55 protein-coding genes and 1 tRNA gene (1 of these 56 running past the window's edge) are annotated in these 54,789 nt (G+C 71.7%); 22 read left to right on the plus strand and 34 right to left on the minus strand.

Annotated features, from left to right (window positions below; translation table 11 throughout):
- Window positions 1–209: 209 nt before the first annotated feature.
- The 6 genes from ACZ59A_RS09915 to ACZ59A_RS09940 form a co-directional block, all read right to left on the minus strand.
- Window positions 210–728 (minus strand): hypothetical protein, encoded by a 519-nt coding sequence (locus tag ACZ59A_RS09915; RefSeq protein WP_468056808.1) that lies wholly within the window; start codon window positions 726–728, stop codon window positions 210–212.
- 67 nt (window positions 729–795) lie between these two features.
- Window positions 796–1,392, minus strand: a complete 597-nt coding sequence (gene pth / locus ACZ59A_RS09920) for an aminoacyl-tRNA hydrolase (RefSeq protein ID WP_468056810.1) — start codon at window positions 1,390–1,392, stop codon at window positions 796–798.
- Between the two features lie 157 nt (window positions 1,393–1,549).
- On the minus strand, window positions 1,550–2,146 hold the full coding sequence (locus tag ACZ59A_RS09925) for a 50S ribosomal protein L25/general stress protein Ctc (protein ID WP_470957850.1): 597 nt from the start codon (window positions 2,144–2,146) through the stop codon (window positions 1,550–1,552).
- 226 nt (window positions 2,147–2,372) lie between these two features.
- Window positions 2,373–3,350, minus strand: a complete 978-nt coding sequence (locus ACZ59A_RS09930; protein WP_470955915.1) for a ribose-phosphate diphosphokinase — start codon at window positions 3,348–3,350, stop codon at window positions 2,373–2,375.
- Window positions 3,351–3,424: 74 nt separating this feature from the next.
- Complete coding sequence (gene glmU, locus ACZ59A_RS09935; protein WP_470955918.1) at window positions 3,425–4,891, minus strand: bifunctional UDP-N-acetylglucosamine diphosphorylase/glucosamine-1-phosphate N-acetyltransferase GlmU; 1,467 nt, start codon at window positions 4,889–4,891, stop codon at window positions 3,425–3,427.
- Between the two features lie 113 nt (window positions 4,892–5,004).
- Window positions 5,005–5,076 (minus strand) — tRNA-Gln (locus ACZ59A_RS09940).
- A gap of 292 nt (window positions 5,077–5,368) precedes the next feature.
- On the opposite strand from ACZ59A_RS09940, the gene ACZ59A_RS09945 reads away from it, so the two are divergent.
- Window positions 5,369–6,733 (plus strand): sensor histidine kinase, encoded by a 1,365-nt coding sequence (locus ACZ59A_RS09945; protein ID WP_470955922.1) that lies wholly within the window; start codon window positions 5,369–5,371, stop codon window positions 6,731–6,733.
- A gap of 236 nt (window positions 6,734–6,969) precedes the next feature.
- On the opposite strand, the gene ACZ59A_RS09950 is transcribed toward ACZ59A_RS09945, so the two are convergent.
- Window positions 6,970–7,470: an SUKH-3 domain-containing protein gene (locus ACZ59A_RS09950; protein WP_470955925.1), complete on the minus strand. Its 501-nt coding sequence runs from the start codon at window positions 7,468–7,470 to the stop codon at window positions 6,970–6,972.
- Window positions 7,467–7,988: a YwqJ-related putative deaminase gene (locus tag ACZ59A_RS09955; RefSeq protein WP_468055638.1), complete on the minus strand. Its 522-nt coding sequence runs from the start codon at window positions 7,986–7,988 to the stop codon at window positions 7,467–7,469. Before ACZ59A_RS09955 ends, ACZ59A_RS09950 begins: the two co-directional genes overlap by 4 nt.
- Window positions 7,989–8,184: 196 nt before the next feature.
- On the opposite strand from ACZ59A_RS09955, the gene ACZ59A_RS09960 reads away from it, so the two are divergent.
- The 3 genes from ACZ59A_RS09960 to ACZ59A_RS09970 all read left to right on the plus strand — a co-directional run bounded on the left by ACZ59A_RS09960 (window position 8,185) and on the right by ACZ59A_RS09970 (window position 13,491).
- The gene (locus ACZ59A_RS09960; protein ID WP_470955928.1) at window positions 8,185–9,162 is read left to right on the plus strand and encodes an HNH endonuclease; all 978 of its coding nucleotides are present in this window, start codon (window positions 8,185–8,187) and stop codon (window positions 9,160–9,162) included.
- Window positions 9,163–9,167: 5 nt separating this feature from the next.
- On the plus strand, window positions 9,168–12,368 hold the full coding sequence (locus tag ACZ59A_RS09965) for an SUKH-4 family immunity protein (protein WP_470955930.1): 3,201 nt from the start codon (window positions 9,168–9,170) through the stop codon (window positions 12,366–12,368).
- A 199-nt stretch (window positions 12,369–12,567) separates the two neighbouring features.
- Window positions 12,568–13,491, plus strand: coding sequence for a cellulose-binding protein (locus ACZ59A_RS09970; RefSeq protein WP_470955933.1), 924 nt, complete (start codon window positions 12,568–12,570; stop codon window positions 13,489–13,491).
- Between the two features lie 19 nt (window positions 13,492–13,510).
- Here ACZ59A_RS09970 and ACZ59A_RS09975 read toward each other — a convergent pair whose 3' ends face one another.
- Complete coding sequence (locus ACZ59A_RS09975; RefSeq protein ID WP_470955935.1) at window positions 13,511–15,214, minus strand: MFS transporter; 1,704 nt, start codon at window positions 15,212–15,214, stop codon at window positions 13,511–13,513.
- Between the two features lie 438 nt (window positions 15,215–15,652).
- On the opposite strand from ACZ59A_RS09975, the gene ACZ59A_RS09980 reads away from it, so the two are divergent.
- Together ACZ59A_RS09980 and ACZ59A_RS09985 are read left to right on the plus strand one after the other, a co-directional pair.
- Window positions 15,653–16,441, plus strand: coding sequence for an ABC transporter ATP-binding protein (locus ACZ59A_RS09980; protein ID WP_470955938.1), 789 nt, complete (start codon window positions 15,653–15,655; stop codon window positions 16,439–16,441).
- The gene (locus ACZ59A_RS09985; RefSeq protein WP_470955941.1) at window positions 16,438–19,008 is read left to right on the plus strand and encodes an ABC transporter permease; all 2,571 of its coding nucleotides are present in this window, start codon (window positions 16,438–16,440) and stop codon (window positions 19,006–19,008) included. The genes ACZ59A_RS09980 and ACZ59A_RS09985 overlap by 4 nt, the downstream gene beginning before the upstream one ends.
- Before the next feature lie 284 nt (window positions 19,009–19,292).
- Here ACZ59A_RS09985 and ACZ59A_RS09990 read toward each other — a convergent pair whose 3' ends face one another.
- Window positions 19,293–19,709: an NUDIX hydrolase gene (locus tag ACZ59A_RS09990; RefSeq protein ID WP_470955944.1), complete on the minus strand. Its 417-nt coding sequence runs from the start codon at window positions 19,707–19,709 to the stop codon at window positions 19,293–19,295.
- A 113-nt stretch (window positions 19,710–19,822) separates the two neighbouring features.
- On the opposite strand from ACZ59A_RS09990, the gene ACZ59A_RS09995 reads away from it, so the two are divergent.
- Window positions 19,823–20,809 carry an aldo/keto reductase gene (locus ACZ59A_RS09995; protein WP_470955947.1) on the plus strand — a complete coding sequence of 329 codons (987 nt, stop codon included), beginning with the start codon at window positions 19,823–19,825 and terminating at the stop codon, window positions 20,807–20,809.
- On the opposite strand, the gene ACZ59A_RS10000 is transcribed toward ACZ59A_RS09995, so the two are convergent.
- Complete coding sequence (locus ACZ59A_RS10000; protein ID WP_470955950.1) at window positions 20,799–21,443, minus strand: hypothetical protein; 645 nt, start codon at window positions 21,441–21,443, stop codon at window positions 20,799–20,801. The two genes, ACZ59A_RS09995 and ACZ59A_RS10000, sit on opposite strands and share 11 nt — an antisense overlap.
- A gap of 13 nt (window positions 21,444–21,456) precedes the next feature.
- A complete protein-coding gene (locus ACZ59A_RS10005; RefSeq protein WP_470955953.1) occupies window positions 21,457–22,512 on the minus strand; it encodes a MerR family transcriptional regulator in 1,056 nt (351 codons plus the stop codon).
- A gap of 112 nt (window positions 22,513–22,624) precedes the next feature.
- Here ACZ59A_RS10005 and ACZ59A_RS10010 point away from each other — a divergent pair, with 112 nt between their 5' ends.
- On the plus strand, window positions 22,625–23,023 hold the full coding sequence (locus ACZ59A_RS10010) for a VOC family protein (protein ID WP_470955956.1): 399 nt from the start codon (window positions 22,625–22,627) through the stop codon (window positions 23,021–23,023).
- Between the two features lie 195 nt (window positions 23,024–23,218).
- On the opposite strand, the gene ACZ59A_RS10015 is transcribed toward ACZ59A_RS10010, so the two are convergent.
- From ACZ59A_RS10015 to ACZ59A_RS10030, 4 genes are all read right to left on the minus strand, one after another.
- A complete protein-coding gene (locus ACZ59A_RS10015; protein ID WP_468055660.1) occupies window positions 23,219–24,154 on the minus strand; it encodes a phosphotransferase in 936 nt (311 codons plus the stop codon).
- Window positions 24,155–24,158: 4 nt separating this feature from the next.
- Complete coding sequence (locus tag ACZ59A_RS10020; protein WP_468055662.1) at window positions 24,159–26,816, minus strand: winged helix-turn-helix domain-containing protein; 2,658 nt, start codon at window positions 26,814–26,816, stop codon at window positions 24,159–24,161.
- Window positions 26,817–27,176: 360 nt separating this feature from the next.
- Window positions 27,177–27,518 carry a DUF397 domain-containing protein gene (locus ACZ59A_RS10025; protein WP_470955960.1) on the minus strand — a complete coding sequence of 114 codons (342 nt, stop codon included), beginning with the start codon at window positions 27,516–27,518 and terminating at the stop codon, window positions 27,177–27,179.
- Window positions 27,519–27,531: 13 nt separating this feature from the next.
- Entirely contained in the window at window positions 27,532–28,386 is an 855-nt protein-coding gene (locus tag ACZ59A_RS10030; RefSeq protein WP_470955963.1) for a helix-turn-helix domain-containing protein, read from the minus strand.
- Between the two features lie 182 nt (window positions 28,387–28,568).
- On the opposite strand from ACZ59A_RS10030, the gene ACZ59A_RS10035 reads away from it, so the two are divergent.
- Together ACZ59A_RS10035 and ACZ59A_RS10040 are read left to right on the plus strand one after the other, a co-directional pair.
- Window positions 28,569–28,904: a hypothetical protein gene (locus ACZ59A_RS10035; protein ID WP_470955965.1), complete on the plus strand. Its 336-nt coding sequence runs from the start codon at window positions 28,569–28,571 to the stop codon at window positions 28,902–28,904.
- A 143-nt stretch (window positions 28,905–29,047) separates the two neighbouring features.
- Window positions 29,048–29,350, plus strand: coding sequence for a hypothetical protein (locus ACZ59A_RS10040; protein WP_470955968.1), 303 nt, complete (start codon window positions 29,048–29,050; stop codon window positions 29,348–29,350).
- A 44-nt stretch (window positions 29,351–29,394) separates the two neighbouring features.
- Here the strand turns inward: ACZ59A_RS10040 and ACZ59A_RS10045 are convergent, their stop codons facing one another.
- The 9 genes from ACZ59A_RS10045 to gvpO are packed head-to-tail and all read right to left on the minus strand — an operon-like array spanning window position 29,395 to window position 33,009.
- On the minus strand, window positions 29,395–29,673 hold the full coding sequence (locus ACZ59A_RS10045; protein ID WP_470955971.1) for a gas vesicle protein K: 279 nt from the start codon (window positions 29,671–29,673) through the stop codon (window positions 29,395–29,397).
- A complete protein-coding gene (locus ACZ59A_RS10050) occupies window positions 29,670–29,894 on the minus strand; it encodes a gas vesicle protein (RefSeq protein ID WP_055548419.1) in 225 nt (74 codons plus the stop codon). The genes ACZ59A_RS10045 and ACZ59A_RS10050 overlap by 4 nt, the downstream gene beginning before the upstream one ends.
- Window positions 29,891–30,658: a GvpL/GvpF family gas vesicle protein gene (locus tag ACZ59A_RS10055; RefSeq protein ID WP_470955974.1), complete on the minus strand. Its 768-nt coding sequence runs from the start codon at window positions 30,656–30,658 to the stop codon at window positions 29,891–29,893. The genes ACZ59A_RS10050 and ACZ59A_RS10055 overlap by 4 nt, the downstream gene beginning before the upstream one ends.
- Window positions 30,655–30,885, minus strand: coding sequence for a hypothetical protein (locus tag ACZ59A_RS10060; RefSeq protein ID WP_470955977.1), 231 nt, complete (start codon window positions 30,883–30,885; stop codon window positions 30,655–30,657). The genes ACZ59A_RS10055 and ACZ59A_RS10060 overlap by 4 nt, the downstream gene beginning before the upstream one ends.
- Window positions 30,882–31,229: a gas vesicle protein gene (locus tag ACZ59A_RS10065; protein WP_470955980.1), complete on the minus strand. Its 348-nt coding sequence runs from the start codon at window positions 31,227–31,229 to the stop codon at window positions 30,882–30,884. Before ACZ59A_RS10065 ends, ACZ59A_RS10060 begins: the two co-directional genes overlap by 4 nt.
- A complete protein-coding gene (locus ACZ59A_RS10070) occupies window positions 31,222–31,458 on the minus strand; it encodes a gas vesicle protein GvpG (protein WP_470955983.1) in 237 nt (78 codons plus the stop codon). Before ACZ59A_RS10070 ends, ACZ59A_RS10065 begins: the two co-directional genes overlap by 8 nt.
- Window positions 31,446–32,189, minus strand: coding sequence for a GvpL/GvpF family gas vesicle protein (locus ACZ59A_RS10075; RefSeq protein ID WP_470955986.1), 744 nt, complete (start codon window positions 32,187–32,189; stop codon window positions 31,446–31,448). Before ACZ59A_RS10075 ends, ACZ59A_RS10070 begins: the two co-directional genes overlap by 13 nt.
- A 3-nt stretch (window positions 32,190–32,192) precedes the next feature.
- Window positions 32,193–32,657: a gas vesicle protein GvpJ gene (gene gvpJ, locus ACZ59A_RS10080; protein WP_470955989.1), complete on the minus strand. Its 465-nt coding sequence runs from the start codon at window positions 32,655–32,657 to the stop codon at window positions 32,193–32,195.
- Window positions 32,658–32,673: 16 nt separating this feature from the next.
- On the minus strand, window positions 32,674–33,009 hold the full coding sequence (gene gvpO, locus ACZ59A_RS10085; protein WP_470955992.1) for a gas vesicle protein GvpO: 336 nt from the start codon (window positions 33,007–33,009) through the stop codon (window positions 32,674–32,676).
- A 234-nt stretch (window positions 33,010–33,243) separates the two neighbouring features.
- Here gvpO and mfd point away from each other — a divergent pair, with 234 nt between their 5' ends.
- The 3 genes from mfd to ACZ59A_RS10100 all read left to right on the plus strand — a co-directional run bounded on the left by mfd (window position 33,244) and on the right by ACZ59A_RS10100 (window position 37,558).
- Entirely contained in the window at window positions 33,244–36,804 is a 3,561-nt protein-coding gene (gene mfd / locus ACZ59A_RS10090) for a transcription-repair coupling factor (RefSeq protein WP_470955995.1), read from the plus strand.
- Between the two features lie 83 nt (window positions 36,805–36,887).
- Entirely contained in the window at window positions 36,888–37,166 is a 279-nt protein-coding gene (locus tag ACZ59A_RS10095) for a hypothetical protein (protein ID WP_468055687.1), read from the plus strand.
- Window positions 37,163–37,558: a type II toxin-antitoxin system VapC family toxin gene (locus ACZ59A_RS10100; RefSeq protein ID WP_468055688.1), complete on the plus strand. Its 396-nt coding sequence runs from the start codon at window positions 37,163–37,165 to the stop codon at window positions 37,556–37,558. The genes ACZ59A_RS10095 and ACZ59A_RS10100 overlap by 4 nt, the downstream gene beginning before the upstream one ends.
- 236 nt (window positions 37,559–37,794) lie before the next feature.
- Here the strand turns inward: ACZ59A_RS10100 and ACZ59A_RS10105 are convergent, their stop codons facing one another.
- The gene (locus tag ACZ59A_RS10105; protein WP_470955999.1) at window positions 37,795–39,285 is read right to left on the minus strand and encodes a helix-turn-helix domain-containing protein; all 1,491 of its coding nucleotides are present in this window, start codon (window positions 39,283–39,285) and stop codon (window positions 37,795–37,797) included.
- A 97-nt stretch (window positions 39,286–39,382) separates the two neighbouring features.
- Window positions 39,383–40,165 carry a calcium-binding protein gene (locus ACZ59A_RS10110; protein WP_470956001.1) on the minus strand — a complete coding sequence of 261 codons (783 nt, stop codon included), beginning with the start codon at window positions 40,163–40,165 and terminating at the stop codon, window positions 39,383–39,385.
- Between the two features lie 198 nt (window positions 40,166–40,363).
- On the opposite strand from ACZ59A_RS10110, the gene ACZ59A_RS10115 reads away from it, so the two are divergent.
- Both ACZ59A_RS10115 and ACZ59A_RS10120 read left to right on the plus strand, forming a co-directional pair.
- On the plus strand, window positions 40,364–40,876 hold the full coding sequence (locus ACZ59A_RS10115; RefSeq protein WP_470956004.1) for a hypothetical protein: 513 nt from the start codon (window positions 40,364–40,366) through the stop codon (window positions 40,874–40,876).
- Between the two features lie 118 nt (window positions 40,877–40,994).
- Window positions 40,995–41,354, plus strand: a complete 360-nt coding sequence (locus ACZ59A_RS10120; protein ID WP_470956007.1) for a DUF1330 domain-containing protein — start codon at window positions 40,995–40,997, stop codon at window positions 41,352–41,354.
- A 97-nt stretch (window positions 41,355–41,451) separates the two neighbouring features.
- Here the strand turns inward: ACZ59A_RS10120 and ACZ59A_RS10125 are convergent, their stop codons facing one another.
- Both ACZ59A_RS10125 and ACZ59A_RS10130 read right to left on the minus strand, forming a co-directional pair.
- Window positions 41,452–43,266, minus strand: coding sequence for a gamma-glutamyltransferase family protein (locus tag ACZ59A_RS10125; RefSeq protein WP_470956010.1), 1,815 nt, complete (start codon window positions 43,264–43,266; stop codon window positions 41,452–41,454).
- Window positions 43,267–43,351: 85 nt separating this feature from the next.
- Window positions 43,352–44,227, minus strand: a complete 876-nt coding sequence (locus tag ACZ59A_RS10130) for an alpha/beta fold hydrolase (protein ID WP_470956012.1) — start codon at window positions 44,225–44,227, stop codon at window positions 43,352–43,354.
- Window positions 44,228–44,364: 137 nt separating this feature from the next.
- Between ACZ59A_RS10130 and ACZ59A_RS10135 the strand changes: the two genes are divergently transcribed.
- Entirely contained in the window at window positions 44,365–44,769 is a 405-nt protein-coding gene (locus ACZ59A_RS10135) for a helix-turn-helix domain-containing protein (RefSeq protein ID WP_470956015.1), read from the plus strand.
- Window positions 44,770–44,773: 4 nt separating this feature from the next.
- On the opposite strand, the gene ACZ59A_RS10140 is transcribed toward ACZ59A_RS10135, so the two are convergent.
- The 3 genes from ACZ59A_RS10140 to ACZ59A_RS10150 form a co-directional block, all read right to left on the minus strand.
- Complete coding sequence (locus tag ACZ59A_RS10140) at window positions 44,774–45,385, minus strand: ClpP family protease (protein WP_470956019.1); 612 nt, start codon at window positions 45,383–45,385, stop codon at window positions 44,774–44,776.
- A 4-nt stretch (window positions 45,386–45,389) separates the two neighbouring features.
- Window positions 45,390–46,043, minus strand: coding sequence for a ClpP family protease (locus tag ACZ59A_RS10145; protein WP_470956021.1), 654 nt, complete (start codon window positions 46,041–46,043; stop codon window positions 45,390–45,392).
- Window positions 46,044–46,146: 103 nt separating this feature from the next.
- The gene (locus tag ACZ59A_RS10150) at window positions 46,147–46,971 is read right to left on the minus strand and encodes an endo alpha-1,4 polygalactosaminidase (RefSeq protein WP_470956024.1); all 825 of its coding nucleotides are present in this window, start codon (window positions 46,969–46,971) and stop codon (window positions 46,147–46,149) included.
- A gap of 140 nt (window positions 46,972–47,111) precedes the next feature.
- On the opposite strand from ACZ59A_RS10150, the gene ACZ59A_RS10155 reads away from it, so the two are divergent.
- Window positions 47,112–48,269, plus strand: a complete 1,158-nt coding sequence (locus ACZ59A_RS10155; RefSeq protein ID WP_470956027.1) for a beta propeller repeat protein — start codon at window positions 47,112–47,114, stop codon at window positions 48,267–48,269.
- 15 nt (window positions 48,270–48,284) lie between these two features.
- On the opposite strand, the gene ACZ59A_RS10160 is transcribed toward ACZ59A_RS10155, so the two are convergent.
- A complete protein-coding gene (locus tag ACZ59A_RS10160; protein WP_470956029.1) occupies window positions 48,285–49,421 on the minus strand; it encodes a substrate-binding domain-containing protein in 1,137 nt (378 codons plus the stop codon).
- Window positions 49,422–49,754: 333 nt separating this feature from the next.
- Here ACZ59A_RS10160 and ACZ59A_RS10165 point away from each other — a divergent pair, with 333 nt between their 5' ends.
- The 5 genes from ACZ59A_RS10165 to ACZ59A_RS10185 are packed head-to-tail and all read left to right on the plus strand — an operon-like array spanning window position 49,755 to window position 54,738.
- Window positions 49,755–52,424 (plus strand): ATP-binding protein, encoded by a 2,670-nt coding sequence (locus tag ACZ59A_RS10165; protein ID WP_470956032.1) that lies wholly within the window; start codon window positions 49,755–49,757, stop codon window positions 52,422–52,424.
- On the plus strand, window positions 52,405–52,878 hold the full coding sequence (locus tag ACZ59A_RS10170) for a roadblock/LC7 domain-containing protein (RefSeq protein ID WP_468055716.1): 474 nt from the start codon (window positions 52,405–52,407) through the stop codon (window positions 52,876–52,878). Before ACZ59A_RS10165 ends, ACZ59A_RS10170 begins: the two co-directional genes overlap by 20 nt.
- Before the next feature lie 28 nt (window positions 52,879–52,906).
- On the plus strand, window positions 52,907–53,371 hold the full coding sequence (locus tag ACZ59A_RS10175) for a DUF742 domain-containing protein (protein WP_470956035.1): 465 nt from the start codon (window positions 52,907–52,909) through the stop codon (window positions 53,369–53,371).
- Window positions 53,319–53,939, plus strand: a complete 621-nt coding sequence (locus tag ACZ59A_RS10180; protein ID WP_470956038.1) for a GTP-binding protein — start codon at window positions 53,319–53,321, stop codon at window positions 53,937–53,939. The genes ACZ59A_RS10175 and ACZ59A_RS10180 overlap by 53 nt, the downstream gene beginning before the upstream one ends.
- A gap of 58 nt (window positions 53,940–53,997) precedes the next feature.
- Window positions 53,998–54,738, plus strand: coding sequence for an MBL fold metallo-hydrolase (locus tag ACZ59A_RS10185; RefSeq protein WP_470956041.1), 741 nt, complete (start codon window positions 53,998–54,000; stop codon window positions 54,736–54,738).
- On the opposite strand, the gene ACZ59A_RS10190 is transcribed toward ACZ59A_RS10185, so the two are convergent.
- Window positions 54,725–54,789, minus strand: partial view of a hypothetical protein gene (locus tag ACZ59A_RS10190; protein WP_470956044.1) — the final stretch only. Its footprint extends 487 nt past the window's final position; only the last 65 of its 552 coding nucleotides appear in the window; the start codon falls outside the window, past its right edge; it ends in the stop codon at window positions 54,725–54,727. The two genes, ACZ59A_RS10185 and ACZ59A_RS10190, sit on opposite strands and share 14 nt — an antisense overlap.

Below are 54,789 nucleotides of genomic sequence, written 5' to 3' on the forward strand. Positions count from 1 at the left end.
AAACCCCCACCGCCACAAACAAAAGTATATACCCCACACCCGCAAAAAGGACCCCCCCCCCCCCCCCCCCCCTTCCCCCCCCTCCCCCCCCCCCCCCCCCCCCCCCCTCTCTCCCCTCCCCCTCCCCCCCCCCCCCCCCCCCCCCCCCCCCCCCCCCCCCCCCCCCCCCCCCCCTGCCACCCCCCCCCCCCGCCGTATGCGCAGGGAAGCTAGAACGTCAGCGCGGCGAAGGCCGCCCCCAGCAGGGCCGCGCCCGCGAGGCCCAGGCCCCAGGCGGTACGGCGCATGCGGAGCCCGCCCGCCACCACCAGCGACGCCAGCAGCAGCGAGCCGCCGAACGGGACCCAGGCGTGCAGGATGCCCGCCATGCCCGTACGGACCACCTCGTCGGTGCCCGGTTTGACGGCCACCAGCAGCCGTTCACCTCTCCCGTCCGAGACCGCCGCGTCGACCCGTACTTCGGCCCGCGCCTCGCCGCCCCGGGAGCCGGGGGTGAAACGGCCGGTGCACCAGTCGTCGTCGCAGCGGGAGACCGTGAGCGTGCCGCTCTCCAGCCCCTTGGTGAGCATCGAAGGTTTGGCGTCGCCCCAGGAGGACCACACCCCGGCCACCAGGATCAGCAGCGCGACGAGCGTCATCGCCACGTTCTTCGCGAGCAACAGCAGCCCGTACATGCTCTCGCCCGCTCGCCGCGTACGGCTGCGCTTGGTGATGCCGGTGGATGCCATGGCGGTAGATCTTTGCCACCGGCGGGCCCGGGGTCAACCTCCGGCCGAACAACCGCGCGGACGCGGTTCAGGAGTTGTACGTGCCCTGCGCGCGCTCCAGTCCGTCCACGATGAGCGTCTCCACGGCGTCGGCCGCGCGGTCCACGAAGTAGTCCAACTCCCTGCGCTCAGCGGCGGAAAAGTCCTTCAGCACGAACGCCGCGACATCCATCCGGCCGGGCGGGCGGCCGATGCCGAAGCGCACCCGGAAGTAGTCGGGGCCCCCCGATTTGGTGATCGACTTCAGCCCGTTGTGGCCATTGTCACCGCCCCCGAGTTTCAGCCTCAGCGCCCCGTAGTCGATGTCCAATTCGTCGTGAATCGCCACCACATGACCCACCGGCACCTTGTAGAAGTCGCGCAGTGCCGTCGTCGGTCCGCCCGCCAGATTCATGAACGACATCGGCTTCCCGACGATCACCCGGCGGCTGCCCGGACCGGGCGGTCCGATCCGCCCCTCCACCACCTGCGCACGGGACTTGTGCGCCTTGAAGCGCCCGCCCATCCGCTCGGCCAGCAGCTCGGCCACCATGAAGCCGACATTGTGGCGGTTCGCCGCGTACTCCGGGCCGGGGTTGCCCAGGCCCACCACGAGCCACGGGCTGCTCGCTTCTGCGTCGCTCATCGTCTCGTTCTCCCGAGTGACTGAGTGAGGGAATGCGCCGCGCTCCAGGCGGCCTCATGCGCAACGGTCTCTTATACGCGACCGCCGCTACACGCGACCGCCGCCCCGCTGGCAGCAGCGGAGCGGCGGTCGCCAAGCGATGCGGGACGAGAGGGGATCAGCCCTCGGCGCCCTCACCCTCCTCGTCGGCCTCCTCGGCCGGAGCCTCGGCCTGCGGGGAGACGACGTGCAGCACCGGGGCGTCGTCCTCGACGGCCAGGGTGGTGCCCTTCGGCAGCGCGATGTCCTTGGCGTAGACGGTGTCGCCCGCCTCCATGCCCGCGATCGAGATGGTGACACCCTCGGGGATGTGGGTGGCCTCGGTCTCGACCGGCAGCGTGTTCAGCACGTGCTCGAGCAGGTTGGCGCCGGGGGCCAGGTCGCCCTCGGTGTGGATCGGCAGCTCGACGGTGACCTTCTCGCCCTTCCTCACCAGGAGCAGGTCGACGTGCTCCAGGATGCCGATCTTGATCGGGTGGCGCTGCACGGCCTTGGGGATGACCAGCTCGCTCTTGCCGCCCTCGATCTCCAGGCGCAGCAGGACGTTCGGGGTCTTGAGCGCCATCAGCAGGTCGTAGGCCGGGAGCGTCACGTGCGTCGGGTCGGCGCCGTGGCCGTAGATGACGCCGGGAACGCGGTCGGCGAGACGGGTGCGGCGGGCCGCGCCCTTGCCGAACTCGGTGCGGGGCTTGGCGGGGATCTTGACCTCGGCCATGGGGCACTCCTCGTAGATCGTGTACATGTGGCCGTCACCCGGCCCACGACAGACCTGCTACGAAGAGCGCGTCGATAACGGATGAGCTGTGCGGAACACAGCCTCCCTCGCCGAGCAACCCCACGAGTCTACCAACAGTCGCCCCAGGCTTGAGGCCACCCCTTGCGGGGGTGGCCTCAAGCGGGATCGGTCCGCGGCGTGGTCCGCGGTTCCGCGGTTAAGCCCATCAGGCGTGCTCCTCGAACAGGCTGGTCACGGAGCCGTCCTCGAAGACCTCCTGCACGGCACGGGCGACGGTCGGCGCCATCGACAGCACGGTGACCTTGTCGAGCTCGACCTCACCCGGCGTCGGCAGGGTGTTGGTGAACACGAACTCGCTGACCTTGGAGTTCTTCAGCCGGTCCGCCGCCGGGCCCGACAGGACGCCGTGGGTGGCCGTCACGATGACGTCCTCCGCGCCGTTCGCGAACAGCGCGTCCGCGGCCGCGCAGATCGTGCCACCGGTGTCGATCATGTCGTCGACCAGCACACAGACCCGGCCCCGGACGTCACCGACGACCTCGTGGACCGTCACCTGGTTCGCCACGTCCGGGTCGCGCCGCTTGTGCACGATCGCCAGCGGGGCGCCCAGCCGGTCGCACCAGCGGTCGGCCACCCGCACCCGGCCCGCGTCCGGCGAGACGACCGTCAGCTTCGACCGGTCGACCTTGGCGCCCACGTAGTCCGCGAGGATCGGCAGCGCGAAGAGGTGGTCCACCGGGCCGTCGAAGAAGCCCTGGATCTGGTCGGTGTGCAGATCGACCGTGAGGATGCGGTCGGCACCCGCGGTCTTGAGCAGGTCGGCGATCATCCGCGCCGAAATCGGCTCCCGGCCGCGGTGCTTCTTGTCCTGGCGGGCGTAGCCGTAGAACGGCACGATCACCGTGATCGAGCGCGCGGAGGCCCGCTTCAGCGCGTCGATCATGATGAGCTGCTCCATGATCCACTTGTTGATCGGAGCCGTGTGGCTCTGGATCAGGAAGCAGTCGGCGCCGCGCGCGGACTCCTGGAAGCGGACGTAAATCTCGCCGTTGGCGAAGTCGAATGCCTTGGTCGGGACCAGGCTGACGCCCAACTCGTGGGCGACCTCCTCGGCCAGCACGGGGTGGGCGCGGCCGGAGAAGAGCATCAATTTCTTCTCGCCGGTCGTCTTGATCCCGGTCACGTCACGTCTCCTTGGATGTCACTTTGGTGCGCGCTTTTACGGTACGCCCCCGGATGGGCGCACCGGTTCGCAGGTCACTGCCCGCCCTCGTCCTCCTGGCGCGCGGCCGCCGCGGCTTCCGCCGCCTGCGCCGCGGCGCTTCCTGGGCGCTTGCGGGCGACCCAGCCCTCGATGTTCCGCTGCTGTCCGCGTGCGACGGCGAGCGAACCCGGGGGCACATCCTTGGTGATGACCGAACCGGCGGCGGTGTACGCCCCGTCTCCCACAGTGACGGGAGCCACAAACATGTTGTCCGAGCCGGTCTTGCAGTGGCTGCCGATGGTCGAGCGGTGCTTGTTCACACCGTCGTAGTTCACGAAGACGCTGGCGGCGCCGATGTTGGTGAAGTCGCCGATCGTGGCATCGCCCACATAGGACAGATGCGGCACCTTGGTGCCCTCGCCGATCTCGGCGTTCTTCATCTCCACGTACGTACCGGCCTTGGCCTTCGGGCCCAGCCGGGTGCCGGGGCGCAGATACGCGTACGGACCGGCCGACGCCCCCGCGCCGATCACCGCGTCCTCCGCCACGGTGAAGCTCGCCACCGCGCCCTCGCCGACCGTGGTGTCGGTGAGCCGCGAGTTCGGGCCGACCTCGGCGCCGGTGGCCAGATGCGTGGTGCCCAGCAGCTGGGTGCCGGGGTGGATCACGCTGTCCTGTTCGGCGGTGACCGTCACGTCGAGCCAGGTGGTGGCCGGGTCGATGACGGTGACCCCGCCGAGCATGGCGCGCTCCAGCAGCCGGTCGTTGAGCAGCCGGCGGGCCTCGGACAGCTGCACCCGGTTGTTGATGCCGACGATCTCGCGGTGGTCGGCGGCGATCGAAGCGCCGACCCGGTGCCCGGCCTCGCGCAGGATGCCGAGCACATCGGTGAGGTATTCCTCACCCTGGCTGTTGTCGGTCCGCACCTTGCCGAGCGCGTCGGTGAGCAGCTGGGCGTCGAAGGCGAAGACCCCGGAGTTGATCTCGCGGATCGCGCGCTGGGCGTCGGAGGCGTCCTTGTGCTCGACGATGGCGGTGACGGCGCCGGACGCCTCGTTCCGCACGATGCGGCCGTAGCCGGTGGCGTCGGGTACCTCGGCGGTCAGCACGGTCACCGCGTTGCCGTCGGCGGAGTGCGTCCCGGCGAGCCGCTTGAGGGTCTCGCCGGTCAGCAGCGGGGTGTCGCCACAGACGACGATCACGGTGCCGTCGAGGGCCACACCGCTGTTGGACAGCTCCTCCAGGCCCATCCGGACCGCGTGTCCGGTGCCGTTCTGCTCATGCTGGACGGCGGTGCGGGCGTCGGCGTCGATCTCGGCCAGATGCGCGGAGACCTGCTCCCGGGCGTGGCCGACCACGACCACCAGATGCTCGGGCGAGAGCTCGCGGGAGGCGGCGACGACATGCCCGACGAGGGACCGGCCGCAAAGGGCGTGCAGAACCTTGGGGGTCGCCGACTTCATGCGAGTGCCCTCACCCGCTGCGAGGACGACGACGGCTGCCGGGCGGTTGGCGCTCACGGGTGTGCCCTTCGGCTTCGGGTAGGGGGTGGACACCCGCAGGATACCGAGAGGTTTCCCCCCGGAAACGACTGCGGGTCCCGACCGTGAAGGACAGGACCCGGAACCAGAGGCTCCCCCGCCAGGACTCGAACCCGGACTAATGGCACCAAAAGCCACTGTGCTGCCAATTACACCACAGGGGATAGCAGAGAGGTCCAAGTCGGGCACCCGGTCGGGCTGTCGACTTGGCCTCCACCACTATGCCGTACCGCCGGGCTTCGACGCGACGGTATGCCGCAGTGTCCGGCCGGTCGCGCCCCGGCCGGTGCCGTGTGCTCATGGTCACAGGATGGCCCGCCATGCGGACGCAGGCATCGAAAACGTACTCGATTCAACCGTTCGAGTTAAAACCGTTGATATGCCGACTGTTCGAGTGAGACACATGCGGCCGTGTCCCCCGGAAAAGGGCTGGCATGCGGTCGTAGTCTGGTCGCTATGACTGCGACGGGGGCATCTGAGGATACGAGTGCGCGCGGCGCGCCCGGCGGCCCTTTGTGGTGGTCGCGGCGGCGCAGCATGGTGCTGGACATCGTGCTGGGCGTCGCGTCGGCGATCGAATGCGCCGCGGAGGGCGTCGGATTCGCGCACGACGCCCGGATCCCGGTCGCCCTCGGGGTCGCGATCGGGCTGATCGTCGGGTCCACCCTGGTGCTGCGGCGGCGCTGGGCGATCGCCGTGGTGCTGATATCGATCGCCGTCACCCCCGCCGAGATGGGGCTGCTGCTCGGCGTCGTCGGGCTCTACACCCTCGCCGCGTCCGAGGTGCCGCGCCGGATCTCGGCGGTGCTGGCCGGGATGGCGGGCGCCGGGACCTTCCTCGTCACGATGATCCGCTTCCGGCAGGACAACCTGGAGGAGGCCTGGGGTTCGGCCGTGTGGGAGGCCGCGCTCTTCTCGTTGACGATCACCCTGGCGCTGACCGCGCCCCCCGTACTGCTCGGGCTGTACGTCCGGGCCCGGCGGCGGCTGGTGGAGAGCCTGCGGGAGCGGGCCGACGGTCTGGAGCGCGAGCTGTCGCTGCTCGCGGAGCGGGCCGAGGAGCGGGCCGAGTGGGCGCGCAACGAGGAGCGCACCCGGATCGCGCGCGAGATGCACGACGTGGTGGCGCACCGGGTGAGCCTGATGGTGGTGCACGCCGCGGCGCTGCAGGCGGTGGCGCTCAAGGACCCGGAGAAGGCGTCGAAGAACGCGGCGCTGGTGGGCGACATGGGGCGGCAGGCGCTGACCGAACTGCGGCAGATGCTGGGCGTCCTGCGGTCGGACGGACCGGCCGAGGCGAAGCCGGTGCCGCTGGCGTCGGTGGCCGTCGCCGCCTCGGCCGCCGCCGAGGCCGCCACGGCGTCGGCCGCGGCCACCACCGAGGACGAGGGCGCGGGCGGTCCGCGGCTGGTGGAGCTGGAGGCGCTGGTCGGTCAGTCGCGGGCGGCCGGGATGGCCGTGGAGCTGTCGGTGGAGGGCGAGGAGCGGCGGTACGCGGCGCGGGTGGAGCAGACCGCGTACCGCGTGGTGCAGGAGGCGCTGACCAACGTGCACAAGCACGCCCCCGGCGCCAGCACCCGGATTCGTCTGGCGCACCGCGGCGCCGAGATCGCGGTGCTGGTGGAGAACGGCCCCTCGGAGCGGGGCGCGGCGGACGCCGGGCTGCCGAGCGGGGGCAATGGGCTGGTGGGGATGAAGGAGCGGGTCTCGACGCTGGGCGGCGGCTTCGTCTCGGGCCCGACGGACACCGGCGGCTTCCGCGTCTCGGCCGTCATCCCGGACCGCACCCGAACCCCAGCCGACCCCGCAAGAACCGCGTAGCGCCGCGCCCCGCAGGGGCGCGGGGAACTGCGCGACCAGCCGAGACGGCGCCGCAGACGACCGACAACGGGCCGCACAACGGCGCCAGGGGCGCGAGGAACTGCGCGACCAGCCACGACGTGGCCGCAGACGGCCGACAACGTGACGATCAACGGCGCCAGGGGCGCGAGGAACTGCGCGACCAGCCACGACGGCGCCGCGGACGACCGACAACGCAAGGCGCAACGGCGAAGCGCCTAGGCCCGAGCCAACCGCGACGGCAACGCACCAGTAATCAGCGTCGCCAGCGCAGCGTCAAGCGTGGGGCCCAGATACCAGTCACCGGTGTGGTCGAGGCTGTAGATCCGCCCCTCCGCGTCGATGGTCAGCAGCCCCTGCCCGTCGGCCTCCTCGCCCAGCGGGCAGACCGTGGTCTCCAGGGCGCGCCCCAAGTCGCCGAGGGTGCGGGCCAGGTGGAGCCCGTGGAGGGGGTCGATACGGAACGGGGTGGGGGCGACCTGGCGGCCGGTGCCGGGCGGCTGGACGTGCAGTCCGCCGAATTCGGCCCAGGCCTCGACGGCGGCCGGGAAGACGGTGTGCTGGTGCCCGGCGGGGGAGGCGTGGGCGGACAGGGCGTCCGCCCAGTGCTCGGCGCGCTCCATGTCCCAGCGGCCCGGCTGCCAGCCCGCCTCGCGGAGCGCGGCGTCCACGGCGACGGGAAAGCGGGTGGTGTCGGTTCGGTCGAAGGGGCGGGTCACGCTTCCTCACCCACCACCCGCACGCCGAAGTGGCCCAGCAGCGCCGTGCAGGACAGGCAGGGCGGGGCGTACGAGCCGTGCTGCGGGTCGCCCGCCTCACGGATCCGGCGGGCGGTCAGCTTGGACTGCTTGAGGGAACGGCGGGCCTCACCGTGAGTGAGCGGCTTGCGCGCCGCGCGTTTGGAGCGGCTCGCCTCGACGGCGGCCAGGTGGCGGGAGAGCAGGACCGCTTCGGGGCAGCGGCCGGTGAAGCGTTCGCGCTGCCCGCTGGTGAGGGCGTCGAGGAAGTCCTGCACCAGGGGGTGGAGGGCGGGCGCCTGGTCGCCTTTGCCTCCGGTGCAGGTCAGGGTCTCGCCGCGGACGGAGAGCGCGGCCGCTACGGCGGGCAGGAGCGTGTCGCGGCGGTGGTGCAGCGGGGGCGGGCCCGCGTCGGGATCGACGCTGCTCCATCTGAGCCGGGGGTCGCTGGCCGCGGCGGCGGCTCCGTCGCCGCCCCCGTTGCTCTGCGTGATGTGCATGTGGTGGGTCCCTCCCTGTGCGATCCACCGCAATCCCCCGGTTGCGAAAGATCAGCCTGCCAAATGCGACGGGAAATGCGGTAGTCCGGGTGCGTCGGCCCAGGTGGGCGGGCGGGGCGGTGGCCGACCGGTTCCGCTTGTGGCGCCACCGCATAGGCTGTGCCCCATACGCCAGCATCAGCAGGGGGCAACCGCCATGACGACAGGTCGGCTCGGGCAGCATGCCGCGCCACCGAACACGGCCTACGCCGGGCAGGTCGTGCACTTCCCGGATCCGGTTCGGGCCGCCCGCCACCCCATGGGCGTCCGGGTGGACGAAAACGGCTTTCCGGACTTCTCGCCGTACGCCCGCGCGGCCGCCGAAATCGCCGAGCCCCCGGAGGGGTTCGGGGTCGACGAGCTGCGGCTGACCGACCTCGTATCGGCGAACGCCGCGCTGCACGCGTCCGGCCATGAGCTGTGGAACGAGACCTCGGCGGTGGCCACTCCGCACGGCTGGACGTGGCACCACGCCGTGGGCGGCCGCCGCATGGAGCTGATCCCGGTAGAGGTCAAGGCCCTGCTGCGGCATCACGGCGGGCTCGCGACGGCGCTGGTGGACCAGGACAAGCGGGGCACCCGTCCGCTCCAGGACACCCGGCCGGTGCACTTCGGGCTGCCGGTGCGGGGGCTCTCGGTCACCGAGGAGCAGGTGCTCGGCGTGGAGGAGGACCTCGGCTACCGGCTGCCGGAGTCGTACCGCGCGTTCCTGAAGGCGGCGGGCGGCTGCGCGCCGGTCGGCGCGGCGCTCGATCCGGAGCTGGGGCTGCTGGTCGACCAGCCGTTCTTCACGGTGCGCGATGTGGCGGCGGTCAACGACCTCGTCTATGTCAACAAGTGTCTGCGCGACCACTTCACCAAGGACTATCTGGGCGTGGGCTTCGTGCAGGGCGGCGTGGTCGCGGTGAAGGTGAAGGGGGACGCGATCGGCTCGGTGTGGTTCTGCGCGTACGACGACGCGCGGGACCGCGACGGCTGGACGGTCCAGGAGCGGGTGGAGCGGCTGATGCTGCCGTGCGGCGAGGACTTCGACGCCTTCCTGCTGCGGCTCGCGGGCAATCCGCCGGAGCTGGAGACCGTGGCGAACCTGATGGTGGACGGCGGATTCGCGTACGCCGTACCCGTGGAGGGGTGAGCGCGATGGTGACCTTCGCACAGGCGCAGGAGCGCGCCGAACTCTGGATCAACGGTGAGGTGCCCGCCTACCAGCAGCGCGAGGTGCGGGTGCGGGAGTTCGACCTGGGCTTCGTGGCCTGGGCCGAGGACCGCCCGGACGGACCGGTTTCGAGCGCGCCCGTGGACGGCGCCCGGCTGGTGATCGCGCGGGACAGCGGGGAGACGACGCTGTGGCCCGGGCTGCCGGTGGGTGAGGTGATCCGCCGGTACGAGGAGGAGTACGGGGCGAACGACGACCGTGCCCAGGAGACCACCGGGGGCAGGCAGCAGCGCATCGACCTCAATGTGACGTCCTTCCTGCTGACTCCGCCGGAGTGGCTGCAGGAGGCGGCGGACGCGATGAGCGGGGGCGCGGACGAGCCGGACGTACCGGCGCAGCGGTCGCCGGAGCCTCCGGCTCCCGCTCCCGCTCCGGTGGACGACTGGCCGTCGGGCGGTGTGCCGTCGCCGCGCGACGAGACGCCCGCGCCCGCAGCCGATTCCGGTTCGGCTTCCGGTTCGGATTTCCGTTCGGATTCCGGTTCGGTCGATGAGGGCTGGCGTAGTGGCCCGCCCACGCCGCCGCCCGGTGGCGGCGAGCCGCGCGATGCCGTGCCCGCGCCGAAGCCGGTGGACGACTGGCCGTCGGACGGCGTGGCGCCGCCGCGCACCGACGCGCCCGCGTCCGGTTCGGCCGAGGGGGGCTGGCGCAGCGGTCCGCCTACGCCGCCGCCGGGTGGCGGCGAGCCGCGCGATGCCGTGCCCGCGTCCGCGTCGGTGGACGACTGGCCGTCCGGTGGCATGGCGCCGCCGCGGCGCGACAGGGAAGAGGACGACTGGCCGACGGGCGGTGTGGCACGGCCGCGCACCGACCCGCCCGCGCCGCCGCCTCCGTCTGCCCCGGCGCCCGGGGGCGGCAGCCCGTGGGCCCCGCCGCCGCCCGCCCCGGCTCCCGCGTCGCCCCCTTCCGGTGAGACGCCGAAGGGCCCGGCCACGCCCGGCGTCGGTACGCCGTGGGCCGACACCAACTCCGCGAGTGACGACGGCGATCGTTCGGTCGCCCCGCCCGCCACGGTGTTCGCCCCGCCGCTCGCGGGCTCGGACGACGAGGACACCCCGGTCCCGGGGGTGCGGGCGGACGCCAAGACCGAGCTGATGTCGGCGGGCAGCGCGCTGCCGCCCACCGCCGTCTCTCCGGCCTACGATTTCCCGAAGGCGGGCGGTTCCGACGCGTCCTCCGGCGCGGGAGACATCGCGGACGCCGCCACCCACAAGGCGGGCCCGCCGAGCGGCCCGACGACCCCGCCGCCGCCCGGTGCTCCGGGTACGCCCGGTGCCCGGCCCGGTACGGGGGCGCATACGCCTCCGCCGCCGAGCCCGTCCGGCCCCGGCGCCCCGGGTGCTCCGGCCGGGGGGTACGTACCGACGCAGCTGGTCTCGCAGCTCGACCCCGACAGCACGGGCGGCGGCCCCCTGGGATCTCCCGGCGCGCAGAGTGGCCCGCAGAGCGGTCCGCCGACCCCGCCGCCGCCTCCCGCCCCCGGCACTCCCGGCGGTGGCGTGCACGCGGCGGCGACGATGCTGGCCGGTGGCCCGGGCACGCCCGGCGCTCCCGGAGCCCCGGGCACGCCCGGCACTCCCGGCCAGACGCCGCCTGGTGGCCAGACGCCGCCCGGTGGGCAGACGCCGCCGCCTCCTTCCGCCGCCCCGGGCGCGCCCGGCGCTCCCGGCGCTCCGGGCGGTGGTGTGCACGCTGCGGCGACGATGCTGGCGGGTGGCCAGACCCCGCCGCCCGCTCCCGGTGGCCCCGGTGTCCCGCCGCCGCCCGGTCCGCCCGGTACTCCGGGGCAGGCTGGGCCATCCGGCCCGCGCCCGCCTGGCCCTCCCGGTGTCCCCGGTGCGGGTGGTCCGCACACGCCCCCGCCCCCGCCGGGCCCCTTCCCGGGCGCGCCTGGTCCCCCGGGCGCTCCCGGCGCTCCGGGCGGTGGTGTGCACGCGGCGGCGACGATGCTGGCCGGTGGCCCGGGCACGCCCGGTGCCCCCGGAGCCCCGGGCGCACCCGGTGCTCCCCACATGCCGCCGCCCGCCGGTCCGCCGGTGCCCGGGATCACCCCGCCCCACGGTGTGGCGCCGCCCGGGACGCCGCCGCCCGGCATGCCGCCCCCGCCGGGTGGCGGGTACGCGTATCCGCAGCCGCCCGCCGGGCTGCCGACGGTCGGCCCCGGCTATATGGCGGTCCTCCGCTACCGCGCGCAGGACGGCTCCGAGCAGCAACTGATCCGTCGTTCGGCGCCCGGCACTCCGCATCCGGAGTGGCAGATCCTGCATGAGCTGCGGGCGATGAACGTGCCGCCGCAGCAGGTGCTGGAGCTGCACACCGAGCTGGAGTCGTGCGATCTGCCGGGCGGTTACTGCGCGCGGATGATCCGCGAGTCGTGGCCGCAGGTACGGATCAGCCATACGGCGCCGTACGGGCGGGACCACGCGACCCGGCAGCAGGGTGTGCGTCATCTGATCGAGCACCAGGGCGAGCTGCACCAGGTGGCGGACGGCCCGGCCCGCCCGGCGCCCAACCGGGTGCCGCTGCCGCATCCCAGCCAGGTGCAGCCGATTCCGCCGGTGCCGCCGGAGGGGCTGGCGCACGAGCTGGGCCAGGCGTTCGGGCCGCAGGCGATCGTCCGGTTCGACCAGCGCGCGGTGTCGCGGCAGGGCGTACCGGACGTGGTGGCGCAGACGCTGGTGTGGGCGGGACTGCCCGCGGACTTCGGCCCGTTCTTCTGGGCTCAGGCGCAGCAGGGCCGCCCGGTGCCGACGCTCGCCGAGCTGGCGGCGGAGCGCGGTGTGCAGCCCTCGGCCGACGCCGGGTCGTACCTGGTGATGGGCAACGACTTCGGCCGCCAGCTGTGCGTGCAGTACGGCACGGCGCACATCGTGGCCGTGCCGCTGGAGGCGCCGCCGCAGCCGATGCCCGCGCAGTTCGTCAACACCGGTCTGCCCGAGTTCGTGCGCTGCATGGGGCTGCTGGGCCGTATGTGGCGGCTGCGGTACGGGCTGACGCCGGAGCAGGCGGGCCGTTGGACCGTCGACTTCCAGGCGCAGCTCGCGGCGCTGGACCCGGCCGCGCTGTCCGCGCCGGACAACTGGTGGGCGGTGCTGCTGGAGCAGATGTGGGACGGACTCCTCTGATACGTACCGCGGCGCACTGAGTGCGCGTGCCCCATCGAGGCGCCCGACCCCCGTGACGGGGGCGGGCGCCTTGTCGTTGTGGTACCCGGGCGGGCCCCGGCCGGGGAGATGGGCGGAGTGTCGCGTTATGGGCGATAAGACCCCATCCATCAAGATGTGCGCCGGAGCGCGTTGCCTACCGGACAAAGGGGTTCCAAGGATGGGCGCATCGGTGTCACGTCATGGCTTCACCATCGGCGGACGGGGCCGTGGTTACCGTCCCGCGCAGGTCGACCGCTATGTGGCGGAGCTGTCCGAGGCGCGTGACGCGGCGTGGGAGCGCGCCGCACGCCTCACCGTTCTCGCCAACGAGCTGGCCGCCGACGCCGAACGGCTGCGTGAGGTGATCGCCCAGCTGGCCCCCCAGACGTACGAATCTCTGGGTGATCGCGCGCAGCTGATTCTGATGGCGGCCGAGGAGGAGGTCGGCTGTCTGCGGGTCGCGGCCGAGGCGTCGGCACAGGAGGCGTGGGAGGCCGCGCAGGCCGCCGCCCGGGTCGTCCGGGACGCCGCCCGCGATGAGGCCGAACGGGTGCGGGAGGCCGCCGAGGGGTCGGCGCGCAGCACGCTGGAGTCGGCGCAGGCGCAGGTGGAGGAGTTGCGCGCGGCCTCGCGGCGGGACGTCAAGGAGTGGCGCAGCGAGGCGCTGGCGGCGCTGAAGGAGATGCGCGGGCGCACCGAGGCGATCCTCGCCGAGCAGGAGCGGGATCACGCGGACCGGTGGGAGGCGGCCGGTCATGAGCTGGTCGAGCGCGACGCGGCGATGACCGCGCGGCTGGTCCGGCTGGAGGAGCACGCCCAGGCCAAGCTGGCGGACGCCAAGCGGGAGTACGCGATGGCGGATCAGGCCGCGCGGCTGCGTCAGGAGGACGCCCAGGCGCAGGCCGCGGAGATCGTCGCGCAGGCCCGTGCCCGGGAGGAGCGGCTGGCCCGGGAGACGGAGCGGACGCTGCGCGAACATGTGGAGCGGCGCGAGGAGCTGAAGGCGCATCTGGAGCACGTCCGCGGCAGTCTGGCGGCCCTGACGGGCAAGCCGGTCGCGGAGGACGCCGCCTCCGGCCCGCATCCGCACCCCGAGACCTGACGGTCCGGGCCGGGCGGGGTCAGTTCTCCCGGGCGGGGTTCGCCGTCAGCTGGTCGGCGGCGGATTCCGGTTCCGTATCCGGTTCCGTATCCGGTTCCGTATCCGGTTCCGTTCCAGATTCCGCTTCCGGTTCCGTTCCGCTTCCCGTTTCGGCCTGGACCGGGAAGCGGCGCGGGGCGAGGAACAGCAGGGCCAGCAGGGCGAGGACCGCCGCGGAGGCGGCGCCCAGGTAGACGTGGTCGACGGCGGTGTCCACGGCGCGCCGCAGATAGTCGGCGGCGCGGGCGCTGAGGGCGCCGGGGTGGTCCAGGGCGTGGGAGACCGAGTCGAGGTTGCCGGGCAGGCCGTCGCGGATGTCGGGCGGGGCGGTGGCGAGCCGGGCGGCGAGGGTCGCGTTGGCGACGGCGCCGAACAGGGCCGCGCCGATGGACTGGCCGACCTGGCGGCAGAAGAGTATCGAGGCGGTGGCGGTACCGCGCTCGGCCCAGCCGACGGACGACTGCACGCCGACGATCAGCGGCAGCTGGAAGAGCCCCAGGGCGGCGCCGAGCAGCAGCATGATCAGCGCGGGCTGCCAGGCGGCGCCGGGGTAGGGGAGCAGGGGGAAGGCGGCCAGGATGAGCGCGGCGGCGCCGATGCCGATCATGGCGCACTTCCGGAAGCCGACGCGGGTGTAGACGCGACTGCTGAGGGCGGCCGAGATGGGCCAGCTCAGCGTCATCACGGACAGCACGAATCCGGCGGGGATCGGCCCGAGGCCCAGCACCGACTGGGCGTAGGTGGGCAGGAAGACGGTCGGGGCGATCATGAGGAGCCCGAGCGCGCCGAGCGCGAGGTTGACCGCCGAGATGGTGCGCCGCCGCCACACCCAGCCGGGGATGATCGGTTCGGCGGCGCGCCGTTCGATCCATACGGCCAGGGCCGCGCATCCGGCGCTGGCCGCGAGCAGCGCCAGGGAGGGTACGGAGAGCCAGCCCCAGGCCACCCCGCCCTGGACGAGCGCCGTCAGCAGCAGTCCGCCGCAGGCGAAGATGGTGAGGGCGCCTGCCCAGTCGATGCGGGGCCGGGTCGTCCGCCGCCGCACCGGTTCGTGCAGATGGCGGACGATGAGGGTGAGGGCGAGCGCCCCGATCGGCAGGTTGATCAGGAAGATCCAGCGCCAGTCGGCGTATCCGGCGAGCACCCCGCCGAGCGCGGGGCCCGTCACCGCGGACAGGGCCCATACGGAGGAAAGCCGGGCCTGGATCTTGGGGCGTTCCTTCAGCGGATAGAGGTCGGCGGCGACCACCTGGATGGTGCCCTGGAGCGCCCCGCCGCCCAGCCCCTGCACGATGCGGAAGGCGATGAGGGAGGCCATGTTCCAGGCCCCGGCGCACAGCAGCGATCCGATGACGAAGACGATGGTGCCCGCCACCAGGACGGGCTTGCGGCCGAAGGTGTCGGAGAGCTTCCCGTAGACCGGCAGGGTGACGGTGACGGCGAGCAGATAGCCGGAGAACAGCCAGGAGAAGACCGAGAAGCCGCCGAGATCGCCGACGATCTGCGGAACGGCGGTCGAGATGATGGTCGAGTCGAGGGCGGTCAGCGCCATCGCGAGCATCAGGGCGGCGACGACGGGGCGTCGGCCACGCGACGTGGCCTGCGGTACGGCCTCGTTCGGAGGGGGGTTCTCGGGGAGGGGGTCTATGGAGTCCGCGTCGGGCCCGTCTGCGGTGCCGCCCACCGTGGCGCGCTCCCTCCGCCGGTCCGCGCCGGCTCTGGTGTCCAGTTCTCTTGTACGACCCACCATTCCATGCCGCATCGGGGCAGGGGAAGAACGCATCAGGGCTGCTGAGGCGGCGGATTTGCGCCTTCCGTTACGTATGGGTGCAGGGTCGACCCCGAGAGGCGCTCCACCCCAGGGCTTACTCCCCTAGGGGATTCAGCCCCTTTCCTCCTACCCGGGGTTCGTTCCGGGGAAGGACGAGCCGGGGCGTACTGCTCTTTACTGTGGTTACGGCCAGCAGGACCGAGGGGGGTAGGGCTGGCCCCACCCGAAGACGGCGCCGGGCCTCATCGTCCCGGCCCCCGGCTTCCGGCAGGCTGATCATCAGGCTCGACCAGGCGATCGGGGACGTGTGACCGTCCCGGGTCCGACATAGGCGAAAAAGAGGAGAACACCGTGACAACGGCCGTATCGATTCCCAAGACCGGGGGCAGCGGAGGACATACGGCCGTTGCTGCCCGCGCACGTCAGGTGGTCAAGGCGTACGGCTCCGGCGAGACCCGGGTGGTCGCGCTGGACCACGTCGACGTGGACATCGCCCGCAGCCAGTTCACCGCGATCATGGGCCCGTCCGGCTCCGGCAAGTCGACGCTGATGCACTGCCTCGCGGGGCTGGACACCGTCTCGTCGGGCCAGATCTTCATCGACGAGACCGAGATCACCGGGCTCAAGGACAAGAAGCTCACCCAGCTGCGCCGGGACCGGATCGGCTTCATCTTCCAGGCGTTCAACCTGCTGCCGACGCTCAACGCCATCGAGAACATCACGCTGCCGATGGACATCGCGGGCCGCAAGCCCGACCGGGCCTGGCTGGACCGGGTGGTGCAGACCGTCGGTCTGGCCGACCGGCTGAGGCACCGCCCGAACCAGCTGTCCGGCGGCCAGCAGCAGCGCGTCGCGGTGGCCCGCGCCCTCGCCGCCCGCCCCGAGATCATCTTCGGTGACGAGCCGACCGGAAATCTGGACTCCCGGGCCGGTGCCGAGGTGCTGGGCTTCCTCAAGCGGTCCGTGGACGAGCTGGGGCAGACGATCGTGATGGTCACCCACGACCCCGTGGCCGCCTCCTACGCCGACCGGGTGCTGTACCTGGCCGACGGCCGGATCGTGGACGAGATGTACAACCCCACCGCCGACCTGGTCCTTGAGCGCATGAAGCACTTCGACGCACGTGGACGGGTGTCATGACCGTTCTCAAGACCTCACTGCGCAACTTCCTCGCCCACAAGGGACGGATGGCGCTGTCCGCGATCGCGGTCCTGCTGTCCGTGGCGTTCGTCTGCGGCACGCTCGTCTTCACCGACACCACCAACGCCACGTTCGACAAGCTCTTCGCGAGCACGGCGTCCGACGTCACGGTCAGCCCGAAGGGCGGCAGCGCCAAGGACCTCCGGCAGGGCCGGGTCCGTACGCTGCCCGGCGCGGACCTGAAGCGGCTGCGCCAGGTCGACGGCGTCAAGTCGGTGACCGGGGACGCCACCAGCGAGTCGGTCACGGTCGTCAACCGGAAGGGCGACAGCATCGGGCCCAAGTCCGGTGCCCCGACCATCGGCACCAACTGGGACACCACCGAGCACCGCTCGGTGCAGCTCACCTCCGGCCACGCGCCGCGCGGCCCCACCGAGGTGATGGTCGACGCCGACACCGCCGACGCCAAGAAGCTGAAGCTCGGTGACGAACTGCGGATCATCGCCCTGCCCGGCGAGTTCCGCGCGAAGATCGTCGGCATCGCCACGTTCCAGGTGACCAACCCGGGCGCGACGATCGTCTACATGGACACCGCCACCGCGCAGCGCAAGCTGCTCGGCGCGCCCGGCGCGTACACCAGCTACGCGCTGACCGCCCAGCCCGGCGTCAGCAACGACCAGCTGAAGAAGACCGTCGTCGCCGACCTCGGCGCCGGCCTCAAGGTGCAGACGAAGGCTGAGTCCAGCAAGGAGGCCGAGAGCCAGATCGGCTCCTTCCTGGACGTCATGAAGTACGCGATGCTCGGCTTCGCCGGAATCGCCGTCCTGGTCGGCATCTTCCTGATCGTCAACACCTTCTCGATGCTGGTCGCCCAGCGCACCCGCGAGATCGGCCTGATGCGCGCCATCGGGTCGAGCCGCAAGCAGATCAACCGGTCGGTGCTGATCGAGGCGCTGCTGCTCGGCATCGTCGGCTCGATCCTCGGCGTCCTCGGCGGCATCGGGCTCGCGGTCGGCCTGATCAAGGTCATGGGCAGCGCCGGTCTGCATCTGAGCACCGACCAGCTGACGGTGAAGCCCACCACGCCCATCGTCGGCCTCACCATCGGCATCGTCGTCACCGTCATCGCCGCCTACATCCCCGCCCGCCGGGCCGGGACGATCTCCCCGATGGCGGCCCTGCGCGACGCGGGCACCCCGGCGGACACCAAGGCCGGACGGATCCGCGGCACGATCGGCACCCTGCTCACCGCGGGCGGCGCGGCCGCCCTGGTCGTCGCGGCCAACGCGGACAAGGCGGTCGACGGCTCGATGTTCCTGGGCCTCGGCGTGGTGCTGACCCTCATCGGCTTCATCGTCATCGGCCCGCTGCTGGCCGGTCTGGTGGTCCGCGCCCTGGCCACCGTGGTGCTGCGGATCTTCGGGCCGGTCGGCCGACTGGCCGAGCGCAACGCGCTGCGCAACCCGCGGCGCACCGGCGCCACCGGCGCGGCCCTGATGATCGGCCTGGCGCTGGTCGCCTGTCTGTCGGTGGTGGGCTCGTCGATGGTCGCCTCGGCCACCGACGAGCTGGACAAGTCGGTCGGCGCGGACTTCATCGTCCAGTCCGACACCGGCCAGCCGATCACCCGGCAGATCGAGCAGGCGGCCCACCGGGCCAAGGGACTCACCCACATCAGCGACGCCAAGGTGATCGACGGCGCCAAGATCACCTCGCCGGACGGCAAGACGGTCGGCAAGGACCTGACCGCGGCCGACCCGACGTACGCGGACGACGTGCGGACCCCGGTCGTCGCGGGCGACCTGGCCGCCGCGTACGGCAAGGACGCCATGTCGGTGCCGGAGGGCTTCGCCAAGGACCACAAGGTGAAGCAGGGCGACACCCTGACCGTCGCCTTCAAGGAGGGCCGTACCGCCAAGCTCAAGGTCGCGGCGATCACCTCGGACGACGTCAGCCTGGACAAGGGCGCGCTCTACACCAACATCACCACTGTCGAGCACTATGTCCCCGCCAAGATGATCCCGGCGAACGTCATGATGCTGGCGCAGGCGAAGGACGGCCAGGAGGCGGTGGCGTACAAGTCCCTCAAGGCCGAGCTGCACCAGTACCCGTCGGTCAAGGTCCGTGACCAGACGGACTACAAGCAGGAGATGAAGGACCAGATCGGCCAGCTGCTCAACCTGGTCTACGGTCTGCTGGCGCTCGCGATCATCGTCGCCATCCTCGGCGTGGTGAACACCCTCGCCCTGTCGGTCGTCGAACGGACCCGGGAAATCGGCCTGATGCGCGCCATCGGCCTCTCCCGGCGCCAGATGCGCCGCATGATCCGGCTGGAGTCCGTCGTCATCGCCCTCTTCGGCGCGCTGCTCGGCCTGGGCCTGGGCATGGGCTGGGGCGCGACCGCGCAGAAGCTGCTCGCGCTGGAGGGGCTGAAGACTCTGGAGATCCCCTGGTCGACCATCATCACGGTCTTCATCGGCTCGGCCGTGGTGGGCCTGGTCGCGGCCCTGATCCCGGCCTTCCGGGCGGCGCGGATGAACATCCTGAACGCCATCGCGACGGACTGAGGCCGGGGCCGGGGGTTTCGGGACGGCTGCCCTTTCTTTGGGGGAAGGGGCAGCCTCTACGGGGGGGCACGGGCCCGGCTCGGTGCGCGACGGGGGTGCGCACCGGGCCGGGCCTTTTCGCGCGCGTGCCGCGCAAGCGTCACGGGGGGCCGCAGGCTGGCGGCCCCCGCCCGGCGGGGGCACCCGGCGGAGGTGACCGCCGCGCCGGACGGCCGGTCCGGCGGCGACGATCCGCGTCGTCCCCTTGTCCTCTTGGCCCCTTGGCCGGGCTGCCGCAGCCCGACTCACGTCGCCGCGAGGGCGCCCCCGGATCGCAGCAGGGGCACCACGTGGTTCCGGATGGCCCCGGCGAGCCGGACGTCGCTCTCGCCGCCCGCGATCCAGCGCATACGGGCCAGTTCGGCCGCCAGGTGGGGCTCCCGGTCGATCCGCGCCTCGAACACCGTCAGCCGCATCGGCACCCTCTCCAGGACGGCCACCCCCTCGACCTCGGCCAGCAGCCGCGGTTCCAGCGGGGCTACGCCCAGCTCCTCGTCCAGCTCCCGGGCCAGGGTCTCCAATGGGCTCTCGCCCGGGTCCGGCTTCCCACCGGGCAGATAGAAGACGTCGGGCGCCGCCTTCTTGCTCACCACCAGCAGCCGTCCCCGCTGTACGATCGCGGCCGCCACCACGGTCATGGGCTCTTCGTCCTCGTACGTCATGCGGGCGATTCTGGCAGTCGGGCCCACGCCCCTGGCCAGCGATTTTTCCCGGTTGACTTGGAGTGCGCTCCAACTCCTAGCGTGATCGTCACGACCACGAAGGAGGCACCACGATGTCCGATCTACCCACCCGCCACCTGGGCGAACTCACCGTCGGCGCACAGGGCCTGGGCCTCATGGGGATGAGCCACGGCTACGGCGACTCGGACGACGCGCAGTCGATCGCCACCATCCACCGCGCCCTCGACCTCGGCGTCACCCTGCTGGACACCTCCGACTTCTACGGTTCCGGCCACAACGAGGAACTGCTCGGCCGGGCCCTGGCCGGGCGCCGCGACCGGGCGGCCGTGGCCACCAAATTCGGTTTCGCCAACCGGCTGGGCGAGCCCACCGCGATCCGGGGCGACGCCGCGTACGTACGCCAGGCGTGCGACGCGTCGCTGCGCCGCCTCGGCATCGACCACATCGACCTCTACTACCAGCACCGCGTCGACCCCGAGGTCCCGATCGAGGAGACCGTCGGCGCGATGGCCGAGCTGGTCCGGGCGGGCAAGGTGCGCCACCTCGGGCTGTCCGAGGCGAGCGCGGCGACGATCCGCCGCGCCCACGCGGTGCACCCCATCGCGGCGCTGCAGAGCGAATGGTCGCTGTGGACCCGGGACCTGGAGCAGGAGACGGCCCCGGTCTGCCGGGAACTCGGCATCGGCCTCGTCCCCTTCTCCCCGCTCGGCCGCGGCTTCCTGACCGGCCGCTACACCTCGGTCGAGAACCTGCCGGAGACGGACATGCGCCGCACCCAGCCCCGCTTCGCGGACGGCAACCTCGAACAGAACCTGGCCATCGTCGACAAGCTGAACGAACTGGCCGCTGAGAAGGGCGTCACCGCCGGTCAGCTCGCCCTGGCCTGGGTGCAGCACCGGGGCGACGACGTGGTGCCGATCCCGGGCACCCGCCGCGAGAAGTACCTGGAGGAGAACCTCGCCGCGGTCGCCATCGAGCTGTCCGCCGCCGACCTGGCCGCGATCGACGCCGCCGCCCCGGCCGAGGAGGTGGCCGGGACGCGCTACGACGAGAAGAGCCTCACCTTCGTCAACCGCTGATCAGTTCGCTGATCACCGCGCCCAGCGCCTCCTGCTCCCCGTCCGGCAGCCACCGGGCGGCGTGCACCATGCGCAGCGCGGTGACCAGCCGCGTGTGGTCCTCGTCCGTGCCGAGGTCGCCGACGTACGGCGGCAGGACCACCGCGAGCGCCCGCAGCTCACCGAGGGCACACAGCCGCTCCACCAGAGTGGCGAGCGGCCCGCCTTCGGGTTCGGCTTCGCGGGTCGTACGCAGCCCGTCGGCGATGCCGAACCGGGTCCAGTCCGCGTACGGCCCGGCCGGTACGTCGCCGATGCGCGCGGCGGCCCGTGCGTAGTGCTCCCGCGCCGCGTCCATGTCGCCGAGCTTCGCGTACGCGGCGCCCATGTTGACGTGCAGCGAGGCGTAGAAGCCGCGGACCCGGTCGTCCCCGACCGCGTCCGCGCGGTTCAGGCACTCCTGGTTCCAGCGCAGCGTCTCCTCGGGGGTGGGCTGATGCCGGGCCAGGTAGTGCGCGGCCACGCAGTGTTCGTAGTCGTCGGTGGCGGCGTCCCACGCCTGCCGGAACCGGACACGGGCGTCGTCGGCCCGCCCCTCGGCCTCGGCGGCCATGCCCTGCGCGCACAGCCGGACGACGGGGTTGTCGGGGTCCATCGATGTCTCTCCTTCACGGTGTGCGGACAGGCATGACGAGGGTCGTGAAACTGCCCTGGTCGGCGGAGCGGACGACGACGGGCTCGCGGTCCGAGGCGACCTCAAGCAGCACATCGGGCCCCACGCCCGCCTCCAGCGCGGGCAGCAGAACAGCGGGGTCGAAGACGATGCGCAGCGGTGGCCCGGTGCACAGGGCGGACAACGGGTGGCCGCCCTCGACCGTCAGCACGCTGTCACCGGTACGCAGCACGACCGGACCGTCGCCGCCCTGCTCGGCCACGGCCGAGCACAGCGCCGCCCGGTCGGTGAGCACGCGGTGCCGGGCGGCGGCGAGCCCGTCCAGCACCATGCGGTACGCGGGGAACACCTCGTCCACGACGGGCAGCACCCGCTCCTCACCCCCGCCCCGTACGCGCACCTCGGGCCCGTCGACCTCGATCGCGACCTCCGGCAGCCCCCGGGCCCAGCCCGCGAGGTCCCGCAGCTCCTCGATACCGACCGGCAGCCCGCACGGCTCGCCGCTGATCGCGAGCGGCCGCAGCGCGCGTACGGAGAGCCGGTAGCGGTCGGTGGCCACGAGCCGCAGTTCCTGGTCGGCCAGCTCGATCAGCACCCGGCCCAGCACCGGGAACTCCTCCCGCACCGCGCCCGTCGCCACCGCCGACCCCACCTGCCGCACCGCGCCCGCCAGCTCGGCGCCGCCGACCCGGGCCTCGGCGCGGCGCACCCCGCCCGGCAGCTCGCGCAGCACGTCCTCGATCGCCGCGCGGGCGGCCGCCGCCGACTCGCTGTTCCGCCGGAGATGGCCCCGCAGCACCTCCCGGGCCTCCTCGGGCGGCCCGTCCAGCACGGCCGACGCGTCGACCAGCGGCAGCCCGGCCTCCCGTAGCCGCCGCAGCAGCGTGGCGCGGGGCGCCTGCTCCGGGGCGTAGTACCGGTAGCCGGTGGCCGCGTCCACCCGCGCGGGCCGCAGCACCGCGCAGTCGTCGTAGAACCGCAGCGCGCTCGGCGTCAGCCCGACCCGGCGGGCGAAGGCGCCGATGCCCATCAGGGGCTCGTCGTCGTTCATGGCCGCCATGCTGGGCCTTCAAGCGACTCGAAGGTCAATCGACGCCGACCGATGAGTTCCGTGCCCCTCCCCGGTCATATCGGCATAACCCATCACCATTACGGAGGTCATCATGACCGAGACCGCGAAGGGCACCCGGCTGACCGAGATCGGCCGGGTCGCCGTCACCGTCGCCGACCAGGACCGCGCGCTGGACTTCTACGTCAACACCCTCGGCTTCGAGAAGCGCGCCGACATCCCCTTCGGCGACGGTATGCGCTGGATCGAGGTGGCCCCGGCGGGCGCCCCGACCGGCATCGCCCTCGTCCCCCCGCGCCAGGGCCAAACCGCCAAGGGCACCGAGACCGGCCTGATCCTCACCTCCGAGGACATTGACGCCGACCACGCCACCCTGCGCTCACGCGGCGTCGACACCGACCCGGAGGTCCAGCGCTGGGGCGCCCCGGTCCCGCCGATGTTCAGCTTCCGCGACGCGGACGGCAACACGCTGATGGTCGTGCAGAACGGCTGAGCCCCGCCCCGCTGGGAGCCGGTCCGCACACGGGGACGGACCGGCTCGCGGTCACCAGGGTCCTCGTCGGCGCGGCCAGAGCCTCGGGGAGCGATCCATCGGCGTACGACGGCCACGGAAGGCGCGGTTGCGTCGGCAAGCTGATCAGTAGCGGGCGGCGTGTGCGGCGGTGGGGTCGCCGAGGGTGCTGTTCCCTTAGCCAAGCACCCGGGCCGCGCTCTCCACAGAGTCCGCGAACTTGATCATCTCCCTGTGCATGGTGCTCTTGGCCGGATCGGGAAAGCGGACGTTGTGCCGGTAGTAGCGGTGGAAGGCGATGATCAAGGCAGCGTGCATGATCTCCATCGGCAGCGCTGCAGCGTCTTCAGCCGACATGGGTGCGACGTCCCGGTATCCGGACAGAAGAGCTTCAAGGCGCTCCGCAGCCAAGACCCCACCCTCCTGAGCGAGACCCACAGCGGCCATTCCCACATCGAGGAGGGGGTCGTCGAGTGAGATCGTCTCCCAGTCCAGCACAGACAGCTGACCATCTTGGCGGACGACGACGTTGTCGGCGAACAGGTCTCCATGTACTACTGTCCGGGGGCGTTCATGCCCGTCTTCAGCGATACGGACGCGGTCAAGCCGATCGGTGAGCCAGGCGGCGAAGTCCCGGTCGGAGAACTGCGGAATGACGGCCATGTGGTCGTTGGACAGCCTTCGGGTACCGACGGGGATGTCCCCGAGCGCCGGAGCCATCGGCGAGAGCGCGTGCAACTGCGCGAGGATACGTCCGGCGTCAGGCAGGAGCGGCAACGGCAACGGCTGCTGCACTTCTCCCGCGATCCATTTCTTGAGGACCACCGGCCGTCCATCCAGCCGGGTGACCAGCGATCCTTCGACGTTGGGAACAACTTCTGTGGTCGGAACACCCAGCCGGAACACCGCCTGGGTATGCCCTGCCAGACGTTGAGCACTGGACCAGTCGTGGTTATCAAGGCTCGTCAGGACGAACTCACCGACAGCGCTGGACAGCTTGAAGCTGGAATTTGCCGCGCCTCCCGCCAAAGGCGCCAACTGTGCCTCTCCCAGCTTGTAGTGCCGGGCAACGGCCGTGAGATCGATCTGGTCTTGCGTCGTGTAGTTCGCCACCTGCTTATTCTCCTCTGGTCGCTGCGGCTTCCCGGCGGCGATCGTCGGTGATGGCGATCCAGCGTGCGCGGACCTGCTCCTGCCCGTCCAGCCACTGCGCGCGTGGCAGCTCAGCCGGAGACTCTTCACCTGCCATCAGGTAGGACAGTTCCGCCAGGTAGGCGAACTCCTCACCACGTACGCATTCCCTCAGCTGTCCTCTGGCCGCAGTCAGTACGTCGGGAGCGCCCAGCACAACTGCGTGCAGGCACACCGCGAAGCGAATGTAGGCGACCGAGGACGTCAGCCCTGCTTCGTTGGCGAGGTCGCTCACCTCCTCGGCCCGCTCGGGCAGACCAGGTGCGACGCCGGCGTCCTGTACGAGTTCGGCGATCTGAGTCTGGACCTCGGCCCATCGAATCGACACTCCAGTCAGCATTTCCCGGGCACGGGCGATCTGTTCCGCCGCACGCGGGCGGTCCTGGAACGCGGCTGCGAAAGCCAGGCATGCCTGGGACAGCGCGGCCTCACCCGGCTGGCCGAGTTGCAGTGCCTCATCGCGGCTCAGCGCGTATGACGAGCAGGCCGGCGCGATGCTTCCTTGCGTCCACCACAGGTCGCCGAGCACCCGGTCACGGCGGCCTTCTACCCCCAGTGTCTCCGCAACGTCACGCACCTGCGGGAAACGGCCCACCCGCCGGGCCAGGTGCGCAAGGCCCCGAGCGGCTGTGGGAGCCAGCCGCCCCCCAGCGTCGACAACCTGCCGCATGCCGTCGAGGGAGCTCTCGAAGTTCCCCAGGTCCCGATCGCACTCCGCGAGGAAGTACCTCGGCAGTTCCAGCAGACGCTCGGGAAGTCTCCCTTCCTCAAGGACAGTGCGGAGCTGATCCGCGGTCCAGCTACGGTGCCTGCGCTGGCGTTGCGCGATGGCGGACAACGCCGTAGCCAGCGCCTCGGCAGGGCTCCCGGTCACATCGCTGTCAGCGTCGGCCGACGCTGCGCGGAGCTCGATGGGCTCCCAAATGAAATCGTCAACGTAGCGGAACGCCGCGTCTTCCAGCCAGCCGAGCTCCAGATCGTAATCACGGGACAGCCTCATGCCCTGCCGTAAAGCAGCAACCAGGTGGACGCGGCCCCCGGACGTCTCCCGCCCCAGGGCGTCGAATGTCCGCTGCGCCGCTCTCCGCCAGTCCGCCTCGCTCCAGCGGTCCTCGCTGGTGGAGTCGGCCTCACGGACCGCTTCCCGGACCAGTGCATGAACCCGATAAGGCCAGGGCGCGCCCGGATCCGCGTCCACGAAGGGGCGCTCCACGAGTTCCAGGGCCGGGGCGTCATGATTCAGCCCTGCTGCGGCGGCGGCCAGCTCGACGGAGAAAGAGTCCAGCAGACTCACGGCCCGCAGAACCTGTCGTACGTTCGGAGACAGGTCCCGGAAGGTTCGCGCGACCAGGGCCGGAAAGTCGAAGTTGAATTCACGCGGTTCCGGAGCCCGCCCATAGTGACGGTAGAGATCCAAGAACCGCATGACAGCAAGGTCTAAGTACAGCGGCAATCCGTGCGAGTTGGCTGTCACCGTGTGTCGCGTGCGCTCGTCCATCAGCGGTTGCCCGTCCATGGTGAGCCGTTCGCACAGGTAAGTCTCGCAGTCTTCCGCTGACAGGTACCCCACAGTGTGCTGACGCGGTTCTTCGGCCGCGCCACCCACGAGCAACGGCCAAAAGTGAGGCCCAGCCCAGTCCAATTGCCCCTCAAGCCGCGAGTCGTCCCACTGCAAGCGGTTCCTGCCCGTGACGACGAACAGCACGTTGGGCATCAACCAGACCACGCGTTGGATCAATCTTTCCAGATCACGATGCACGCGATCCCCGACGTCCTCAAAGGTATCCAGCAGCACCACCAGCGTCGCCCGCCGTTTCGCCGGGACTCTGTTCAGATCCCATGCCAGCAGATGGGCGTAATAACTGAGAGCCTCAAGATCGGGATCCGCCTCAAGCAGATCGGCAAGCCGCTGGCACTCGGCAAGGGAGCGGACCTGATGCCGTCGTTCACGCAGAGCACGTACAAACGACCGGAGACCTTGACCGACCAATGCTCCCGCGGTCCCGGGGAGGGCTACTGCCTGTGCAGCATCCGCCAATGCCGACTGCATCTGTCCCGACAGCGACCGGGAACCGGGAAAGCGACTGAACCATGTACGCCGACGCAGATACTCATCTAGCGGTTCACCTGGATGATTGCGGTCCCAATAACGCTGAAAAGCGATATCGAACGTCGGCATGGGCTGCCCGAGGTCCGCCGCCGCCAACCGCAGAGCCAACATCAGGGACTCGAAGTCCCCGCCGGCATCACGCGATAGGTCCACCTGGACCGGGACCACCCGTCCCACCTGCGGATCCAGTGGAGACCAGTCGCTCTCGCGCCCCTCACTTTCCACCAGGTGCTCGGCCAGGGCACGCGACAGAGTGGACTTGCCGATGCCGCCCACGCCGTAGAAGACAAGCACGTTACGGCGCGGAGCTTCCAAGTCCTCCACCTCGAACCCCGGTTCCTGCACCCACCGCGTGTGCCGCATGAGACTCGTCGCAACGGTGTCCCACTCACCACGCCGGTCCGCGAAGAAGTCGACCGCCTTCAGCTCGCGGTCGTTTGAGCGGAACAACGCACGCAAATCCGACCGAGTCACCTAAAACAACCCCTCGACGGGTGGATGAACCAGACACGTTCAGTAGCCAGGCACCTGACCGTCAGTCAAGCACAGATCGAAGTCGGGCTACGGAGGCCGGCTTAGGCAGGGGGAAAGACAGCGCCAGCTGAGAACACGAGCGGGGGCCGACCGGCTCCCGGTCATGAACGATGCCCGTACGCCAGACCGCGCAGCTGGGCCCAGCTCCCTCCTTCGGCCTCCGGCTGCAAGCCCGCGCCTCCGACGCTCGCGTCCGACATGGTGAAGGTGCTGCCACGCTGTATACGACGAAGAAGTATCGGAGCGCGGCTCAGGCGCACTGAACTGAGAGGCGTGCGGTGATCAGCAGCCGCACTTCGCTCAGCCACGTTCCAGCCCGAGCCGTCTACGGGCTTCTTCGTGCGGGACACCGACGAACGTGCCGCTCGTCTGACTCGCCCGGTATTCGGCCAAGGGCAGCATGTCCTCATCCTCTGCGTGATTCAGCGGCTGACAATGGTCGCTGACGGCGATGTGATCGAACCGGCCTGCCTTGGCGGCGCGTATGAAGGCGTCGAAGGTGGCGGCGCTGGTGGCGAGGATGGTGTCGGGTACGTCGCTCTCGCGGAGCCGGAGGGTGCCGTCGCGGTCGCTGCGTACGTAGACGCAGTTGGCCGCGTTCGGGCTGTAGGAGGACTTGCGCCAGTTGTGGGTGTCGGGCATGCCGGTTCCTTGGTCAGAGGTCTTGTGCGATCCGGCGGATCGCGTCGCGGGATTTCGCCGGGTCGAGGGCAGACGCGTCCATGCGGTCCACGATGTCCCGGTACCGGACCAGCTGAGGCTGAGTATCCAGGAAATCGGAGCCGTGGTCCGCGTCGAGCTGAACAGTGTCCAGGCGTGGCACCTCTCCACCGACGTAGACGATGCCCTGTCCCGAGAGAGGGAAGACGCCGGTGCCGAACGGAATCACCTTCAGGGTGATGTTGTCCCGCTCGCTCATCTTGAGCAGGTATTCGAGCTGAGCGCCGGCCACGGCTGGGCCGCCGAAACCCATGCGCAGCGCTGCCTCGTGGACGATTGCCGTTAGTGGCGTCGGGTGCTCCCCGTACAGCACCGCCTGGCGTTTGATGCGGAAGGAGACGCGGTGCTCCACCTCGTGCAGAGCCAGCGCGGGCAGGGCGTCGCTGATCAGCGCGCGGGCGTGTTCCGTGGTCTGGAGGACTCCGGGCATGTGGAAGACAGAGACGATCCGCATGTGCGTGGCGTGGTGCTCCAGCTCGGCGAGATCGAGCATGCCCGCAGGCAGGATCTCGCGGTACTCCTCCCACCAGCCCCGGGTCCGGCCGCCGGTCATCGTCGTGAGTGCCTCGATCAGCGGCTCATCAGTGCAGCCGTAGAGGTGGGCGAGGGCCCGTACCCGGTCGGCGCTCACCGCGTAGCCGCCAGCCTCGATGTTGCTGATGCGTGACTGCGTGGCGCCGAACAGCTCCCCGGCCTGCGTCGCCGACAGTTCCGCGTTCTCGCGGAGGCGGCGCAGCTCCGCGCCGAGGCGTCGTTGCCGCACGGTGGGCGGGAGTTTGGTCCGGGCCATCGTGCCCATTCTCCTTGTTCTCGCGTATCACCCGATCGGGTGGTGTTGGACTGGGAAGAAGTCGAGTGTTGGACTGTAGTCCAACACGATGGCTACGGTGTCAATCACCTGCTGGTACGGCCTGATTGCCCTGCTGCGACATGAGTGCCCGGACCAACTCCACCTTCTGACGGGAGACTTCCATGGTCACCGTATCGCCGGACCACACCGCCCCTGAGCCGTTCGATTTCGACGGAGAAGTGCGCTCGCTCGTCCTCGACACCGCGCCCCGACTCTTCGCCGTCGTCCAGGAATTCGCATTGGACGACGGCTGGCGGGACGCCGAGGTCGCGGCGTGGGGGATGGCGTACGAGGACGGGCACGCGGATGTGACCAGCGTGGACGGGCGGCGGAGGTTCAGCCTGCCCACGCCCGACCGGGCGATCCGGCACTTCGCGCGGATGGACGGCGTCACGGCGCGGCTGGTGTGGCTCACGCCCCCACGCGCGGCCACCTTCGATGCGGCCGAGGCGGCCTGACGGCTAGCGCCTGTAGGGTTCTGACCAGCTCATTCAAACTTCCTCCAAGGTTTGCCCATGGTCGAACGAGCAAGGTGATGGCCGTCGAACAAGTGCGGAGGACCGGCCTTCCGGGCACGGCTTCGCTGGAGGAAGAGGTACTTATGCGCAGCCGCAAGGTCATCGTAGGACTCGCACTCGGAACCACCGTCGGACTGGGCCTCATGGCGGCACCTGCCCAGGCAGCTCCCACGGCGTCAACCGTCGCTTCCGCCGACACCGAGGGCGTCGTGGACAGTCAGAGTGTGCGGGCGGCCAAGCACTTCTACAGCAGCCACTCGACCCTTAGGGAGTGCCAGGCCCGAGGGAACTACTGGATGAACCTGCACCCCAGCTGGGTCGCGGAGTGCGACCCCGGCCTGGGTACTGACGGGAAGTTCAAGTACCACCTGTACATGTGGTACTAGGACACCCGGGCGCGAGACCTCCGGCCCATGTGCTGGAGGTCTCGCTAGTCGCGGGGGAGCAGGGTGCCCAGCGGTCCCAGGTCCAGGTTGAGGTCTTCCATCGTGAGGCCGTGCTGGTCGCACAGCTCCGTCATCCGGCGGTCCAGGTGCATCAGGGTGGTGCCGATGTCCTCGATCTGGGAGTCGGTGAGGCCGCCCGCGTCGATGCGGCGCAGGGCCTGGCGTTCCATCAGCTGGCGGAGGAGTTCGACCACCGTCAGGACGAGGGCGACCAGGTCGCGGCCCATCGCCTCCTTGTCGAGGTCGACGCGGGTGTCGGTCACAGCGGGCCGCCGTCGGTCCAGGGGGCGGGGACGCGTTCGTTGACGGACGAGAGCAGGGCGTGCAGGGACAGTCGGATGAGGGGGACTTCGGCGATGGCGATGACCAGGTCGCCGCTGACGACGACCCCGGTGGCGAGCACCCGGTCGAGGAGGTCGACCAGGGGGACACCGATGGGGCCGTGGGCTTCGGCGGGGACGGTGCCCCAGGCGGCGGTGGTCATGGGGCGCCCCCGGTGTCGGTGAAGGAGTACGGGGCCCAGGGGCCCGACACCTCGATCTGGATCGCTGGCTCGTCGCTGCGCAGGGAGGTCAGGGCGGCGCGGAGTTCGCGGGTGCGGGTGGTGTCGAGGAGGTAGGCCGCGTTCAGGATGTGGGTGCGGTGCGGGCCGGTGACCTCGGCGCCGTGCGGGCGCAGTCGGCGGGTAGCCACGGCGAAGGTGCGTACGACCGTGTCCACGCGCTCGGCGGCCTGAAGGGCTTCGTTCTGGCGCTGCTCGCGGCCCTGGTGGCGGTTGCGGACGCGGTCGAGGTAGGCGCGGCCGGTGTCCGCCGTGGCCGTGTCCCGGACGGGCGGAGGGCTTGTCGGGGCGTAGACCTTGACGCCCCATTCGGCGCGGCCCGCCAGCCGGTCGAGGGCGGCCAGGAAGGCCGTCTCCTTCTCGCGCAGGGCCTCGCGGACCCGTTCGTCGCCTCGGTAGAGGGTGGCGAGGGGGAGGGGGACGGTCGCGGTGACCGAGGAGACGGCGGTGATCACCTCGTGGTGGGCGCGGGCGCAGCGTTCCAGCTCGGCGCGGTCGGAGAGGCGTCGGCGCAGGGCCTCTTCGGAGAACTCCACCGCCGGTACGTCCTGGACGACGGCGGCCAGCGGACCCACGGGCAGGGTACGGACGGGGCTGCCCGGGTCGAGTCCGGGCAGTCCCGTCGGTGTGGGGCCCTCGTACGGGCGGCAGACGGCGTACGCGTAGACGAGGACGGGCGCGGTCATGTGCTGCTCCCGGTGGTGCCGGGGGCTGGTGTGCGGGCGTCGGGGTGTTCTCCGGACGTTGCGTGTTCCTCCGTGAGGGCGGGTGCGTACGCGTAGACGAAGACAGGTGTGGTCATGCGTCCGCTTCCGGGGTGGCGGCCGCCCGCGCCCGTCGCGTGGGCGTCGAGGCGTTCCCCGGGCCTCGCGTTCGCCACCGCCGACCCGGTGTCGGTGAGCGTGGCGGTCATGCGCCGTCGCCTCCCGCGGACGCGGCGGTCAGCTCACCCGACTCGAAGGCGTCGAGGCGCTCCCTGAGCCGCTCGTTCTCCTCCGCGAGCGCGTCCCGCCTCGCGCGCGAGGACAGCGCCGGGTCGGTCTCCCACCAGTCGATCCCGGCCTTGCGGGCGGTGTCGACGGATGCGACGAACAGCCGCAGCCGGATGGTGAGGAGTTCGATGTCCAGCAGGTCGATCTTGATGTCCCCGGCGATGACGATGCCCTTGTCGAGGACCCGTTCCAGGATCTCGGCGAGGTCGGACGTCGGCGGGCCGGTGGTCGGGGGAGGGGGACGGAGCAGGTCGTGGTCAGTCACGGCGCGTGCCTCGTTCCAGCAGGTCGAGCAGGCGGTCCTCGTCGCGGTCGAACTCCTCCGGGGTGACCAGCCCGCTCTCCAGCGCCTCGTTCAGGGCGGCGAGCCGGGCCCGGATCACGGACGGGTGGCACGTCTCGCGCTCGGCGGCGTCCCGCAGGCACTCCGCGACCCACGCGACGCCTCGTACGGGCGCCAGCGGGAGCAGCGCGATCTCGCTCAGCACGCCCATGCGGGCTCCACGAAGCTGTAGCAGGGCAGCGGCCCGGTCAGCCGCAGTTCGACATGGCCGCCGTGCTCGTCCGCCAGGCGCTCGACCACGGTGCGGAAGCGGCGCAGCTCGTCCCGGGCGAGGAGGAAGGACGCGTTGAGCACGCACCCCGGTACCTCCGGCCCGGCCACCCGCTCGTCCGCCACCTCCGACAGCGCGGCCAGCACCGCGGTCGCGGTGGCCGTGGCGCGGCGGGTCAGCCCCCGGGCCACGGCCTCGCCGAGCCGCAGGCTGGCCTCGTAGCCGGGGGTGCGGTGGGCTTCGGCGCGCAGCCGGGCGACCTCGGGGTCCTCGCGCACCAGCGACCGCAGATCGCCCTGGGCGGGGACCGCCTTGAGGTTCATCTCGACCCGGCCGTCGACCCGGTGGAGGGCGGCGAGGCAGTCGCCGTGCGAGGACTCCAGCTGGCGCCGCACCACGTCCTCGTCGGGCGCGACCATCCCGAAGCGCATGGGCAGCACCGGCCCGTCCGCCGCGAGCGCCAGCGCCAGTTCCTGGTGGGCCAGGAGATCGCGCCGCTTGGCGCGCAGCCCCTCCGGGGCGTCGCTGACGACGGCGGCCAGCTCACCGGCGCGCAGTGTGCGCAGCGGGGCGGGGTGTTCGCCGACGCCCGTGCGGCCGGGCGGCAGGACGCGGCGGGCGTGGACGACGCCGTAGACGTACACGCTGCGGGGCGCGGCGGTCTCGGCCATGGGTCAGTCCTCCTCGGAGCGGCGGCGGGTGCGGGGTGCGGTGCCGGTGCGGCGCCGCGGCCGGGGCTCCTCTTCCGGTTCGTCCTCGTCGCCGTCCCCTACGGCCTGCTTGACTTTGTCCTCCACGGCGCCGACCGCCTTCTTGACCTTCCGCTTGCCGAGGCCCTGGGCCACCGCCCCCGCCGCGCTGCCGCCGCCTTCGCCCATGCCGAACAGCTCGGGCACGGTGCGGCTGCTGCGGTCGTGTTCGAGGTCCACGCGGTTGCAGGCTTCCGCGAAGCGGAGGTAGGTGTCCACGCTCGCGACCACGATCCGGGCGTCGATCTTCAGGATCTCGATGCCGACCAGGGAGACCCTGATGAACACGTCGATCACCATGCCGCGGTCGAGGATCAGTTCCAGGACGTCGTACAGGGTGCCCGCCCGCGGAACGCAGACGACTTCCTCGGTGTATGTGGTGGGAGCCATGGTCGGAGCGGTCCTTTCAGCAGTCGTCGGCCGCACCGCGCCGGTAGCGGCGGACCCTCCGGTACTGGCGCAGCTCGCCTCGCTGGTCGAGGTCCACCTCGTAGGTGGCCAGCAGGCTCGTCGTGTCGGGGATGCGGGCGACCTCCAGCACGTCCACGCTCACCCGCCAGCCGTCCTCGGTCCGCCGCACGGCGGACACCCCCTCGGTGGGATGGGTGATCAGCGCGCCGAGCCGTTCGCAGGCGTGCCCGGCCGCCTGCTCGGGGCCGGGCCCGGACCCGGGTTCGCGCTCGCGCTCCCGCGTCTTGCGGCTGGTCTCGGCGCCGGACGCGCGCCGCTCTCGCTCTGCCATGTGCATCAGTCTGTTCACAGGCCGTGCCGGGCCGCGCGCTGAGCTGGGCCAGATGCGGGCGTGGCGTTGCTCCGGTGTGCACCGGACGCGACGGCCCGGGCGCCGTCCCCGTATGACCGGACAAACCGCGCCCGGCGGAGGATGTCGGCGGGGGGCCGTACTCTGGAAGACCCCCGGCCCGTGCGACGTGTCGGGTGGTTCGCGTTGTCCGCCTCCGGGATGGAATACCCCTTTATGAGCCTCACCGGCCTGCTCGACGCCGTCGTACGGGACCCCGCGCTCGCCGAGGCGGTGCGCGGCGCCGCCGACGGAAACCGCCCTCATGTGGATCTGGTCGGCCCGCCCGCCGCCCGGCCCTTCGCCGTCGCCGCGCTGGCGCGCTCCGCCGGGCGGCCCGTGCTCGCGGTGACCGCCACCGGCCGGGAGGCCGAGGATCTGGCGGCCGCGCTGCGGTCGCTGCTGCCGCCGGACGGGGTGGTGGAGTATCCGTCGTGGGAGACGCTGCCGCATGAGCGGCTCTCGCCGCGTTCGGACACGGTCGGCCGTCGGCTCGCCGTGCTGCGCAGGCTCGCGCATCCGAGCCCCGACGACCCGGCCGCGGGGCCGGTGTCGGTGGTGGTGGCGCCGGTGCGTTCGGTGCTTCAGCCGCAGGTCAAGGGGCTCGGCGAGCTGGAGCCGGTGAGCCTGCGGGCCGGGCGGAGCGCCGATCTGGGGGAGGTCGTGGACGGGCTCGCGGCCGCCGCGTACTCCCGGGTGGAGCTGGTCGAGAAGCGCGGCGAGTTCGCCGTGCGCGGCGGCATCCTGGATGTCTTCCCGCCGACGGAGGAGCATCCGCTGCGGATCGAGTTCTGGGGCGACGACGTCGAGGAGATCCGCTACTTCAAGGTCGCGGACCAGCGTTCCCTGGAGGTCGCGGAGCACGGGCTGTGGGCCCCGCCCTGCCGTGAGCTGCTGCTGACCGAGGACGTACGGGAGCGGGCCGCGGCGCTCGCCGAGGCCCACCCGGAGCTGGGTGAGCTGCTGGGCAAGATCGCCGAGGGGATCGCGGTCGAGGGCATGGAGTCCCTGGCCCCGGTGCTGGTCGACGACATGGAGCTGCTGCTCGACGTGATGCCCAGGGGCAGCATGGCGGTGGTCTGCGACCCGGAGCGGGTGCGGACCCGGGCCGCGGACCTGGTGGCCACGAGCCAGGAGTTCCTGCAGGCCTCGTGGGCGGCCACGGCAGGCGGCGGCGAGGCGCCGATCGACGTGGGCGCGGCCTCGCTGTGGGGGCTGGCGGACGTAAGGGACCGGGCCCGCGAGCTGGACATGATGTGGTGGTCGGTCAGCCCCTTCGCGGCCGACGAGGACCTCACGGGGACATTTGCCGCTGACGCGGCGGGGGACACGCTGAAGCTCGGCATGCACGCCCCCGAGACCTACCGCGGCGACACCGCCCGCGCGCTGGCCGACACCAAGGGCTGGCTCGCCGAGGGCTGGCGCGCGGTGTACGTCACCGAGGCCCACGGCCCGGCCTCCCGCACCGTCGAGGTGCTGAGCGGCGAGGGGATCGCGGCGCGGCTCGACGCGGACCTCGGCGAGATCAAGCCGTCCGTGGTGCATGTGGCGTGCGGTTCCATCGACTACGGCTTCGTCGACCCCGGTCTGAAGCTGGCCGTCCTCACCGAAACGGATCTGTCCGGGCAGAAGGCGGCGGGCAAGGAGGGCGCGCGGATGCCCGCGCGCCGCCGTAAGACGATCGACCCGCTCACCCTCGAAGCGGGCGACTTCATCGTCCACGAGCAGCACGGCGTGGGCCGCTACATCGAGATGGTGCAGCGCACCGTGCAGGGCGCGACCCGCGAATATCTGGTGGTCGAGTACGCCCCGGCCAAGCGCGGCCAGCCCGGCGACCGGCTCTACATCCCCACCGACCAGCTGGAGCAGATCACCAAGTACGTGGGCGGCGAGGCCCCCACGCTGCACCGGCTCGGCGGCGCCGACTGGACGAAGACCAAGGCGCGCGCCAAGAAGGCCGTCAAGGAGATCGCGGCCGACCTGATCAAGCTGTACTCGGCCCGGATGGCCGCCCCAGGACACGCCTTCGGCCCCGATACGCCCTGGCAGCGCGAGCTGGAGGACGCGTTCCCGTACGCGGAGACGCCCGACCAGCTCACCACCATCGGCGAGGTCAAGGAGGACATGGAGAAGTCGGTCCCGATGGACCGGCTGATCTGCGGCGACGTCGGCTACGGCAAGACCGAGATCGCGGTGCGCGCCGCCTTCAAGGCGGTCCAGGACGGCAAGCAGGTCGCGGTGCTGGTGCCGACGACGCTCCTCGTCCAGCAGCACATGGGCACCTTCAGCGAGCGGTACGGGCAGTTCCCGGTCGTGGTCAAGGCGCTGTCCCGGTTCCAGACGGACACCGAGGCGAAGGGCGTGCTGGAGGGGCTGCGCGAGGGCTCGGTCGACGTCGTCATCGGCACCCACCGGCTGTTCTCCTCCGAGACCAAGTTCAAGAACCTGGGCCTGGTCATCGTGGACGAGGAGCAGCGCTTCGGCGTGGAGCACAAGGAGCAGCTGAAGAAGCTCCGGGCCAATGTGGACGTGCTGACCATGTCCGCCACCCCCATCCCGCGCACCCTGGAGATGGCGGTCACCGGCATCCGCGAGATGTCCACGATCACCACCCCGCCGGAGGAGCGCCACCCGGTGCTGACCTTCGTCGGGCCGTACGAGCAGAAGCAGATCGGCGCGGCCATCCGCCGCGAGCTGCTGCGCGAGGGCCAGGTCTTCTACATCCACAACCGGGTCGAGTCCATCGACCGGGCCACGGCCAAGCTGCGCGAGATCGTCCCCGAGGCGCGCATCGCCACCGCCCACGGCCAGATGTCGGAGGGCGCCCTGGAGCAGGTCGTGGTCGACTTCTGGGAGAAGAAGTTCGACGTCCTGGTCTCCACGACGATCGTGGAGTCCGGCATCGACATCTCCAACGCCAACACCCTCATCGTCGAGCGCGGCGACAACTTCGGCCTCTCCCAGCTGCACCAGCTGCGCGGCCGGGTCGGGCGAGGCCGCGAGCGCGGCTACGCGTACTTCCTCTACCCGCCGGAGAAGCCGCTCACCGAGACCGCCCACGAGCGGCTGGCCACCATCGCCCAGCACACCGAGATGGGTGCGGGCATGTACGTGGCGATGAAGGACCTGGAGATCCGCGGTGCGGGCAATCTGCTCGGCGGCGAGCAGTCCGGGCACATCGCGGGCGTCGGCTTCGACCTGTACGTACGGATGGTCGGCGAGGCCGTCGCCGACTACCGGGCCACGCTGGAGGCGGACGGCGGCGAGGTGGAGGAGGCGCCGCTGGAGGTCAAGATCGAGCTTCCGGTCGACGCGCACGTCCCGCACGACTACGCGCCGGGCGAGCGGCTGCGCCTCCAGGCGTACCGCGCCATCGCCTCGGCCAACGGCGAGGACGACATCCGCGCCGTCCGCGAGGAGCTGACCGACCGCTACGGGCCGCTGCCCGAGCCGGTGGAGAACCTGCTCCTGGTCGCGGGCCTGCGGCTGCTGGCCCGCGCCTGCGGCGTCGGCGACATCACCCTCCAGGGCTCCAACATCCGCTTCGGGCCGGTGGAGCTGCGCGAGTCCCAGGAGCTGCGCCTGAAGCGGCTCTACCAGCGCGCGATCGTCAAGCCCGCCACCCAGCAGGTCCTGGTGCCCCGCCCGGCGACGGCCCGCATCGGCGGAAAGCCGCTGGTCGGACGGGAGCTGCTGGCGTGGACGGGTGAGTTCCTGACGACGATCCTGGGGTCGTGAGGGTCGCGCTCTCCGGAGCGTGACGGGCGCGTTCCCGGGGAATCGGCTTGCCCGTGGAGCCACCGTGCATGGAAAATGCATGCATGGTGGCTCTGCAGATTCGGGATGTGCCGGACGAGGTCCGCGACATACTGGCCGACCGGGCACGCCAGCTCGGCCAGTCGCTCCAGGGGTACCTCCTGGAACTGGTCAAGAGCGAGGCGGAACGGGCGGGCAACGTCGCGTTGCTCCAGCGGTTCGAGGACCGCGACGACGGTGCCGCGAGCACCATGGCGGAGACCGTGCGCGAGCGGGACGCGGAGCGTGCCGCACGTGATGCCCAGCTCGGTCTCCCGGCAGACGAACCGGGGGCGGCCACGTGATCATCGTGGACGCGAGCGTGCTCACCGAGGCGCTCACGGGGGACGGGGCCGCGGGGAAGGCGGCCCGCGCGCGTCTCGCACAGGACCCGCACTGGGCCGCGCCCAGCCATCTCGTCGTCGAGACCTTCCACGCCGTACGCGGCCGGCTCCTCGGCGGGAAGATCAGCCAGGCCCGGGCCGAGGACGCCGTGGCGGCCCTGACGGGAGCGTCGATCGAGGCGATCGGCGTCCAGCCGCTGCTGATACGGATGTGGGAACTGCGCGGCAACGTCTCCGGCTACGACGCCGCGTACATCGCCGCCGCCGAGGCGTACCGGGCGCCGCTGATCACCGGCGACGCCCGGCTGAGCCGCTGCACCGTGGCGCGCTGCGCGATCGAGGTCATCGGCTGAGAGCGCAGCGGCCGGGCAGCACGGGCCGAACGAACAGGTCCGGACGCCACGCGGCACCCCCGTGGTCGCGCGACGTCCGGCCCCGGATCGGAGGGAGGGAGCCGGGGAGGGTTCCGGAGCGGCCCGCCGGGCTCACCCAGGACAGTAGGCGCGGGCGGCCGGGGCGGCGAGGAACGAACTGCACAGTGACGCCGCCGCGCGGTTGCCGTTCGAATGGTGATCAGCGGGCGGGTCGCTCAGAGGTCGCCCAACGCCCGCATCGCCAGCCACAGTTCGTGCTTCGCGCTCGGCGCGCTCAGCAGCGACCGCCCCAGCGCGTCTTCGGCCTTGGCCAGCCGCTTACGGGCCCCGGGCAGCGAGATCCCGAGGGCGGAGGCGGCCGCGGGCAGCCGGGCGTCGGCGCGCAGCCAGGCCCGTACCGTCTCGGGACCGGCCGTCAGCTTCGCCTGCTCCAGCGGCCGCAGCTGGGCCCGCGCCCAGACCGCGGCGGTGGGCGCGGACAGCACACCGTCGAGGGTGGCCGGGTGCCCGGCCGGGGCCGTGCCGCGGGGCGCCTGGTGCAGCCGCAGCGCGAGCCAGGCGGCCGACTGGGCGGCCAGGCTGTGGCTGACGTCCACGCCGAGCAGCCCGTCGAGGTGCCGCACCCGCGCGGCCAGCGTATTGCGGTGGATCTTCAGATGGCGGCTGGCGGCGGTGCCGAAGCTGAGCCAGGAGCCGAGGGTGCCGAGCAGTTCCGCGGGTCCCGGGTCGGCGCGGCGGGTCGGCGCGTACTCCAGGCAGGGCGCCAGCAGTTCCCCGGCCCAGGCGTGCCCCTCCGGGCTCGCCAGCACCGTCACATCGCTGTGCCCGCCGAAACCGGCGGACCGCTGCGGTGCGTTACGGGCCACCGCCAGCGCGTGGAACGCCTGCTCGTAGCCGACCGGGGTGTCCCGCAGCGCGATCTCCGCGCTCACCCCGACCCGGCACTCCGTCTCCTGCCGGGTGATCAGCCGGTCCAGCGGCTCGCCGTCCGGCGCCACCGGCTTCCCCTGGGCCGGGACCAGCGAGATGAGGTGGTTGGGGCGCACCGGACACGGCACGAGCCACGCCCGGCCGCGCACCGAGTCGTGGATCCGCGCCGCGATCTCGCGCCGCCGGTCGACGGGGCACTCGATCACATACACCTGGAGCACGGCGGGCAGCGCCGGGCGCAGCGCGGCGGCGATCCGCTGTGCCGCGGGCACGCTGCCGACCATCAGCAGGTGCAGCACCGCCTCCCGACTGTGCGCCTCGGCCGACTCGACGCGACGCCGCGCCCGTTCGGCCTCCTCGACCCGCCAGCTCAGCGCGAGGGTGCGCGAGGCGTCGGCGAGCAGCACCCCGCAGCGCGGTGCGGAGGGCGCGACGACCGCCAGATACGGCGCCGGATCCCGGGTCTCGGCGGACCCGAGCGAGACCAGATGGACGGGGCGCGCCTCGCCCCCGCCGAGCACCCCGGACGGCACGCCGCGCCGGTGCAGCGCGACGGCCGCCTCGGCGGCGAGCCGCCGCAACGACGCGGCGGGCGGCGGGTCGTCCGCCGTGGCCAGCACGGAACCGTCGGCTCCGATGAGCATGGCAGGGCCCCCGGTGCGCCGGGTGAGCCAGCCGAGCATGGCCCGTACCGCCCCGCGCCGGGCGGAGAGCCGGGCGAGGGCGAGCACGTCGTCGGCGCGTTCGGCTCGCGCGTCGGAGGGTGAAGCTGCCATGAAAAGCACATTAGACGGTGATCTGTGCGGTGACAGCCCGGTTTCCCGGCCGGTCCGGCTTCCCCGGCCGTTCCGGCTCTCGGCCTTGCCGGCCCGGTCAGTCCTGGAAGAGCTTGTCGTTGCCGGGGCCGCCGTCGAGGACGTCGTTGCCTTCGTTGCCGAAGAGGAAGTCGTCGCCCGGGCCGCCCTTGAGGTGGTCGTCGCCCGCGTCGCCGTAGATCGAGTCGTCGTTGGCGCCGCCGTCGAGGTCGTCGTTGCCGGGGCCGCCGTGGATCTCATTGGCCACGTCATTGCCCGTGACGACATCGTCGCCCGCGCCGCCCCACACGCCGAACGAATCGGTGATGGTGTCGTTACCGGCGTTGCCGTTCGCGCTGTTGGCGCCGCTGATGGTGTCGTCGCCGTTGCCGCCCACCACGATGGAGGCGCCGGTGATGGTGTCGTCGCCGTCCTCGCCGAAGACGTCCACATCGCCGCTGGAGATGGTGGCGGTGTCACCGCGGTCGCCGAGGTTCGCGGTCGCCGAGGTGCCGCCGTGGTCCGGGTCGGGGAGGGGCAGGACGCAGGTCACGTACGTCGGGTCGGAGGCGGTGGGGTGGGTGCAGTCCGTACCGGCGGTGATGTTGACGACGTCGTCGATGCCATAGGTCATCGTGGTGTCGGACTCGCCGACCTTCTTCATGGTCAGCTTGTTGGTCTGGCCCTTGGCCGCCGTGTAGGACAGCGCTCCCTCCGTGACGCTCGCGGTGGCCGTCGCCGCGGCAGGCGCCGTGGCGGCCTGGGCGTTCCAGGCGAACAGCCCGCTACTGGCCACGACGGCGAGCAACGCGGCCACGCCGATGGGGCGGCCGCGGCCGGAGCGCAGACGATAGGCGGTCATGAAGTACCTCCATAGGGGCGGATATTGACGTGCGATCACCTCCTTTGACCCCCCAGCGCATGCGGCGGGTTGTGTCGCCCCGGTGCTTTCTATGGCGATCTCCTGGAATTACTTTTCGCGTTCCATTCGGATTCACGAAGAATTCCTCGGAGCATTGGCGCGCCGTTTCCGTTTCCAGCGGTCGCTAGGCTGAGCCGCGTGTCCGCCGTCATAGCCGCCATGGTCACCGCCGTCGTCGGGGTCCTCGGCACGCTCTTCGCGCCCCTGCTGCACCAGCGGCTGACGGTGCGTCAGCGGGCCGAGGAGGTGCTGATCGAGGACCGCCGCCGTCGTTTCGAGGAGCGCCGGGCCGCCTACACGGCCATGAACCGCGCCTCCCGGCAGTTCCACACCCTCCTCAAGGATGCGCTGCACCGCATCCGGGACGGCGTCTACACGGACGACGACCGCGAGCGGCTGGAGGAGGCCCGGCGCGACTACCGGGACCGGTATGCCGAGGCGCAGATGATCGTCCCCGAGCGCGTGCTCACCGCGTCCCGTGAGCTGAACACGGTCCTCGCCGGTATCGACGCGATGGCCAAGCGGATCGACCGGGGGCTGCCGCGGGAGGGGGAGACCGCGGCGGTCGCGCTGCTCCAACTGAAGGACGCCGAGCCGCGGCTGGCGGCGATGCGGCGGATCATGCGGGAGGACCTGGGGCTCACGGACTGAGGGCCCGCCCTGCGCGTCGCATGACCTGCCGGGTAATCGACGGCTTCCCGGGGCCGCGCGAGGGTGGTCCCACACCGGTGGTCGGCCGACGGCCGCCGCGCATCCCCGGGAGGCATCCGTGTCCGTCTACGCACTGGCCCACCTGCGAGGCCGCAGCCCGCACCCGGACATCATCGCGTATCTGGAGCGCATCCAGGCGACCCTGGACCCCTTCGACGGCCGCTTCGTCATCCACGGCGGCCCGCTGGAGGTGGTGGAGGGCGAGTGGCCGGGCAGCGTGGTGCTGATCGTGTTCCCGGACGCGGAGCGGGCCCGGGCCTGGTACGCGTCGCCCGCGTACCAGGACATCCTGCCGCTGCGGACGGATCACATCGAGGGGGACGTGATCCTCGTGGACGGCGTGGGCCCGGACTACGACCCGGCCGAACGCGCCGCCAAGCTCCGCGCGGCGGACGCCCGCGGCTACGGCGGGAGCTAGGGCTCGGGCTGCGGCGTTCGCCGGGACGTGGGTCGCGGTGCGCGAGCCAGGACGTGCGGTACGGCGTGTTCGCCAGGGCCCGGGCCGCGGCGCGAGCTCAGCGGCCTACCGCGTAGCCCTGGGCGCCGCGGGGGTTGGCGCCGGCCAGTAGTACTCCCGTCTCCGGGTCGCGGCCCACCGCGCACAGCCGTCCCTCCGACCATGGCTCGCCCACCGCCACGTCGTGGCCGCGCCGCCGCAGTTCCGCCACCGCGGGCTCGCCGACGCGCGACTCCACGACCACCCGTCCCGCCGTCATCGCACGGGGGTGGAAGGAGCCGGGGAAGCTCTCCTGGTGCCAGTTGGGTGCGTCGATGGCGCCCTGAAGGTCGAGCCCGGAGCGTACGGCCGCGCCGCGCAGCGCGACATGGAGGAAGAAGTGCAGGCTCCACTGGTCCTGCTGGTCGCCGCCCGGTGTGCCGAAGGCCAGGACCGGAGTGTCGCCGCGCAGCGCGAGCGAGGGGGTGAGGGTGGTGCGCGGGCGGCGCCCGGGGGTCAGGGAGTTCGGCAGGCCGGGGTCCAGCCAGGCCATCTGGAGCCGGGTGCCGAGCGGGAAGCCGAGCGCGGGGATGACGGGGTTGGACTGCAGCCAGCCGCCGCTGGGGGTGGCGGCGACCATGTTGCCCCAGCGGTCGACGACATCGAGGTGGCAGGTGTCGCCCCGCACCACACCGTCCCCGCCGACGGTCGGCTCCCCGCCCCCGGGTCCGGCGGACGGTCCGGCGGCCCCGGACGCGGACCGGGCGACGGCGGCCAGCGCCTGCTTGCTCAGCCGGGGTTCGCGCCCGCCGGGGTGCCCCGGGCGCAGTTCGTACGAGGCGTGCTCGCCCACCAGCGCCCGCCGCGCGTCGTTGTACGGGCGGGAGAGCAGATCCGCGAGCGGTACGGCCACGTCGGCGTCCCCGTACCACGCCTCCCGGTCGGCCATGGCGAGCTTGCTGCCCTCGATGAGGGCGTGCAGGTAGTCGGGCGTGCCCAGGTCCTCCGCGCTCAGCCCGTCCGGCAGCAGGGCGAGTTGCTGGAGGAGGACCGGCCCCTGGCTCCAGGGCCCGGCCTTGCACACCGTCCAGCCGTTCCAGGTGTACCGGACGGGGTCCTCGTACGTGGCCTCGAACCCGGCGAGGTCGTCGCCGGTGAGCGTGCCCGCGTGGCGTTCCCCGGAGGAGTCCATGGCGGGCCGGGCCGCCTCGGCGGCCAGCTCCTCGGCGATGAAACCCTCCGCCCACACCCGGCGGGCCGCGTCGATCTGGGCCTCCCGCCCCGGCCCGGCCGCCTCCGCCTCGGCGATGAGCCGCCGCCAGGTGGCGGCCAGCGCGGGGTTGGTGAGCAGCCGCCCGGGGGCGGGCGACCGCCCGCCCGGCAGGTACAGCTCGGCCGAGGCCGTCCACTCCGTCTCGAACAGCTCCCGTACGGTCTCGACCGTCTCGCCGACCCGCTCGACCGCGGGGTGCCCGTGCTCGGCGTACCCGATCGCGTACGGCAGCACCTCGGCGAGGCGCCGCGTTCCGTGGTCGCGCAGCAGCAGCATCCAGGCGTCGAAGGCGCCGGGGACGGCCGCGGCCAGCGGTCCGGTGCCGGGCACCAGGTCGAGGCCGAGCCCGGTGTAGTGGTCGATGGTGGCCCCGGCGGGCGCCGGGCCCTGCCCGCACAGCACGGTCGGCGGCGAGCCCGCGGGGGCGAGGATGACCGGCACCTCACCGGCGGGCCCGTTCAGATGCGGCTCGACGACGTGCAGGACGAACCCGGCGGCGACGGCCGCGTCGAAGGCGTTGCCGCCGTCCTCCAGGACGGCCATGGCGGACTGCGAGGCCAGCCAGTGCGTGGACGACACCATGCCGTACGTGCCCTGAAGGGTGGGCCGGGTGGTGAACATGCAGCTCCCTGGGGTGCGTGGACGAGCGCGGCCGAGGTGCGGCCAGCATCGCGTACGACCCGAGGACCGGTCCATGGCGCCTCGGTCAGCCCTCGCGGGTGTGCCCCAGGATCGCGTCGGCCAGTGGGCCCAGCACCTGGCGGGGCAGGGCGTGGCCCATGCCGGGGATCTCCACGAGCCGGGCGCCCTTGATGACCTGCGCCAGATGCTGCGGATGCGGCAGCGGGAAGACCGGCTCGGCGGTGGGCGCGACGACGAGGGTGGGCACCTGGGTCGCGGCGAGGGCGTCGGTGCGCTGCAGCCCGGACTGATCGGCGCGGGCGTGCGCGCCGGAGGTGTCGTAGCGCCCGGTGTGCTCGATGATCCCGCGCTCCAACTCCCGGAACCAGTCCGCGTCGAAGGGGATCCGGTCGCCGCCCAGCAGCTTCCAGTGCTTTACCCGGCGGTCGAGTTCGGCCTCCAGCCCGTGGTCCTCCACCGGCCGCGCCCACTCCTGAAGGATCCGCGGATCCACCCCGGGCATCTGGTGGGCGTGGACGAGGGTCCCGTCGGGCGCGGTGTACGGGGCGGTGCTGCACGCGCCGGTGCACAGGAGCGTGGCGCTCAGCACCCGCTCCGGGTGATCGGCGAGGACGAGTTGGGTGAGCATCCCGCCCAGCGACATCCCGACGAGATGCGCCCGCTCGACGCCCAGCCCGTCCAGCACCGCGACCACGTCCTCGGCCAGATCGGCGATGCGGTACGGGGCCTGGTCGTAGGACCAGGTGGAGCGACCGGTGTCGCGGTGGTCGTAGCGGATGACGCGGTGGTGCTCGGCCAGCGCCTCCACCAGCGGCTCGGGCCATCCGAGCCCGGCTGCCTGGGCGCCCATGACCAGCAGCAGCGCCGGAGCGTCCGCGTCCCCGCGCTGCTCGGTCCACAGCCGCACTCCGGGGGCGGCTTCGACATACGCGGTGTGCATGGGCGTGGTCCTCTCGACGGCATCCGATGGAAACGAGACGTATCGTCTCGACAATGGTTCGCGCCGTCAAGGGCTTTTTCGCCGCAGGCAGAGCGGAGTTCGCTGACGCGCGGGCGGGGCGCTTCTACGCTGAGGGGATGAGCAGCCACGCGCCGAAACCAGCCCGCGTCATCCCCCTGCGCCCCGTCCCCGCCGCCAAGGAGCCACTGTGGCGGGACGTCGTCGGGGACGTACTGCGGCGGGAGCGGCTGGCGCAGCGGCGCACGCTGAAGGACGTCGCCGATGCGGCGCGCATCTCGATGCCGTACCTCTCCGAGCTGGAGCGGGGCCGCAAGGAGGCTTCGTCGGAAGTCCTCGCGGCCGCCGCCCGCGCCCTCGGCCTGGGGCTGGCCGATCTGCTCGCGCTGACCCACGGCGAGATCATCCGGCTGACGGGCGCGGGGACGCGGACGGCCAGGGCCGGGACCGCCGCCCCCCACGCACGGCTGACCTCCCCTCAGGGCTCCCATCAGGGCGAGGCCCGGCTGCGGCTCGCCGCCTGAGGCGTTACGCGGCGTGCGCGTGGACCAGCCGCCGCGACAGCACCTCGTCGGCCAGCCCGTACGTCACCGCCTCGCGCGCCGTGAACACCTTGTCGCGGTCCATGTCCGCGCGCAGCGTCGCCACCTCGTGCGGGGTGTGCCGGGACAGCACCTCCTCGACCTGTTCGCGGATGCGCAGCATCTCCTTGGCCTGAAGGCTGAGGTCGGACACCGTGCCGCGCGTCCCGCCGGTCGCGGGCTGGCCCAGCAGGACCCGGGAGTGTTCCAGGACGAAGCGCCGCCCGGGATCGCCCCCGGCCAGCAGCACCGCCGCGGTCGAGGCCGCCTGGCCGACGCAGAACGTCGAGATCGGGGCGGTCACGAAGGTCATCGTGTCGTAGATCGCCATGAGCGAGGTGTACGAGCCGCCCGGCGAGTTGATGTAGATCGCGATCTCCTGCTCCGGGCCGGACGACTCCAGGTGGAGGAGTTGCGCGATGACGACGTTGGCGACGCCGTCGTCGATCTCCGTACCCAGGAAGATGATCCGCTCCGACAGCAGACGGCTGTAGATGTCGTACGCGCGCTCGCCCTGCGTGGTGCGCTCCACGACGGTCGGAATCGTGTACTGGCTCATGTCCTCAGATCCCCATCCGTCGCCGCGAACCGCCCGGGCGCACATCGCTCAGCGACTCCACGATGTGGTCGACCATCCCGTACTCCTTCGCCTGCTCCGGCGTGAAGAACCGGTCCCGGTCGCCGTCGCGGGAGATCGTCTCCCGGGTCTGGCCGGTGTGCTCGGCGATGATGCGCTCGATGGCCTGCTTGGTGAACTCCAGGTTCTCGGCCTGGATCGCGATGTCGGCGGTCGTCCCGCCGATCCCGGCCGACGGCTGGTGCATCATGATCCGCGCGTTGGGCAGTGCGAACCGCTTGCCCGCCGTCCCGACCGTGAGCAGGAACTGCCCCATGCTCGCCGCGAACCCCATGACGAGGGTCGCCACGTCGTTGGGGATCAGCCGCATCGTGTCGTAGATCGCCAGCCCGGCCGTCACCGAGCCGCCGGGGCTGTTGATGTAGAGGCTGATGTCGGTCCGCGGATCCTCCGCCGACAGCAGGAGCAGCTGTGCGCAGACCCGGTTCGCGGAGACCTCGTCCACCTGGGTGCCGAGGAAGACGATGCGCTGGGTGAGGAGCTGCGCGGCCAGGTGGTCGTCGAAGCGTGAGGGCGGCGTATCGCCCTCGTCGGCGCGGGGGCTCAGGGCCGGGTCCCAGCCGGTGACGGGTGCGTACATCGGGCCTCCCAGGGGTGTCCGCGGCGGCCTTCGCCGCGGTCACTTCACTGTCGGCCCGCACCGGCCGCCCGGACAGGTTTCTCTGCCCGCGGCAGATGCGCCGTCAGCAGACGTCGCGGACGTACCCGTCGTCGTCCGGGGTGGAGACGTCCATGTCGCGGCGTACGACGGACAGCCGGTCGCCGAAGCCGTCGCAGGCTTTCGCCATCCCCTTGTCCTCGTACTCGACCACGACCACCCGGTCCCGATACGGCTTCGCGAACGCCTCGCACTCCTCGTACCGGCCGCACTCCTCGACCACCGCGAAGTCCAGCCCCGTCCGCGCGCGGCGCGTGGCGAGCGGCCCGGTGTTCTTCTGCGCGATGGCGAGCCCCGCGTCGTGCGCCCGCTCGGCCAGCAGCGCTACGTACGCCGTGGCCTGATCCGCGGTCAGCAGGTCCGGCCAGCGGGTGAACGTGTCGAGGTTGTCGGGCTCGACGGCGTCGAACCCCTTGTCCGCGCAATCCTCGATCCACGCCCCGACCTTCTCGGCCGCCGCCTCGCGCTTCGCCGCCGTGGTGATGTCGAGCACCGACTCCCCGTCCCACTCGGGGTCGTTGACGACCTCGCCCTTCTTGTCGTGCAACAGCAGCCGGGACGGCCACTTCTCGCCCGGCTGGGTCTGGAAGGCGTTGACGTAACAGACGTTGTACAGCCCGGGCGCCGGATCGTCCGCACGGTCCCGGCTCACGATCTCGACCCCCTTGGGCGGCGGGTACGCGCCACCGATCTGGTAGTCCCAGTCGGCCCCCACGGGCGGCAGCTCGATGTCGGCCTCTCCCGTGTCCTTCGTCGTGTCCTTCGTCAGGGAAGGGGAGCAGGCGGTCAGTACGGCGAGCGCCATCGCGGCGACGGCGAGCCGCGAACGTGCGGCGGGGGAGCGGGACATGGGAACGATTCTCTCAAGCCCGACCAATGCCGAAACGCCGGGCTGATCACCCCGCCCCCGGCTCACGCCCCCTGCGCCGTACCGCACCGGTGTGTGAGGATCGTCCATTCCACAGCAGTCGCGCGAATGGTCTTCTCTTGATGCACCGCCGAACGGCCTCCGCGGCCGCGCTCGCCATGGCCTCGCTCCTGACACCGGCCCTGGCCTCCTGCGGCTCTCCGCAGTCCGCGGCCGACCGCGAGACGAGATACACGCAGGTCATCGAGGACGAGACGCCGCGCGCCCGGGACGTCATCGACGCCGCCGGAGCCCCGTACGAGGCGCTGCGCAGCGATGACGGTTCCGTACTCTGCCGCTACAACGTCACCTCCGTGGAAGACGACGAGGGCCCCGCCGCCAACGCCTGGCGGCTGTACGGGCCGGACGGCGACATCGTCGCCGAACACGCGGAACACATGGACATGGTGGAGGGCACGGACGAAGACCCGGGCCCCTTCTACGCGGTGCCGGACGGCTTCGTCTTCCTGCCCTCCGTCAAGGACGGGTTCTTCCTCGACGTACGGGGTGAACGGCACCCTGTGCGGTCGTCGAAGAAGCCCCTCACCTTCGGGCGCGGTGATGTGCTGCTGGGCGGCGGTAAAGACAGGCTGCTGCGGACCTCGACCCACACCGTGGCGCCCGCGGCGGGTGTGCCCGCGACCCGGGACCTCACCTTCACCGACCTCGACGAGCGGGGCATCGCCTGGGGAGTCCGGCAGCCGGAAGGTTCCGAGCCGTACCGGGTGACGCGCCGGGAGGACGGCGGTCCCCAGCGGTCCCGGGATCTCCCGGACCGGCTCCTGGGGGAGGACATCGACGCTCACGGCGGCACCGCCGCGGTCCCCCTGGAGAAGCCCATCGGCCGGGACGACACCCTTTTCACCGGGCTCTTCGTGACGACGGACGACGGCAAGAGCTGGCGGACAGTGCGGAATTCGGACCGACTGCCGCTGAACGAGTTCAAGCCCGGCCTCAGCGAGATCGAGGTGACGGTGCTCGATGACGGCCGCGTACTCGTCGAGGGCGACGACGCGACCCCGCTGGTCGCCGATACCCCCGCCAACCGCTCCTTCCACAAGCTCACCGAGCCCGCCGACCTCACCTCGGTCTTCGCGAGGGGGAACACCCTCTACGGCATCGCCGATTCCGACATCCCCAGCTACGAACACATCGACGGCGAGGGCCTGTGGCGGTCAACTGACGGCGGGCACAGCTGGTCCCGCTTCCCCGGCAAGGAAGAGTCCGGCAAGGGAGAGTGAGGCACCTCGCACCCTTCACCGGCCCCAGATCTGGCGGTACGCCTGCCGGTAGCCCTCGGAGTCCCAGGACAGGGCGCCGCCGCTGTTGGCGGCGGTGGTGATGTGGACGGGGGCGACGTATCCGCTGGCGGGGCTGCCCGCGAACGCGCGGTTGAACTCGTCGACGATCTGCCAGCCCTGTTCGGAGAGCGGCTCGGGCACGGTGGCGGCCTGGTACCGCTTGGTGTTGATGCGCTCGAAGGCCGACGGGTCTCCGTCACCGGCGCCGATGGTGTACGGGGCGCCCGCGCCGTCCTTGCCCGCGGCGCGCAGGGCGGGGGCGGTGTGCTGGAAGTACAGGTCGTTGATGGCGGCGGAGTGGGTCCACTTGTCGCCGAAGCGGGAGAGCAGCGAGCGGACGGCCCCGATGGCGCGGCGGTTGACGTCGGGTATCGGGATGTTCTGGTAGCTCAGCAGCTTGACGTCGGAGCAGGTGGCCAGCTCCTTCTTGATCAGATCCGACTTGCGCTTCGCGAACGGCACCGTGGCGTCGGTGAACAGCACGACTCCCGCGTGGCCCTCCGACCGGGCGATCATCCAGTCGGCGCTGATCTTCGCGACGTCCTCGACCTTGGAGGTGATGTTGGTGAAGAGTTCCGGCTTCTCGCTGGGCCCTGGGGCGGGGGCGGCGTGCCAGCCGATCAGCTCAATGCCCGCGGCCCTGGCCTTCTCGGCCTCGTCCGCGACGGTCGCGGGGTCGAAGCCGCCGATGACGATGCCGTCCGGCTTGAGGTCGATGGCCTCCTTGAACGCGGACCGGATGCCGCTCGGCGTGCCCTGGCCGTTGATGGTGCGGGCCTTCCAGCCGAGGAGCTTGGCGGACTCCTGGACGCCCTGGGCGACTCCGGCGGGCCCGGGGTTGGTGATGGTGTGGGGGATGAAGACGATGCTCTTCCCGTGCCGGGCCTTCGGTCCGGTCGTGGGGCCCTTCCACGGGGTGTCCACGTCCTCGGCCTTCGCGACCGCCTGCTTGGCCTTGGCGAGGGTGGCGGGGCAGCCGGGCTTGGCGGGGCGCGGTTTCGTGGCGGCGGTGCCGGATCCGGGTTCGCAGCCGGTGGTGGCCACGGCCAGGAGCGCGGCGGCTGTCAGGACCGACTTGCGGGTGGCGTGCACGGGTCTCCTCGCGGGGGCACAGACGGTTCGGGCCGGGGGTGGGAGCAGACAGGTTACGGGGGGCGTTGCCCCGCGGGGCAGCCCCTGGGGGCGATCGAGAAAGCTACGGGCCAGTGGCCTAAACCTGACAACCATGAAGCTTCGGTAACCGTTGCCGATGGATGTCTTGCATGCGTAGGCGCACACGGTAATGTTCACGGCCGGTTGGACGTGTGGCGTAATTTAGTCGCTCGCATGGGCGCGAACGTCGTCGGCGTCACGCTCCCCGGTCGTCGGCGGTCGGCAACAACGACACCTCGGTCACCGCTCAGGAGCACATCGAAGGAGGCCCGGGTGTCTGTGGACACAGAGGACCCGCCACGCGAACCGGATCCGTCCGGGCGCGCCCCGCGGGAGCCCCGGTTCCGCCGGAAGGCAGACGCCCGGAAAGCCGATTCCCTGCTGCGAGCTGACGCCCTCCTCGACCGGTGGCCGTTCCGGCGGAAGCTCAACGTCCTGGTGGTCGTGCCCCTCGTGGTCGTCGGCGTGCTGCTGGGCGTCGTCGCGTACGGCCAGGTGCAGCAGGCCCGGGACGCCGACCGGACCGCGCAACTGGTGCGCGACAGCGAGCAGGTCACCCAGCTGATCAACGACATCCAGGCCGAGCACCGGCAGGCGCTGCTGCTGGCGGTGGAGCAGGAGTCGGCCCGGCCCGGCGCGAGCCTGCCGTCGACCGTCGACTACCGCCGGATGCAACGGGCTACCGACGAGCAGACGACCGCCGTGCGTTCCGCGTTCGGCGCGGGACTGGCGAAGGACGAGGGCCGGGCCCTCGACTACGTCCACAGCCTCGGCGTACTGCGGGACAAGGTCGAGCGGGGCTCGGTGCCCGCCGCCGGTATCGACCCCGCGTACGCCAACGCGGTCGGCTACCTGATCGACGGCATCGGGCTCGACCGCCTCTCCGGCTCCACGTCGTCCTCCGTGATCGAGCTGCTGGACACCGTGCTGCGCGCCGACGCCGCCCACGCGGCCTTCGAGAGCGGGGTGTTCTCGGCCCAGACCCAGGACGCCAACGCCCTCACCGAGTACACCCGCGCGGCCGGTGCCCACCGGGTCTACCAGGAGCAGACGGAACGATTCGGCCGCATCGCCGACCCGGACCAGGTCCTGCGCCTGCAAGGCATCGAGCGCAGCGCCGAGGAGAACGGCTTCGACGCCAAGTTCGCGGAGCTGCAGATCGACCCGGCCTCCCTCCAGGGCCAGTCACCGCAAGCGCTGCGCAAGGCCATCGCCGCGGGCGCCCGGCAGGCCGGGGACCGCCTCGACATCACCCGCGCGCTGACCGACCAGATCGCCGACCGGGCCGACAGCCTCTCCCAGGACGCCCTGAACAAGGCGGTGGCCCTGCTCGGCCTCGCCATCCTCGGCTTCGCCGCCTGGCTCGGCTTCTCCTTCCTGGTCCGGCGGTCGGTCGTACGCCCCCTGGCGGCCCTGACCGGCGCCGCCCACCAGGTCGTCGAGGTGGCGGGCGAGGAACTGGCCCGCGTCGAGGACGACGAGTCGCCCGACAGCACCCCGCTGCGGCCCCGGCCCATCCCCGTCCCGGTGCGCGACGAGATCGGCGACCTGGCCGAGGCGTTCAACCAGGTCCAGGTCACCGCCGCGGCGCTGCTGGAACGGCAGGTGATCAGCCGCCGCAACGTCGGCGAGATGTTCGGCAACGTCGGACGCCGGGTCAGCAACCTCACCACCCGCCAGCTCACGCTGATCGACGCCGTCGAACGCGAGGAGACCGCCCCCGACGTGCTGGAGCGGCTCTACCGCATCGACCACATCGCCGTACGCCTCCAGCGCAACGCCGACAGCCTGATGCTGCTCGCCGGAATCCGGGAAGCCGAGCTGGACGCCCAGCCGACCACCCTCGCCAACGTCATACGGGCGAGCCTCGGCCGCATCGAGGGGTTCCAGCGGGTCTCCCTGCGCTCCGAGACCGAGGTCACCGTCGCGCCCGACATCATCGGCGACCTGACGCTGATGGTCGCCGAACTGCTGGAGAACGCGGTCGCGTTCTCCCCGTCCGACACCCCCGTCGAGGTCGTCGTCCGGCCCGGCACCGACATCACCGCGGACGGCGGCGCGCTGATCGAGGTCATCGACCACGGCCTCGGCATGGGCGCGGAACGCCTCGAAGAGGAGAACGCCCGGCTCATCCGCCGCGAACGGCTCGACCTCGTCCCCACCAAGGTGCTCGGCCTGTTCGTCGTCGGAAGCCTCGCCCGGCGCTGGGGCATCCGGGTCGCCCTGAGCCGTACGCCCGGCGGCGGTGTGACCGCCACCGTGTGGATCCCCGACACGCTCCTGATGGCGGTGAACGCGAGGGACGCCGCCGCGCCGTCCCCGGTGGTCACGGAGCTGGCCCGGACGCCGGGTTCGTCGTCGGCGTCGCCCGGAGGCGAGTCCGGCGGTGCCGCCGATTCCGTACCCCCTGCCGCGCCTGACTCGCCCGCCCGTGCCACGCCGCTGCCCGTACGGACGCCCGCCACCACGCCCGAGTGGAGCCAGGCGGAACCCGCGCGGCCCGGCGGCCTCCCGCGGCGCATCCCGAACCGCAAGGGCGCGGAGGGCGCGCCGCGGGAGACGACGGCGGAGTCGCTTGCCGAGACCCCGGCCGATGCGCCCGCCGATGCGTCCGTCGAGCAGAAACAATCCGCTGAGCAGGAACCATTCACCACTCAGCACCCGTCCCCCACCGGGGAGAAGCCGTCCGGCGCGTCCACCTCCCGCCCGCTGCGACGGCGGGTCCGGGGCGCGACGCTCGACAAGACCACGCCACCGGCCGACCGGGGCATCGCGGCCGTCCGCGCGCCCGCCGACGCCGACGCGGTCCGGTCGGAACTCGACGAGTTCGAGGCCGCCGTACGCAGGGCACAGCAGGACAGTGCCGCCACCCCGACCGAACCCACGCCATTGCCGCATCAGCAACCCCGGAAGGAGTCGGGCAGTGACCACGCCGACAGGTAAGAGCAGTCCCGCTGGGCAGGAACCCACCGACCTGCGAGCGGCCGCGGCCGACTTCACCTGGCTGCTCGACCGGTTCGCCACCCACACCGCCGGTGTCGTCGACGCCATCGCCGTGTCGTCCGACGGTCTGCTGATCGCCGTATCCGAGCTGCGCGAACAGGCCGACTCCGAGCGGCTCGCCGCGATCGTCTCCGGCGTCACGAGCCTCGCCGCCGGAGCCTCCGGCAACTACGGCCTCGGCGGTCTCAACAAGGTCATCATCGACCTGGAGGGCGGCCACGTACTGGTGTCGGCCATCGGCTGCGGCGCCGTCCTCGGTGTGGTGACGACGAAGGAGGCGAAGCTCGGCAACATCGCCTACGAGATGACCCTCTTCGCCAACCGGGCCGGAGCCGCGCTCACCCCGCAGCTCGTACTGGAGCTGAAGAAGAGCGCCGGCGCTCCGTTCATCTGACGTATGCGGTCATGCAGAAGGGGGCGCGATGGCCACCGGTGAACCAGGTTCGCACGAGACGGCGGACCGCGCTGCCGTGCCGGGCGGGGATACCGACCCGCCGGAGCCGGTCGGCCGCGCCTCCGCGATCCGGCCGTTCCTGCTCACCGCGGGCCGGGTGGCGGGCGGTGGCGGAACCGCGCCCCCGCTCCCGGTCGAGGCCCAGGTCGTGGCGACGGCGGACGGGCTCTCCGCCCTGCGGGCGCTCACCTTCGAACGCCACGACCTCGTCGCCGCCTGCCGACGCCCGCAGTCGGTGGCGGAACTGGCCGCCCGGCTCCGGCTCCACCTCAACGTGGTGCGGGTCCTGGCGGAGGACCTGTGCACCGCCGGACACCTGGCGATCCACGTGCCGGACGCCAGGACAGTCCAGGACATCTCCGTACTGCGAAGGGTTATCGATGGTCTCCGTGCCGTCCCCGACTCACGGGGCACACTCCGCGACAGCAGCTGAAGCCGAAAAACCGCCGCTGCCGGTCAAGCTGGTCATCGCGGGTGGCTTCGGAGTGGGCAAGACCACGGCCGTGGGCGCCATCTCCGAGATCCGCCCGCTGACCACGGAGGCCGCCATCACGGAGGTCGCGGCGGGCGTGGACGACCTCACTCACACCCCCGGCAAGACCACCACCACGGTCGCCATGGACTTCGGCGTCATCACCATCGACCCGACCCTCAAGCTCTACCTGTTCGGCACGCCGGGCCAGGACCGGTTCGGCTTCATGTGGGACGACGTGGTCGAAGGCGCCCTCGGCGGCCTCGTCATCGTGGACACCCGCCGCCTGGACGACTGCTACGCGGCCGTCGACTACTTCGAGCACAAGGACATCCCCTTCGCCGTCGCCGTCAACGCCTTCGACGGCGAGGTCGAGCACGACCTCGACGAGGTGCGGTGGGCGCTCGACGTCTCCGAGCACGTCCCGCTCACCGTCTTCGACGCCCGCGACACGGGATCGGTCCGCGACGCACTGCTGGTCGTCCTCGAAGTGGCCCTGACCCGAGCCAAGTCCGCCGAACCGGCCTGATCCGTCCAGCCGGAAAATCCCTGCTGGTGGCCGAGGAACGCCGCTAGGGTCCAGTGCCATGCGACTGACCGTTCTCGGCGGCTGCGGGGCCTGGCCCACCGCGGACCAGGCATGCAGCGGCTACCTCGTGGAGTACGCGGGATTCCGCCTGCTGATCGACCCCGGCTACGCCACGCTGCCGCGCCTGCTCCGGCACAGCACCGTCGACGCGGTCGACGCCGTGCTGATCAGTCACGGCCACCCCGACCACTGCGCCGACCTCAACCCCCTGTTACGCGCCCGCGGGCTGAGCGACGACCCGCCGCCGCCCCTGCCCGTCCATGCCCCGCACGGTGCGGTCGACGCCGTGCTCGCGCTCGACAAGCCGACCATGCTCGCCGGGGCGTACCGCCTCCACGAGTTCACGCCCGGCGACCGGTTCGACATAGGCCCCTACACCGCCGACACCTGGCTGCTGCCGCACTTCGTCCCCAACGCGGGCATCCGGCTCGCCACTCCCGGCGCCGTACTCGCCTACACCGGTGACACCGGTCCCAGCCCGGACATCCCGCGCCTCGCCCAGGGCGCCGATCTGTTCCTGTCGGAGGCCACGTACGTCCACCAGGTGCCGACCGGCGACGCCCCGTACCTGCTGACCGCGCGCCTGGCCGGTCAATACGCCCACCAGGCAGGCGCCGCCCGCCTCATGCTCACCCACCTCTGGCCGGGGACGAACCCCGAAGCCGCGCAGACCGCGGCGGCGGAGATGTACGAACCGTCCATCGCCATCGCCACCCCCGGCCTCATCACTCGCCTGTGAACGCGCCCCTGTCCACGCCGAGCGCGCCGAGCACATGGTCGAGGAGTTCCC

The sequence above is a fragment of the Streptomyces sp. NPDC040405 genome (genome assembly GCF_055595765.1).

Bases quoted from the DNA above. Each gene is read 5' to 3' on its own strand.
- ACZ59A_RS10105 (WP_470955999.1), bottom strand. From the start codon at position 39,285: ATGGCAGCTTCACCCTCCGACGCGCGAGCCGAACGCGCCGACGACGTG.
- ACZ59A_RS09985 (WP_470955941.1), top strand. From the start codon at position 16,438: ATGACCGTTCTCAAGACCTCACTGCGCAACTTCCTCGCCCACAAGGGA.
- ACZ59A_RS10185 (WP_470956041.1), top strand. From the start codon at position 53,998: ATGCGACTGACCGTTCTCGGCGGCTGCGGGGCCTGGCCCACCGCGGAC.
- ACZ59A_RS09945 (WP_470955922.1), top strand. From the start codon at position 5,369: ATGACTGCGACGGGGGCATCTGAGGATACGAGTGCGCGCGGCGCGCCC.
- ACZ59A_RS10070 (WP_470955983.1), bottom strand. From the start codon at position 31,458: ATGGGCGTGCTGAGCGAGATCGCGCTGCTCCCGCTGGCGCCCGTACGA.
- ACZ59A_RS10155 (WP_470956027.1), top strand. From the start codon at position 47,112: ATGCACCGCCGAACGGCCTCCGCGGCCGCGCTCGCCATGGCCTCGCTC.
- ACZ59A_RS10175 (WP_470956035.1), top strand. From the start codon at position 52,907: ATGGCCACCGGTGAACCAGGTTCGCACGAGACGGCGGACCGCGCTGCC.
- ACZ59A_RS10060 (WP_470955977.1), bottom strand. From the start codon at position 30,885: ATGACCGCCACGCTCACCGACACCGGGTCGGCGGTGGCGAACGCGAGG.
- mfd (WP_470955995.1), top strand. From the start codon at position 33,244: ATGAGCCTCACCGGCCTGCTCGACGCCGTCGTACGGGACCCCGCGCTC.
- ACZ59A_RS10110 (WP_470956001.1), bottom strand. From the start codon at position 40,165: ATGACCGCCTATCGTCTGCGCTCCGGCCGCGGCCGCCCCATCGGCGTG.
- ACZ59A_RS10010 (WP_470955956.1), top strand. From the start codon at position 22,625: ATGACCGAGACCGCGAAGGGCACCCGGCTGACCGAGATCGGCCGGGTC.
- ACZ59A_RS09960 (WP_470955928.1), top strand. From the start codon at position 8,185: ATGACGACAGGTCGGCTCGGGCAGCATGCCGCGCCACCGAACACGGCC.
- ACZ59A_RS09955 (WP_468055638.1), bottom strand. From the start codon at position 7,988: ATGCACATCACGCAGAGCAACGGGGGCGGCGACGGAGCCGCCGCCGCG.
- ACZ59A_RS10025 (WP_470955960.1), bottom strand. From the start codon at position 27,518: ATGCCCGACACCCACAACTGGCGCAAGTCCTCCTACAGCCCGAACGCG.
- ACZ59A_RS10130 (WP_470956012.1), bottom strand. From the start codon at position 44,227: ATGCACACCGCGTATGTCGAAGCCGCCCCCGGAGTGCGGCTGTGGACC.
- ACZ59A_RS10055 (WP_470955974.1), bottom strand. From the start codon at position 30,658: ATGACCGCGCCCGTCCTCGTCTACGCGTACGCCGTCTGCCGCCCGTAC.
- ACZ59A_RS09995 (WP_470955947.1), top strand. From the start codon at position 19,823: ATGTCCGATCTACCCACCCGCCACCTGGGCGAACTCACCGTCGGCGCA.
- ACZ59A_RS10000 (WP_470955950.1), bottom strand. From the start codon at position 21,443: ATGGACCCCGACAACCCCGTCGTCCGGCTGTGCGCGCAGGGCATGGCC.
- ACZ59A_RS10140 (WP_470956019.1), bottom strand. From the start codon at position 45,385: ATGAGCCAGTACACGATTCCGACCGTCGTGGAGCGCACCACGCAGGGC.
- ACZ59A_RS09990 (WP_470955944.1), bottom strand. From the start codon at position 19,709: ATGACGTACGAGGACGAAGAGCCCATGACCGTGGTGGCGGCCGCGATC.
- ACZ59A_RS10180 (WP_470956038.1), top strand. From the start codon at position 53,319: ATGGTCTCCGTGCCGTCCCCGACTCACGGGGCACACTCCGCGACAGCA.
- ACZ59A_RS10040 (WP_470955968.1), top strand. From the start codon at position 29,048: ATGCGCAGCCGCAAGGTCATCGTAGGACTCGCACTCGGAACCACCGTC.
- ACZ59A_RS09965 (WP_470955930.1), top strand. From the start codon at position 9,168: ATGGTGACCTTCGCACAGGCGCAGGAGCGCGCCGAACTCTGGATCAAC.
- gvpO (WP_470955992.1), bottom strand. From the start codon at position 33,009: ATGGCAGAGCGAGAGCGGCGCGCGTCCGGCGCCGAGACCAGCCGCAAG.
- ACZ59A_RS10005 (WP_470955953.1), bottom strand. From the start codon at position 22,512: ATGAACGACGACGAGCCCCTGATGGGCATCGGCGCCTTCGCCCGCCGG.
- ACZ59A_RS10150 (WP_470956024.1), bottom strand. From the start codon at position 46,971: ATGTCCCGCTCCCCCGCCGCACGTTCGCGGCTCGCCGTCGCCGCGATG.
- ACZ59A_RS09925 (WP_470957850.1), bottom strand. From the start codon at position 2,146: ATGGCCGAGGTCAAGATCCCCGCCAAGCCCCGCACCGAGTTCGGCAAG.
- ACZ59A_RS10125 (WP_470956010.1), bottom strand. From the start codon at position 43,266: ATGTTCACCACCCGGCCCACCCTTCAGGGCACGTACGGCATGGTGTCG.
- ACZ59A_RS10035 (WP_470955965.1), top strand. From the start codon at position 28,569: ATGGTCACCGTATCGCCGGACCACACCGCCCCTGAGCCGTTCGATTTC.
- ACZ59A_RS10050 (WP_055548419.1), bottom strand. From the start codon at position 29,894: ATGACCACCGCCGCCTGGGGCACCGTCCCCGCCGAAGCCCACGGCCCC.
- ACZ59A_RS10145 (WP_470956021.1), bottom strand. From the start codon at position 46,043: ATGTACGCACCCGTCACCGGCTGGGACCCGGCCCTGAGCCCCCGCGCC.
- gvpJ (WP_470955989.1), bottom strand. From the start codon at position 32,657: ATGGCTCCCACCACATACACCGAGGAAGTCGTCTGCGTTCCGCGGGCG.
- ACZ59A_RS09915 (WP_468056808.1), bottom strand. From the start codon at position 728: ATGGCATCCACCGGCATCACCAAGCGCAGCCGTACGCGGCGAGCGGGC.
- ACZ59A_RS09970 (WP_470955933.1), top strand. From the start codon at position 12,568: ATGGGCGCATCGGTGTCACGTCATGGCTTCACCATCGGCGGACGGGGC.
- ACZ59A_RS10095 (WP_468055687.1), top strand. From the start codon at position 36,888: ATGGTGGCTCTGCAGATTCGGGATGTGCCGGACGAGGTCCGCGACATA.
- pth (WP_468056810.1), bottom strand. From the start codon at position 1,392: ATGAGCGACGCAGAAGCGAGCAGCCCGTGGCTCGTGGTGGGCCTGGGC.
- ACZ59A_RS10075 (WP_470955986.1), bottom strand. From the start codon at position 32,189: ATGGCCGAGACCGCCGCGCCCCGCAGCGTGTACGTCTACGGCGTCGTC.
- ACZ59A_RS10030 (WP_470955963.1), bottom strand. From the start codon at position 28,386: ATGGCCCGGACCAAACTCCCGCCCACCGTGCGGCAACGACGCCTCGGC.
- ACZ59A_RS10135 (WP_470956015.1), top strand. From the start codon at position 44,365: ATGAGCAGCCACGCGCCGAAACCAGCCCGCGTCATCCCCCTGCGCCCC.